This is a genomic window from Paenibacillus sp. J31P316 (assembly GCF_056269105.1).
The window spans coordinates 230187-287857 of sequence record NZ_JBWDNI010000004.1 but is presented as its reverse complement, the minus strand read 5'-3'; the positions used below and the strand labels follow the sequence as shown (position 1 = coordinate 287857).

Annotated in this window: 47 protein-coding genes and 1 riboswitch (2 of these 48 cut by a window edge); of the genes, 17 read left to right on the top strand and 30 right to left on the bottom strand. The window is 57.7% G+C overall.

The features are described from left to right. Both AC0YNU_RS16685 and AC0YNU_RS16680 read right to left on the bottom strand, forming a co-directional pair. Positions 1-11: the 5' portion of a DUF2642 domain-containing protein gene (locus tag AC0YNU_RS16685; protein ID WP_475758485.1), read on the bottom strand. The gene continues 658 nt to the left of window position 1, outside the view; the window shows 11 of its 669 coding nt (coding positions 1-11); it begins with the start codon at positions 9-11; its stop codon lies off the left edge, out of view. Between the two features lie 409 nt (positions 12-420). Continuing rightward, complete coding sequence (locus AC0YNU_RS16680) at positions 421-1155, bottom strand: DUF6897 domain-containing protein (RefSeq protein ID WP_475758483.1); 735 nt, start codon at positions 1153-1155, stop codon at positions 421-423. 334 nt (positions 1156-1489) lie between these two features. Between AC0YNU_RS16680 and AC0YNU_RS16675 the strand changes: the two genes are divergently transcribed. Together AC0YNU_RS16675 and AC0YNU_RS16670 are read left to right on the top strand one after the other, a co-directional pair. Continuing rightward, positions 1490-2092 carry a hypothetical protein gene (locus tag AC0YNU_RS16675; protein WP_475758481.1) on the top strand — a complete coding sequence of 201 codons (603 nt, stop codon included), beginning with the start codon at positions 1490-1492 and terminating at the stop codon, positions 2090-2092. Positions 2093-2188: 96 nt separating this feature from the next. Then, on the top strand, positions 2189-3262 hold the full coding sequence (locus AC0YNU_RS16670; RefSeq protein WP_475758479.1) for a CotH kinase family protein: 1074 nt from the start codon (positions 2189-2191) through the stop codon (positions 3260-3262). Positions 3263-3274: 12 nt separating this feature from the next. On the opposite strand, the gene cysK is transcribed toward AC0YNU_RS16670, so the two are convergent. From cysK to AC0YNU_RS16645, 5 genes are all read right to left on the bottom strand, one after another. Further along, positions 3275-4192: a cysteine synthase A gene (gene cysK, locus AC0YNU_RS16665; RefSeq protein WP_475758477.1), complete on the bottom strand. Its 918-nt coding sequence runs from the start codon at positions 4190-4192 to the stop codon at positions 3275-3277. A gap of 25 nt (positions 4193-4217) precedes the next feature. Further along, entirely contained in the window at positions 4218-5549 is a 1332-nt protein-coding gene (locus AC0YNU_RS16660) for an MFS transporter (protein ID WP_475758475.1), read from the bottom strand. A gap of 124 nt (positions 5550-5673) precedes the next feature. Then, a complete protein-coding gene (locus AC0YNU_RS16655; RefSeq protein WP_475758473.1) occupies positions 5674-6216 on the bottom strand; it encodes a hypothetical protein in 543 nt (180 codons plus the stop codon). A gap of 201 nt (positions 6217-6417) precedes the next feature. Further along, entirely contained in the window at positions 6418-6837 is a 420-nt protein-coding gene (locus AC0YNU_RS16650) for a DUF350 domain-containing protein (RefSeq protein ID WP_475758471.1), read from the bottom strand. Positions 6838-6853: 16 nt separating this feature from the next. After that, on the bottom strand, positions 6854-9217 hold the full coding sequence (locus tag AC0YNU_RS16645) for an endonuclease MutS2 (protein WP_475758469.1): 2364 nt from the start codon (positions 9215-9217) through the stop codon (positions 6854-6856). A 235-nt stretch (positions 9218-9452) separates the two neighbouring features. Between AC0YNU_RS16645 and AC0YNU_RS16640 the strand changes: the two genes are divergently transcribed. The 3 genes from AC0YNU_RS16640 to AC0YNU_RS16630 all read left to right on the top strand — a co-directional run bounded on the left by AC0YNU_RS16640 (position 9453) and on the right by AC0YNU_RS16630 (position 11457). Beyond that, positions 9453-9815, top strand: coding sequence for a phage holin family protein (locus tag AC0YNU_RS16640; RefSeq protein WP_475758467.1), 363 nt, complete (start codon positions 9453-9455; stop codon positions 9813-9815). 92 nt (positions 9816-9907) lie between these two features. After that, the gene (locus AC0YNU_RS16635) at positions 9908-10303 is read left to right on the top strand and encodes a cupredoxin domain-containing protein (RefSeq protein WP_475758465.1); all 396 of its coding nucleotides are present in this window, start codon (positions 9908-9910) and stop codon (positions 10301-10303) included. Between the two features lie 467 nt (positions 10304-10770). Continuing rightward, positions 10771-11457 carry an SDR family NAD(P)-dependent oxidoreductase gene (locus AC0YNU_RS16630; RefSeq protein ID WP_475758463.1) on the top strand — a complete coding sequence of 229 codons (687 nt, stop codon included), beginning with the start codon at positions 10771-10773 and terminating at the stop codon, positions 11455-11457. A gap of 180 nt (positions 11458-11637) precedes the next feature. Here the strand turns inward: AC0YNU_RS16630 and AC0YNU_RS16625 are convergent, their stop codons facing one another. The 7 genes from AC0YNU_RS16625 to AC0YNU_RS16595 form a co-directional block, all read right to left on the bottom strand. Next, positions 11638-16047: a hypothetical protein gene (locus AC0YNU_RS16625; RefSeq protein WP_475758461.1), complete on the bottom strand. Its 4410-nt coding sequence runs from the start codon at positions 16045-16047 to the stop codon at positions 11638-11640. A gap of 266 nt (positions 16048-16313) precedes the next feature. Then, a complete protein-coding gene (gene pheT, locus AC0YNU_RS16620; RefSeq protein ID WP_475758459.1) occupies positions 16314-18758 on the bottom strand; it encodes a phenylalanine--tRNA ligase subunit beta in 2445 nt (814 codons plus the stop codon). 16 nt (positions 18759-18774) lie between these two features. Continuing rightward, entirely contained in the window at positions 18775-19806 is a 1032-nt protein-coding gene (gene pheS, locus AC0YNU_RS16615; RefSeq protein WP_475758457.1) for a phenylalanine--tRNA ligase subunit alpha, read from the bottom strand. Between the two features lie 464 nt (positions 19807-20270). Then, positions 20271-20954, bottom strand: a complete 684-nt coding sequence (locus AC0YNU_RS16610; protein ID WP_475758455.1) for a YcnI family copper-binding membrane protein — start codon at positions 20952-20954, stop codon at positions 20271-20273. A 155-nt stretch (positions 20955-21109) separates the two neighbouring features. Then, the gene (locus tag AC0YNU_RS16605; protein ID WP_475758453.1) at positions 21110-21820 is read right to left on the bottom strand and encodes a response regulator; all 711 of its coding nucleotides are present in this window, start codon (positions 21818-21820) and stop codon (positions 21110-21112) included. Between the two features lie 5 nt (positions 21821-21825). Then, complete coding sequence (locus tag AC0YNU_RS16600) at positions 21826-22695, bottom strand: sensor histidine kinase (protein WP_475758450.1); 870 nt, start codon at positions 22693-22695, stop codon at positions 21826-21828. Between the two features lie 75 nt (positions 22696-22770). Next, entirely contained in the window at positions 22771-24411 is a 1641-nt protein-coding gene (locus AC0YNU_RS16595; RefSeq protein ID WP_475758448.1) for a copper resistance CopC/CopD family protein, read from the bottom strand. Positions 24412-24888: 477 nt separating this feature from the next. Between AC0YNU_RS16595 and AC0YNU_RS16590 the strand changes: the two genes are divergently transcribed. The 3 genes from AC0YNU_RS16590 to AC0YNU_RS16580 all read left to right on the top strand — a co-directional run bounded on the left by AC0YNU_RS16590 (position 24889) and on the right by AC0YNU_RS16580 (position 29670). Beyond that, positions 24889-27114: a ribonucleoside-diphosphate reductase subunit alpha gene (locus AC0YNU_RS16590; protein WP_475758446.1), complete on the top strand. Its 2226-nt coding sequence runs from the start codon at positions 24889-24891 to the stop codon at positions 27112-27114. A gap of 243 nt (positions 27115-27357) precedes the next feature. After that, a complete protein-coding gene (locus tag AC0YNU_RS16585) occupies positions 27358-28395 on the top strand; it encodes a ribonucleotide-diphosphate reductase subunit beta (RefSeq protein WP_475758444.1) in 1038 nt (345 codons plus the stop codon). Positions 28396-28926: 531 nt separating this feature from the next. Continuing rightward, positions 28927-29670 carry a hypothetical protein gene (locus AC0YNU_RS16580; protein WP_475758442.1) on the top strand — a complete coding sequence of 248 codons (744 nt, stop codon included), beginning with the start codon at positions 28927-28929 and terminating at the stop codon, positions 29668-29670. 3 nt (positions 29671-29673) lie between these two features. On the opposite strand, the gene AC0YNU_RS16575 is transcribed toward AC0YNU_RS16580, so the two are convergent. The 6 genes from AC0YNU_RS16575 to AC0YNU_RS16550 form a co-directional block, all read right to left on the bottom strand. Continuing rightward, positions 29674-30087, bottom strand: a complete 414-nt coding sequence (locus AC0YNU_RS16575; RefSeq protein WP_475758440.1) for a gamma-glutamylcyclotransferase family protein — start codon at positions 30085-30087, stop codon at positions 29674-29676. Positions 30088-30113: 26 nt separating this feature from the next. Then, the gene (locus AC0YNU_RS16570; RefSeq protein WP_475758438.1) at positions 30114-32240 is read right to left on the bottom strand and encodes an EAL domain-containing protein; all 2127 of its coding nucleotides are present in this window, start codon (positions 32238-32240) and stop codon (positions 30114-30116) included. Positions 32241-32291: 51 nt separating this feature from the next. After that, complete coding sequence (locus AC0YNU_RS16565) at positions 32292-33038, bottom strand: LamB/YcsF family protein (RefSeq protein WP_475758436.1); 747 nt, start codon at positions 33036-33038, stop codon at positions 32292-32294. Positions 33039-33123: 85 nt separating this feature from the next. After that, the gene (locus AC0YNU_RS16560; protein ID WP_475758434.1) at positions 33124-34149 is read right to left on the bottom strand and encodes a 5-oxoprolinase subunit C family protein; all 1026 of its coding nucleotides are present in this window, start codon (positions 34147-34149) and stop codon (positions 33124-33126) included. After that, positions 34150-34902: a 5-oxoprolinase subunit PxpB gene (pxpB, locus tag AC0YNU_RS16555; protein ID WP_475758432.1), complete on the bottom strand. Its 753-nt coding sequence runs from the start codon at positions 34900-34902 to the stop codon at positions 34150-34152. Between the two features lie 146 nt (positions 34903-35048). Further along, positions 35049-36452, bottom strand: a complete 1404-nt coding sequence (locus tag AC0YNU_RS16550) for a vWA domain-containing protein (protein WP_475758430.1) — start codon at positions 36450-36452, stop codon at positions 35049-35051. Between the two features lie 328 nt (positions 36453-36780). Here AC0YNU_RS16550 and AC0YNU_RS16545 point away from each other — a divergent pair, with 328 nt between their 5' ends. Beyond that, a complete protein-coding gene (locus AC0YNU_RS16545) occupies positions 36781-37083 on the top strand; it encodes a hypothetical protein (RefSeq protein WP_475758429.1) in 303 nt (100 codons plus the stop codon). 175 nt (positions 37084-37258) lie between these two features. On the opposite strand, the gene AC0YNU_RS16540 is transcribed toward AC0YNU_RS16545, so the two are convergent. After that, the gene (locus AC0YNU_RS16540; protein ID WP_475758427.1) at positions 37259-37840 is read right to left on the bottom strand and encodes a TetR/AcrR family transcriptional regulator; all 582 of its coding nucleotides are present in this window, start codon (positions 37838-37840) and stop codon (positions 37259-37261) included. Positions 37841-38112: 272 nt separating this feature from the next. On the opposite strand from AC0YNU_RS16540, the gene AC0YNU_RS16535 reads away from it, so the two are divergent. Then, positions 38113-41028, top strand: a complete 2916-nt coding sequence (locus AC0YNU_RS16535; RefSeq protein WP_475758425.1) for an MMPL family transporter — start codon at positions 38113-38115, stop codon at positions 41026-41028. Positions 41029-41147: 119 nt separating this feature from the next. On the opposite strand, the gene AC0YNU_RS16530 is transcribed toward AC0YNU_RS16535, so the two are convergent. The 3 genes from AC0YNU_RS16530 to AC0YNU_RS16520 all read right to left on the bottom strand — a co-directional run bounded on the left by AC0YNU_RS16530 (position 41148) and on the right by AC0YNU_RS16520 (position 43596). Beyond that, positions 41148-41729 carry a hypothetical protein gene (locus tag AC0YNU_RS16530; protein WP_475758423.1) on the bottom strand — a complete coding sequence of 194 codons (582 nt, stop codon included), beginning with the start codon at positions 41727-41729 and terminating at the stop codon, positions 41148-41150. Between the two features lie 55 nt (positions 41730-41784). Next, positions 41785-42630 (bottom strand): EamA family transporter, encoded by an 846-nt coding sequence (locus AC0YNU_RS16525; protein ID WP_475758420.1) that lies wholly within the window; start codon positions 42628-42630, stop codon positions 41785-41787. 168 nt (positions 42631-42798) lie between these two features. Then, positions 42799-43596 carry a phytanoyl-CoA dioxygenase family protein gene (locus AC0YNU_RS16520; RefSeq protein WP_475758418.1) on the bottom strand — a complete coding sequence of 266 codons (798 nt, stop codon included), beginning with the start codon at positions 43594-43596 and terminating at the stop codon, positions 42799-42801. 171 nt (positions 43597-43767) lie between these two features. Here AC0YNU_RS16520 and AC0YNU_RS16515 point away from each other — a divergent pair, with 171 nt between their 5' ends. Further along, complete coding sequence (locus tag AC0YNU_RS16515) at positions 43768-44769, top strand: helix-turn-helix domain-containing protein (protein ID WP_475758416.1); 1002 nt, start codon at positions 43768-43770, stop codon at positions 44767-44769. A 69-nt stretch (positions 44770-44838) separates the two neighbouring features. Here AC0YNU_RS16515 and AC0YNU_RS16510 read toward each other — a convergent pair whose 3' ends face one another. Further along, a complete protein-coding gene (locus tag AC0YNU_RS16510) occupies positions 44839-45804 on the bottom strand; it encodes an aldolase catalytic domain-containing protein (protein WP_475758414.1) in 966 nt (321 codons plus the stop codon). A 730-nt stretch (positions 45805-46534) separates the two neighbouring features. Here AC0YNU_RS16510 and AC0YNU_RS16505 point away from each other — a divergent pair. The 4 genes from AC0YNU_RS16505 (at position 46535) to AC0YNU_RS16490 (ending at position 50965) form a co-directional block, all read left to right on the top strand. Beyond that, complete coding sequence (locus tag AC0YNU_RS16505) at positions 46535-48160, top strand: type 2 periplasmic-binding domain-containing protein (RefSeq protein ID WP_475758412.1); 1626 nt, start codon at positions 46535-46537, stop codon at positions 48158-48160. Positions 48161-48231: 71 nt separating this feature from the next. Then, positions 48232-49134 carry an ABC transporter permease gene (locus AC0YNU_RS16500; protein WP_475758410.1) on the top strand — a complete coding sequence of 301 codons (903 nt, stop codon included), beginning with the start codon at positions 48232-48234 and terminating at the stop codon, positions 49132-49134. Continuing rightward, positions 49128-50081, top strand: a complete 954-nt coding sequence (locus AC0YNU_RS16495; RefSeq protein ID WP_475758408.1) for a carbohydrate ABC transporter permease — start codon at positions 49128-49130, stop codon at positions 50079-50081. The genes AC0YNU_RS16500 and AC0YNU_RS16495 overlap by 7 nt, the downstream gene beginning before the upstream one ends. A 35-nt stretch (positions 50082-50116) precedes the next feature. After that, a complete protein-coding gene (locus AC0YNU_RS16490) occupies positions 50117-50965 on the top strand; it encodes a phytanoyl-CoA dioxygenase family protein (RefSeq protein WP_475758406.1) in 849 nt (282 codons plus the stop codon). Positions 50966-51016: 51 nt separating this feature from the next. Here AC0YNU_RS16490 and AC0YNU_RS16485 read toward each other — a convergent pair whose 3' ends face one another. The 4 genes from AC0YNU_RS16485 to AC0YNU_RS16470 all read right to left on the bottom strand — a co-directional run bounded on the left by AC0YNU_RS16485 (position 51017) and on the right by AC0YNU_RS16470 (position 55474). Further along, positions 51017-52546, bottom strand: coding sequence for a methyl-accepting chemotaxis protein (locus tag AC0YNU_RS16485; protein WP_475758404.1), 1530 nt, complete (start codon positions 52544-52546; stop codon positions 51017-51019). A gap of 66 nt (positions 52547-52612) precedes the next feature. Further along, positions 52613-52708, bottom strand: a riboswitch (cyclic di-GMP riboswitch). 104 nt (positions 52709-52812) lie between these two features. Further along, positions 52813-54198 carry a class II fumarate hydratase gene (gene fumC, locus AC0YNU_RS16480; protein ID WP_475758875.1) on the bottom strand — a complete coding sequence of 462 codons (1386 nt, stop codon included), beginning with the start codon at positions 54196-54198 and terminating at the stop codon, positions 52813-52815. Positions 54199-54376: 178 nt separating this feature from the next. Next, a complete protein-coding gene (locus AC0YNU_RS16475; protein ID WP_475758402.1) occupies positions 54377-54784 on the bottom strand; it encodes an acyl-CoA thioesterase in 408 nt (135 codons plus the stop codon). A 201-nt stretch (positions 54785-54985) separates the two neighbouring features. Continuing rightward, a complete protein-coding gene (locus tag AC0YNU_RS16470) occupies positions 54986-55474 on the bottom strand; it encodes a hypothetical protein (protein ID WP_475758400.1) in 489 nt (162 codons plus the stop codon). Between the two features lie 205 nt (positions 55475-55679). On the opposite strand from AC0YNU_RS16470, the gene AC0YNU_RS16465 reads away from it, so the two are divergent. Beyond that, complete coding sequence (locus tag AC0YNU_RS16465; RefSeq protein WP_475758398.1) at positions 55680-56477, top strand: hypothetical protein; 798 nt, start codon at positions 55680-55682, stop codon at positions 56475-56477. After that, the gene (locus tag AC0YNU_RS16460) at positions 56474-57223 is read left to right on the top strand and encodes an S-layer homology domain-containing protein (RefSeq protein ID WP_475758396.1); all 750 of its coding nucleotides are present in this window, start codon (positions 56474-56476) and stop codon (positions 57221-57223) included. Before AC0YNU_RS16465 ends, AC0YNU_RS16460 begins: the two co-directional genes overlap by 4 nt. Before the next feature lie 86 nt (positions 57224-57309). Here the strand turns inward: AC0YNU_RS16460 and dgoD are convergent, their stop codons facing one another. Beyond that, positions 57310-57671, bottom strand: the 3' portion of a protein-coding gene (gene dgoD, locus AC0YNU_RS16455) for a galactonate dehydratase (protein WP_475758394.1). 772 nt of this gene lie beyond the right edge of the window; only the last 362 of its 1134 coding nucleotides appear in the window; its start codon lies beyond the right edge, outside the window; it ends in the stop codon at positions 57310-57312.

Genomic DNA, 57671 nt, shown 5'->3' with positions numbered 1-57671 from the left:
CGATATTTCATGAAATCGACCTCCTTTCATCCTGTCAGATGCGTCCTTGCATCCGAGACTGAACAGACTGGCCGGCTGCACGGCTTGGGAAGGGAGATTGATGATTGGTCAGCGACAACATCCCGGTAACGACTTCATGCATGTTGTTCATGAGGGGTTGACATGATCGTCAGCAGCCCGCCGAAGGCGTCCACAATCACATGGATACCGAACGCGAGACAAAAGGATCGGCCAGGAAGTCTTCGCCGCCAAATCTCCAGCACGGGAGCGTTTGCGGCCATAATGCGGATAACGCCAACAACGAAGGCTGCAGTGCCGGCGGCATTCCACTCAGCGGCGCCGGAGGCCGGGTCCTAAGGGAACCGGACCAGGCCGCTGAAGATGGATCGTGGTGACGCCGGCAGCTACAGAAACTTGCAATCAGCCTTTTTTACCACGCATGGAGCCGGTACGCGTGCTGGATGTTCTACCGCTTTTTTTGCTGGATGTTCTGTTGTTCCGGTTGGCGCTGCGATTGCCGCCCGAGGTGGCTTGGTTGGCGGAAGACGATTTATTGCCGGAAGACGATTTGTTATTGGAAGACGATTTGTTCCCGCTGCTTCCTTTGCTGCCGCCGCTTGCATAGATGCCGGCAGTTTTAACCGTTTTGATATGGGAAAGCGGAATTTGCACGAGTTCAGGTCCTACGACGAGCAGCAGCGCTTCGTTGCCGACTTGCGCGATGAAGCCTTCGATCTTTTCAGGCCCGCCCCAGTTGAGTTGAACGAATTTTTTGGTCAGCTGGCGAAGAACGCCGTCGAAGCTGCCTGCCATGATATATTGGCGCGTTCCGCCTTTCGAACCATGGGATCCGCCAGTTCCGCCAGGAAGATCAGTAACGCTCTTCACATGGCTTGTATTGACGTAGACAAGTCCGCCAGTCGATTTGAGAACGATGTAGCCAGGTTGCACGCCGAGAAGCTTGCCCTCGAGCGATTCCGGGCCGCCGCGGTTCACTTTCACATTCATGCCGACCTGTGCGTTCAAGAAACGCTCGCCGCCGGTACCGCCGCTTTTTTGGCTTTTGCAGCTTTTGTGGCTCTTGTGGCCATTGCCATGTCCGCCTTGTCCGGCAAGCGCGCCGTAAGGCTTGTAGCTGATTGCGTCGTTACCCATGTTACCCATGTTTCCCCAGCAATAATTCATACCAAAATCCCTCCGTAATAATAGATTCTAACCTGCCCCATGAAGACCAAAGGGTGCAAACACGATCCGATACCTGCTTCCAAAATAGCGGTTCATCCTACTCTCTTCGGCATTCATCCCTCCATTGCTTGCCCCGGTGAAATCTATCATGGGAGACAATTTATAATGTATTTATATGTATCCTGTATCCATAGGGTACTAGATTGATATCTATTTCTAATAAGATGAGTCAATGACCCGGTGCGATTGATAGATTCGCGACATAGCTTGTATAGAATCTATCAAAAGGAGATGAAGAAGCGAAATGGCATCCAATCAAAAGAATAACTACGGCGAAAATCAAGGCCCATCCGGAGACCGTACGCAAGGCACGAATGGCTCCCGCGGCTCCCAAGGCTCGCATGGCACTAAAGGTACGCAAGGCTCCTGCGGCGACCGTACGCAGGGCACGCAAGGCTCCCGCGGTTCCAAAGGCTCGCATGGCTCGCAAGGCACTCAAGGTACGCAAGGCTCCCGCGGTTCCAAAGGCTCGCATGGCTCGCATGGCACTCAAGGTACGCAAGGCTCCCGCGGCTCTAAAGGCTCGCATGGCTCTTGCGGTTCCAAAGGCACGCAAGGGTCCCGTGGTTCCCAAGGTTCCCGCGGTACTCAAGGCTCCCAAGGCGTCGGCGGTACTCAAGGTTCCCAGGGCTCTCGCGGTTCCCAAGGCTCCCGCGGCACTCAAGGCTCCCAAGGCGTCGGCGGTACTCAAGGCTCCCAAGGCTCTCGCGGTTCCCAAGGCTCCCGCGGCACTCAAGGCTCCCAAGGCTCTCGCGGTTCCCAAGGTTCCCGCGGTACTCAAGGTTCGCAAGGCTCCCGCGGCGCTCGCAGCAACAACAGCCACAACAGCGGCTGGAGCGGCAAATAAGCTGCAGTGACCAATAGACGATCGCCCGCATAGTGTAAATAAGCTGAAGCCTATCGAATGCGATAGGCTTTATCTTTTGCCTAAGGAGATGGTCTAATGTCCGGGGAAGGGCTGGCTACTCGCAAGATAACGATCGACGAGGCCGAACTGCAGCGTCTACTGGCCGATGTCTGGAGCAATGAATTCGCTCCCGTGAAGCTGGAGATGGACGGCAAGACGATGGATGCGCAGCTGAGGATTCGCGGAGGCCACACGCGGACTTATCCGAAGAAATCCTACGAAATCCATTACGGGGATAACGGGATTCTGCATTGGAACGCGGAATTCGACGATCCATCCATGATCCGCAACGCGCTGTCTTTCCGTTTCTTTAATATGATGGGAGTTCCCGCGCCGCGAACGAAGCATATGTGGTTGGAATGGAACGGTTATCCGCACGGCGTTTATTTGGAAATCGAATCGGTGGATTCGGTCTTCTTCCGCAGAAGAAACATCGGTTCCAAGGCGTTGATCTACGCGGTCAACGACAAAGCGAATTTCAGCCTGATCGATCCGGATACGGAAGGGCGGAAAGAGTCGCTCATGGAAGGCTATCGCGTGATGAAGGGGAACAACAATACGGAGAAACGGCTTGTGCGCTTCGTTAGCAGTATCAATCGACTGCCGAGGCGGACGCTGCGCACTTATATGGCCAAGCGACTCGACATCAGCGTGTATCTGAAGTGGCTGGCCGGTGCCGTGCTCACCGGCAACTATGACGGCTTTGATCAGAACTATGCGCTCTACGAGCATACGACGACGGGGAAATATCGGATCATTCCGTGGGATTACGAGGGGACTTGGGGCCGCAATTGCTATGGCAGGCTGTGCGGCAGCGATCTGGTAGACGTCAGAGGGTATAACGCGCTCACCCGCAAGGTGCTGTCCTATAAGTCCTGCAGGCAGGCCTATCGTAAAATTCTTGCAAAGCTGCTCGACGGCAAGTTCACGATCGGCACCATCGAACCCGTCATTCAGAGCATGTACGAAGAGATCACCCCCGCCATCCGGGATGACTTCACGCGAAAATGGCCCTTCCGCTCCTTCGAGGAAGAGCCGGAATTGTTCCGAAGCTACATCCAAGAGCGCAGGGCCATCGTCGAAGAAGAATTGGAGGTTTGGAAGGATTAGTCGCAGCGGCCGCTAAAACAACCCCATACTTAAATAGCGCTCGCCGCTGTCAGGGGCGATGCACAGCACACGCCCGCCCTTCCCGATTCGGCGGGCTTGCTCCATTGCAGCCCACACGGAGGCGCCGGATGAAGGGCCGAGCAGCAGACCTTCTTCGCGGGCGAGCCGGCGCATCGTGTCCACGGCCGCATCGTCCGCAACCTGAACGATTTCGTCATAGACCGACGTATTCAAGATCGCCGGAATAAAGCCCGGACTCGTGCCGACCAGTTTATGCGGTCCCGGCTTACCGCCGGACAGAACAGGGGATCCGAGCGGCTCGACGACGGCTACATACAGTCCAGGGATGGCGGCCTTAAGCGCTTCTCCCGTTCCCGTAATCGTGCCGCCAGTACCCGCCGAAGCGACGAAGACGTCCAGCCTGCCATCCGTTTGGCTCAGGATCTCCTTAGCCGTCGTAAGCCGATGGATGTCAGGATTCGCTTCGTTCTCGAATTGATTCGGAATATAGCTTCCGGGACGCTCCGCCTGCAGCTCGAACGCCCGCTTGATGGCTCCGGGCATCCGCTCGGCAGCCGGTGTGAGCACGACCTCCGCCCCGTAGGCTTGGAGCAGTCCGATGCGTTCCTTCGTCATATTGTCGGGCATGACAAGAATCAGCTTATAGCCTTTGGCAGCGGCATTCATAGCCAGGCCGATACCGGTATTCCCGCTGGTTGGCTCGATAATCGTCGCGCCGGACTTCAATATTCCTTGCGCTTCGCCGGCCGCGATGAGCGCTGAAGCTGCGCGGTCCTTGACGCTTCCGCTCGGATTGAAGCGCTCCAGCTTCACCAACACCTCGGCGGAGCCTCGCTCCTGCATGCGATGGAGCGCGACGACGGGCGTCTCTCCGATCAATTCGGTCACGTTATTCACAATGCGCGGCATCGTTTTCTCCTCCTCTATCGCTTCCTCATGAAGAGGTTTCTGTTTCTTGTCTTCCCTGCGCTGATTTCCCTACCAAACTTCGCATCAGCCACCAGCCAAGGATCGGGAATGCGCCGACTGCCAGCATCAGCCCGGGCACGACGTAAGTCGATTGCTCCATGTACGGCAGTATGAGCAAATACGCCGCAACGCCGACGATTCGGCCGACGGTAAGCCCCGCTTCGCGCAGAATGACGAATTCCTCGCGCTTCTTCGCGCTGTCCTCCGTGCTGCCGATCAGGTCAAATACCGTCGACGTCATCGGAATAATATACAGCGGCATGAACAGCGCGGTACCGATCCCGAATAGGAGCAGCGTCCGGTACGACAGCGGCCAGAAGAGCGGCGCGATGACAGCGGTAATCGCCACCGCTCCGATCAGCATTGCGGCGCGTCTCCGTTCCGGCTTCAGCATCCGGCCGATCAGCCAGAAGCTGACCAATGCCACAAGCGACGTTACAAGCGAGAAATTGCCGAGCTTTCCCTCGTTCTTCGTCGCTAAGAACACCAGCAATCCGATGAAGAACATATACACGCCCTCGCGCACGCCTTGGCAAATAATCGCGGCTACGGCATAACGCCATGGATTGCCTTTCTCTCGGAGCTGCCGATAGCCGTGAAGCCATTCATAGGTGCCGGAAGCCTCGCGTTTCTTCAGCCAGAAGCTAAGCACGACGGCGACCGCGAAGATTACGGACGAGACCGTGAAAATAATATGATAGCCCCGTTCGCCCGCGTTTATCGTTATGAGCCAGCCGGATATCCACGGTGCCACGATGCCGGCCCCGGAGCCAAGCAGTCCGGCCCAGCCGTTGAAGCGGTCGCGATTGCCCGGCTCCGTTACTTCGAAGTAGACAACGTTGAAAGCAAGCCAGAAGAGTCCGTTGCCTATGCCGATCATGATGCCGAGCGGAACGGCGTACGTGACGGCGGATTGGCCCATCAGCAGGACTACAAAATAAAACAAGCCGGACAGCGCGACGCCGAGCCGGAGACTGTTCATTTTGTTATGCTCCTTGACCCACTTCCCCGCAAGCCAGAACGTAAGTCCGCTCACGAGGAACTGCGCCAAATTAAACCAGCCGATCAAAGCGAAGGACTGGCTGGACTTCCATAGATAAATCGGCAAAAACGTGCCCGATAACGCATTGGCCGTTCCAAGCAGCGCCTGTACGGCCAGCAGCAAGACGGCTTGTCCGTCCAAGGTGCGGGTCGTGAAGTCCCGTTTCCCGCTGCCCTCGCCCGATACGGTTCGTATGTTCCCTCGGGCTTTGTCCGCGTGCCAGCGCGATTGCACGGCATGTTTTCCCTGCTCCAAGCAGCATCCCTCCAGCCTGCTGCACTACATGCAGCCGTTAGCCGTAAGGTACCCTCTTGCCGGGGCGAGCATGCCGGAATTCAAGATTTGTATGAACTTGCCAATCGTAGCTTTTCCTTAAATGCTAGGAGTCCGAAGATTGAGTGAGCAGGTAAACGAGCCGTTCCTGATCTTGGACCGACAAGCGGTTCTCGGTATGGAAACAGGACGGACAGACATAGAGGTTAAGCGCGAACGGCGTTTCCACGACCGGTTCGCCAAGCGCGGCCGGAATTCTCGGCTTGAAATAATCGCCCGTCACGATTTGCGTTCCGGCTTCGATCATCAGCTCGCGGCAGGACGGACATTCCGGCGCTTCCAACTGATCGCCTAGCACCCGTTCCATCGTCTCATCCATCGCCAGCCGCTCGCGGTTGTATTCCACGAAATCGGTCATGTCCTGCGCGCCATCCGCAATCCAAGCGTCCGTCGCCGTTTCTTCCTCTTCCAGTTCTTCGTCTTCATCGCCGTCGTTCATATCCAATTGCAGCGTACGGTAACCCGACAGCTCGTTCTCGCAATGCGGACAATCGCGTTCCGGTCCGATCTCTTCGTCCCAGACGATTTCGCTTTGGCACCAAGGACAAATCACCGGCCCGTCCTGTTCGTGTTGATGTTGATCGCTCATATACGTCACTCCTCGTTCTGAAAGCATGTTGAATGAAGGTAGATCCTATCGCTTCTTCAACATGCTTATAGCAGTTTATTGGTTCGTTTATTGCAATAAATAGAAGACACCGAAAACCACGAATAGCGCAGCCAGCGCAAACAGCGTGCCCCATAGATATTTCATCTGTGCAACCATCCCCCAAACCTATTCAAGCCTTGCTTATGCGACCGTAGCGCCAATGACGTAAGACAATGAGATGGAAATAATCATCGCGATAAAGCCGACCGCACGATTGTCCTTTTGGATCTCGTCGTCGATCCGAAATACCGGCGTTAGAAATTCAAACAAGAAGTAAGCTGCAAGGAGCAGGGCGTACCCGAACATGGCCCAACCGAGACTCTGATAGACGGTCTCGTTCGCATCGATGGAAAACCGAAAGAGATTGCAGATCCCGAAAATCTTGCCTCCGGTCGCCATTGCGACAGCCATGTTGCCTTTCTTGATTTCCTGCCAGCACTTATAGCGCGTGACGAGCTCGAAGATATATAAGAAGACGAGCAGCGCCAATACCGCTACTGAAACGTAGGCAAGCGAGGCCGCAAAGGAATTACTGAGCATTTGGTCGACTTCCGTATCCATCTATGCGCCCATCTCCTTACTTCAATTCCGCTACGGTGACGCCGGCGCCGCCTTCTCCGTATCTTCCCAGGCGGTACCCCTTGACATGCTTGTGCCTTCGCAGGAAATCGCTGATTCCGCTGCGGAGCACGCCTGTGCCATGGCCATGGATGATGAAGACCTGGCCGAAGCCGGCCAAGAAGGATTCATCCAGGAAGCGGTCCACTTCCAGAATCGCCTCTTCCAAATTCGAGCCGCGAAGATCTAGCTCCGAGCGCACGTTCTCGTCGCGGGTCCGCTTCAAGCTGGCAGCTATCTTCGGCTGCTGCGTCTTCGACGTCTCCGCGCGCTTCACGAGTTCCAGGTCGCTCACGGCCACCTTCATTTTCAGAATGCCAAGCTGGACGAGTGCTTCGCTGCCGCTCAGCTCCACGACATGGCCCCGTTGGCCAAGGCTGTACACCATGACTTCGTCGCCGTTCTCGATCTGCTGCGGCTTGCTTTCCTTCGCTTTGCTCTTCGTCGCCTTGCGCGCCTCCGGCGTCGCCTCGTCCAATTTACGGCGGGCTTCCGTCAGCTTATGATCCTTGACTGCTGCGCCTTCTTCTTGCGCAAGCTTGCGCAGATCGGCAATGATCTCCTCCGCCTCGCGTTTGGCGCGCAGCATAACTTCGCGGGCTTCATCCTGCGCTTTGGCGAGCAGCTTCTCCCGCTGCTCTTCGAAACGCTGAAGCTCCGCTTCGTGGCGGGCACGCTGCTCTTCCAGCTGCTTGCGAAGCGCTTCCGCCGTTTGACGCTCGTTCTCGGCGCCGATCCGGTTCTCTTCGAGCGACGCGATCATCGTCTCGACGCGAATGTCTTCTTCGCTCACTTCGCCGCGCGCATGATCAATGATGCTGCGCTGCAGGCCAAGTCGCTCCGCGATCGCGAATGCATTGCTTCGTCCCGGCACGCCGATCAGCAACCGATACGTAGGGCTCAGCGTCGCGACGTCGAATTCCATGCTCGCGTTGATGACTCCTTTGCGGTTATAGGCATACGCCTTCAGTTCGCTGTAATGCGTCGTCGCGACGATGCGGCAGCCGAGCTTGTGCATATGCTCGAGAATCGCAATCGCGAGCGCCGAGCCTTCGGCCGGGTCCGTTCCCGCTCCGAGCTCATCTAGCAATACAAGGCTCTTCGGCGTCATCGTGCGGAGGATGCGGATAATGTTCGTCAGATGGCTCGAGAACGTACTCAAGTTCTGCTCGATGCTCTGTTCGTCTCCGATATCGGCATACAGCGCATCGAAGACGCATAGCTGGCTGCCTTCCTCTGCAGGCACGAACAGTCCGGACATCGCCATGAGGCTAAGCAGGCCGATCGTTTTGAGCGATACCGTCTTACCCCCGGTATTCGGCCCCGTCACGATAATCGCCGTGTTCGCGTTGCCTAACTCCACGTCAATCGGCACGACCTGCTCGCGCGCGATGAGCGGATGGCGTCCCTTGCGCAGCTTCAAATAGCCTCTGTCGTTCATGCGGGGCTGCGAAGCGCCCATGATATGGGCCAGCCGCGCCTTCGCGAAGGCAAAATCGAGCTTGCCGAGCAGATCCAAATCGATGATGAGATCATCGGCGTAATCAGCCGTCAGCGCGGTAAGCTTTTGCAGGATTTTCTCGATCTCCCGCTCTTCGGCCAGACGCAGCTCGCGGAGCTTGTTGTTCATGACGACGATCGCTTCCGGTTCAATGAAGAGCGTGGCCCCGGAACCCGATTGGTCGTGAATGATGCCGCCGAAATTCGAGCGGTATTCTTGTTTGACCGGTATAACGTATCGATCGTTCCGAATGGTAATAATGGCATCCTGCAGCATCTTCTGCACGGAAGACGAACGGATCATGCCCTCGAGCTTCTCGCGTACGCGTCCCTCGCCTGCGCGCAGCTCCCTGCGGATATTCGCCAGTTCGACGCTGGCGCTGTCCATCACTTCGCCTTGATCGTCGATGCAGAGGAAGATCGCATCCTCGAGCGGTTTATGCTCCGTCAGCTGCTCCGCCATCGCGGCCAGCATCGGCACCGCGTCGTCGTCGTGCAGTTGCAGCACATGCCGTTTGACGCGTCGTCCCCCTCGCACCGTTTCGGCGATTTCCAGCAGCTCCGCCGGGTTCAAGGTACCGCCGATCTTGGAACGCAGCAGCGACGGCTTGATGTCCGCGACGCCTCCGAACGGCGCGCTTCCTTTCAGACGGTCGGCCTTGTAAGCTTCTTCCGTCACCTGCAGCGCGTGCTTGACATCCTCCAGATCCGGGCTCGGATGAAGCGCCTCGACCTCTGCTTTTCCAAGCGCCGTAGCGGCGTGCTGGCTTAATTTATATACAATCTTCGCATAATCCAGTGTGTGTAGTATTTTGCTGTCCAAGCGAGCACAACCCCTCTCGTTTCCTATTATAGCCGAATCTCCCCCTGTTACGCTACGACCTCGCGCGCCCATGAATGGTACCGCGGAAAAAGGCAACACTACATGTACACGGGAAGTCCCGCCAAGCGTCGCGCTTCCTGGATCGTTGGCCTTTGCTTCCGTATCATGCTGCTTGGCTGGCGCTTAGCCAAGGCCAAGGGCTATACCACTACATTTTTGCAGGAGGGTGATCGATATGCATTTCTTGGGTCATGTCGTTAGATTTATCGTGTCCGCGATCGTACTGATGATCGTCGGTTATATCGTTCCGCAGTTCAGCGTGGGCGGATTCTGGAGCGCGCTCTTGCTGGCGCTTGTCATCGCCGCTTTGGGATGGATCGTCGAGGGCATTTTCGGCAAAAGAGTCACGCCTTTCGGTCGCGGGATCGTCGGCTTCCTGATGAGCGCGCTCGTCATCTGGGTCGCTCAGTTTATCGTCGGCGGCGTTGAGGTCACGTGGCTCGGGGCGATTCTGGCCGCGCTCGTCATCGGCATCATCGACTTGTTCATTCCGGTCAGCACGCCGTACGAAGCCGGACGGGACAGTGATCGCGCGTAATGGATTCAAGAGATCGTCACAGTAATTTTGTCCCAGTTCCGTTATAATGGAAATGTTTCATCATTCCATGTAAGAGAAGGGGATAGACTTCCGTGAAAAAATTACTGTTCATGTCCTTGATGCTTGCCGCGGCGATCTTCGTTCTGGCCGCTTGCGGTTCGAATTCGAATTCCAATACGAACACGGGCAATGGCACGAACGTCGAGGATACCGGCACGGCCGCTTCCGCAAAAGTGACGATCAAAGCGAAGAAGTATACATTCGACCAGCCTGTATACCAAATCAAAAAAGGCGAGCCGACCGAAATCACCGTCGTTTCCGAGGATGGCGTTCATGGCGTCGAAATCCCGGATTTCAACGATCTGAAGCTCAGCACCGGCAAACCGAAGGTCGTCACTTTCAATGATGCGGGCACGTACGAGTTCCATTGCGACATTCCGTGCGGCGGCGGTCATGCGAAGATGGTTGCGAAAATTGAGGTTAGCTAAAAACGATTGGTTTGCATGGCCGGTCGGGCATGCAGCATTCATTTAAAACGATTGGTTTGCGGGTTCGGTAGAACCCTGCAACATTCAGCTAAAAAACGATTGGCTTGTATGGCCGGTCGGGCATGCAGCATTCGTTTAAAACGATTGGTTTGCGGGTTCGGTAGAACCCTGCAACATTCAGCTAAAAAAGATTGGTTGGCGGGTCCGGCAGGACCTGCAATCGCCATAAACCCGAGACTCGGCAAAATTGTTTGCCTGGTCTCGGGTTTTTATTTTGCCCTGACGGCTATATCGATTTCTGATTGTGCTTATAAGCATTTCTAATGAAGCGTTGTTTTCGCCTCCATCGACTTTAATTATATCGTAAACCATGGCCTTGTATAAGAAATTCTGATATCTTGCCTATTCCACCTGTGCGGCGTTATTTGGTACGATAGCTCAAACAATAAACGAAAAGGGTGGAGATTATGGCAGCAGGGATACTACACGGACGGGTCGCCGTCATCACGGGGGCGGGCACCGGACTCGGGAGAGCGGCCGCGCTCGATTTTGCCAAGGAGGGTGCGCATGTTGCGTTGATCGGACGCCGACTGGGCAAGCTGGAAGAGACAGCGGCCGCCATTCGCCAAGCAGGCGGAGCAGGACGCGTTCTTGCCGTGCAAGGCGACGTGTCCTCCGAGCAGGATGTTCAACATGCAATCGGTTGGATAGCCACCGAGCTGGGTGCAATCGATATTCTGGTGAACAATGCAGCGGCTTTCGAGCCCGGTACCGTACTGGAATTGGATGCCCAGGAATGGTCGAGACAAATCGCAACGAACTTAACCGGGCCTTTCCTCTTGACGCGGGCTGTACTCCCTTTTATGCGCCAAGCTCGTTACGGACGAATTATCAATATCACCTCCGGCCTTGCAAGCAACGGGGCAGGAGGGTATGCTGCCTACAGCGCGTCCAAAGCTGGCTTGGAATCGCTCACGCGAACGACGGCCGATGAGGAACAGCAGTACGGCATACTCGTCAACGCTTTCAATCCCGGCACGATCCGCACCGAGATGCACGCAACGGGCAAAGATCCGCATACAGTTACGGCGGAGCTGATTCGCCTGGCGACGCTGCCACAGCATGGCGCAACGGGAACGATAGTCGCATTTTGAGACGGGCTTTCTAACGAATAGCTGAAAAATAGCTTCATTATAGAAAGAGGACGGTGATCCGACATTCGGGATTCTTGCGAATCCGATGCCGGCACTGTCCTCTTTTAGGTTCAATGAAGAGTTCAACGTTGTGCGTCTAGTCGTTTATTAGGATGTCGGATGATAGCCAAATGGAAACATCTAGCTCTTCTCGATGAGCTCGATCCAATCGTTGAACTCGGTTTGCAGCATCCGATATTCGGTCACCAGCTTCCCATGCTCGGTCTGCAGCTTCTCATGAACGGATCGAAGTTCTTGTTTGTCCTGCACAGCCTCGTTCAGCGCCGACTCCAGCTCCGCGAAGCGTTCGTCGATCTGCTGCGACTGCTGCTTCGACATCCGGGCTTCGTCTTCGATCAGACGCAACTGCTCCAGCAGTCCGGCTTCCGACTCGGCATGCGCAGCGGCTTGCTGCCTAGCAAGCTCAATCTCTGCTTCTGCCTCTCGTGACTGACGCTCCAGTTCGGCAGCCGCTTCGTCGGAGATGCGTTCCACTTCCGCCATCTGCTGCCGCGCTTCGCGCATGAGATCGGCCGCGCGATCTTCGGCCGCCTCCAGCCGTTCCGCCAGCTCAGCGTTCCGCTTGTTCAACAGCTCAAGTTCCTGACGCACTTGGTCCCGCTGTTCGCTTAACTCGAGCCGCACCTGCAGCTCGTCTTCCGCGCTATGCTGCGCATCCTGCAGCAAACGATTCAGCTCGACAAGCCGTTCTTCCTGCTGTTGGAATGCTTCTGCACGGCGCTGTTCGTTTCTTTGCAGCTGTTCTGCATGCTGATGCAGCTGCTCTGCGGCAAACTCCCGCTCCTGCAGCTCACGCTGCAATCGCTCGATGGTCGTGCGCTGCTTCGTTTCTTGCTCGGCCGCTTCCGTCAGGAGCAGCTCGCCGTTTTCATGCGCCTCAAGCAGCTGCTTGCGCAAGCTCTCCAGCTCTGTTCGGGTTGCGGCCAGCTGCTCCGCAAGCTGTCCGCGCTCTTGATGCAGCGCTTCGCTCCGGCTGTGAAGCTCATCCTGAAGCGACTGCTCGCGTGCAGCCGCTGCGGCGTAGGCTTCTTCCAGCTGCCGCTCATAGTCGGCTGCGCGCTTCGCAGCATCGTCGGCGTTCTCCTGCAGTGACTGCTCCAGCAGCGAATGCGCGGCTTCGCGTTCTTGCGCCAGCTTCGACGCGGCGGCCGACTGCTCCTCGGCCAGCGCCGAACGGAGCTGAGCCAGCTGATCACGCAGCTCGGCCTCAGCTGCGTTTGCTTGCGCCACGGCCAGTTCGGTTTCGTTCCGCATCTGTTCCGCCAGCTCGATTGCTTCCTGCAACGAACGATCGGCTTCCGCTCGCGTCTGCTCAAGCTGCGCTTGCAGCTCCGCCCGCGCCTCCGCCAATTGCTCGGCGGCTGTGGAAGCGGTCGCTTCCTGCAGCGCACGTTCGCGCCTCAGATCTTCCTCGTGCTTGTCCTGCGTCTCGATCAACTCCAGCAGAGCCGCCTCGCGTTCTTGCTCCAGCTCGGCATGCGCGGCATCGCGCTGCTGCGCAAGCTGTGCTTCCATGGCTCGGCGATGTTCCGCCAGCTGTGCCTCCATCGCTTCACGCAGCTGCGCCAGCTCGGCTGCCGCTTCCGCTCTCATGCGCTCCAGCTCCCCCGCGGCGCCAGATTCCGCCTCGCGGAGCGCTTTCTCATGCGCTCTGCGTTCCTCGGCTGCCCGCGCAGCCGAAGCAAGCAGCATCGACTCGTATGCATCGCGCTCCTCGGCTGATTTCGCCGCTGTTGCTTGCAGCGATTGCTCGGCTGCTTCGCGCTCGGACGCCGCATGCGCTTCCGCTGCACGCAGTGCCTGCTCATGCGTCTCGCGCAGCGCTTGCTCCGACGCTTCGCGCTCTGCTGCCGCCTGCGCTTCCGCAGCACGCAGTGCCTGCTCATGCACCTCGCGCAGCGATTGCTCGGCTGCTTCGCGCTCTGCTGCTGCCTGCGCTTCCGCTGCACGCAGTGCCTGCTCATGCGCCTCGCGCAGCGACTGCTCGGCTGCTTCGCGCTCTGCTGCCGCCTGCGCTTCCGCTGCACGCAGTGCCTGCTCATGCGCCTCGCGCAGCGCGTGCTCGGACGCTTCGCGTTCTGCTGCCGCCTGCGCTTCCGCTGCACGCAGTGCCTGCTCATGCGCCTCGCGCAGCGCTTGCTCGGACGCATCGCGCTCTGCTGCCGCCTGCGCTTCCGCTGCACGCAGTGCCTGCTCATGCGCTTCCAGCGCCTCCAGCTCCGACAGCTCGCGCAGCTCACGCTCTTGCGCCAGCTGGGACTCCAGCGATTCGCGCAAACGGGCGAATTGCGATGCTGCCGCTTCTTTTGCCGCCGTCAGCTCCGCTTCGGACGTCTCTCGCATGCGAACCAGCTCCGCTTCAGCTGCTTCGCGCTCCGCCGCTGCCAGTTCCTGCGCCGACTGCAATTGTCGCTCAATCGCCTCGCGTTCTGCTGCCGCGCGCGTTTCTGCTTCGCGCAGCGCCTGCTCGTGCGCTTCAATCGCCTCAAGCTCAGCCAGCTCGCGCTGCTCCCGCTCCTCTGCCAGCTGCGATTCCAGCGCAGCCCTCAGGTCCGCCAGCTCCGCTACCGCCCTATCACGTGCAGCCGTCAACTCGCCGCCTGCCGTTTCCTGCGCCCGTGCAAGCGCCGCTTCAGCCGCTTCAAGCTCACCGGCTGCCTTCGCTTCCGCATCGCGCAGCGCCGCTTCATGAGCCTCACGCTCGGCCGCTGCCTGCGCTTGCAGCGCCTGCAATGACTGCTCGAGCATCTCGCGCTCCGCCGTTGCCCGCGATTCTGCCTCTCGCAGCGCTTGTTCATGCGCTTCCAGTGCTTCCAGCTCCGATAGCTCACGGCTATCCCGTTCCTGCTCCAGCGCCGATCGCTGCCGCGCTAGCTCAGCCTCCAGCGATTCGCGCAGCTGCGCCTGTTCTGCCGCCGCGGCTTCCAATACCCGTGTCAGCTCCGCCTCGGCCGCTTCGCGATCCCGCGCACGCTCTGCCGCGATCGCTTCCAGCTCGGCTGCCGCCTTGGCCTCCACGGACTGAAGCGCCTCTTGAGCGGCCTGCGCCGCCAAATCCTGGCGTTCCCACTCCTGCTCCAGATCCAGGCGCTGCTGCGCCAGCTGGGCTTCCAGCGTCTCGCGAACTTGCGCCAACTCTCCGGAGGCAGACTCGCGTTCCCGTGCAAGCTCTGCCGCTGCCGCTTCCGTCGCATTCGCGAGCATTGCCGCGGCCGCTTCTCGCTCGCGCGCCAGCTCGCCGGAGGCCGACTCGCGTTCCCGTTCAAGCTCTGCCGCTGCGGCTTCCTTCGCTAGCGCCAGCTTGGCTTCAGCTGCTTCGCGCTCGCGCGCCAACTCAGCCGCTGCCGCTTCACGTTCGGATGCCGCAAGCATCTCGGCAGCTTGTCTTGCTGCCTCAAGCGCCTCTTCAGCTTCCAGCGTCTCCAGCAGCCGGTTCTCCCGCTCCTGTTCCAAAGCCTGACGCTGCTGTTCAAGCTCGCGTTCAAGCGATTCGCGCAGCTGCGCCAGCTCCGACTCCAACTCTTCGCGCACGCGGGTCGTTTCGGCTGCGGCAGCCTCGCGGGCCTCCAATAGCTTGGAATCCGCTTCCTGCTGCGCCTGATCCACGACATCCTGCCACGAACGGACGGAGGCTGCATGCCGTTCCTGCTCCTCGGTCAGCTCGCCGCGCACGCGCAGCAGTTCAGCTTCGAGTGCTTCCCGGACCTGCGCCAGCTCCGCTGCAGCCGCTTCGCGCGCTTCCGCCGCTGCAGCCTCCGAATCCCGAAGCGCTTGCTCCATTCGTCCCTGCAGCAGCGCGCCGAGGCGCTCCATTTCTTCCAACGTGGCCTCGCGCTCCACCTCGCGTTCCCATTCCAGCTCTTCCCGCGCGCGCACGAATGCCGCCTCGGCTGCTTCGCGCTCTGCCCCTTGCTCCGCCAACAACCGCTCCTGCTCAGCCAGCGCAACCTCGCGAGCCTCTTCATGCTCCAGCATCGCAAGCTCCAGCTCATCCCGCGCAGCAGCCAGATCGCGCTCCCGCTGCGCCTCAAGCGACTCGCGCACGCGAGCCAGCTCTGCAGCTGCGGCAGCTTGCGCTTCGGCAAGCTTGCCCTCGGCATCGCGCACCGCGTCTTCAAGCCGCGCCTGCAGACTGGCGCTTATGCGTTCCAGCTCGGCGCGGGAATGCTCGCGTTCCGCCTCCAGCGCAGTCTCTCCGCTAAGCCGCTCCGCCTCCAGCTGACCTTGCAGCGTATCCAGGATCAGCTTTGCCTGCTCCATTTCGGCCACGGCGACCCTGCGGCGTTCCTCCGTCTCGAGCATATGCTCGTTCTCCACGCGAAGACGGAACACGTCCTCCGCCATTTGGACAGATGCCAGCATCGCGAGCTTGGGCAAATCCAAGCGCGGATAGCCCTTGGCCAGTTTATGTAAATTCTCATCCACGAAAGCGGCTATCCGCTTAATGTATTCCGGATTATTATGACCTGTCAGCTTGAATTGGTTACCGTATATATCAACCGTCACACGTGTCCGATCGGCAGCGTTCATGAGGGTATCCTCCTATTGTTCCGGGTGAAAATTGCATTGCATCCCTTTTCGACATTCATCACATTCAGATCGTCTTTGCCGTCAGTTTCCGTTAACTCTTGCTGCATGTTTCCTGGCGCAAACCTGAACCGAATACTCGTTGTCGCGAACGCTTACATTGCGGCAGCACCGGACTTTAACCAATCCAGCCTGGCGAAAATAAAACAAAGCCGCATCGAGATTCGTTCGCAAGGAACTAATTCGATGCGGCTAAGGGCATCTCCTGCCTATTTACGCAATTCTGCTTCAAAAGATTGTTCTAATTTAGCGACGACCTTGCCGTGAACTTCCGTCACTTCTTCGTCCGTCAGCGTACGCTCCGCATGGCGGTATACAAGCGACAAGGCAACGCTCTTCTTATCGGCTCCAAGCTTCTCGCCGGTGAAGATATCGAAGATGCGAATCGACTCCAGGAGCTCGCCCGCAGTCTCGGCGGCGGCTTCGATCAGCTTGCCCGCTTCCACGTCGCGATTCAGCACGACCGCAATATCCCGCTCCATGGCCGGGTAACGCGGCAGCGCCTTGTAGACGATCGCGGAATCGGCAACTTCGTACAGAGGCGCCAGCTCGACTTCGAGCACGTACGTGTCCGCGAGGTCGTGGTCGATTTGAACGCCCGGATGCAGCTGCCCCAGGTAACCGATCGTCACGGGACCGCGCTCGCCTCGCAATACGATAGCCGCGGTGCGGCCAGGATGCATATGCTCCGGCTGTGCGGCTTCGTAGCTGATGGATCCGCTCACGCCGAGCACGTCGGCCAGCGTTTCCACGATCCCCTTCAGGTCATAGAAGTCGTACGCTTCCGCTTTGCGGTTCCATTCCGCTCGGATGCGGCTGCCGGACAGCAGAACTCCTAGACGGTGCTTCTCATGCGGAAGGCGAGTCAGCGTTTCTTCGTCCGTATGGAAGACGCTGCCGATTTCGAAAATCGCGGCATCGTCGTTCTTCCGGTTACGGTTATACGCTGCCGTCTCCAGGAGCTGCGGAAGCAGGCTCGTGCGAAGCACGCTGCGATCCTCACTCATCGGAAGCGCCAGCCGAACCGGAAGCACGCCGGCACCGTTCAGCGCAGGGAACAGCTTCGTGCGGTCCGGATGCGTGAACGAGTAGCTGATCACTTCATGCAATCCGGCATCCGTGAGGCGCTTGCGCAGCTCGCGGCGGATCGCCTGCGGCTTCGTCAGCGCGCCGGGCGTGGCGGCACCTTCGATAGCCGTCGTCGGGATGTTGTCATACCCGTACAAACGGGCCGCTTCTTCGATCAAATCGACGTCGCGGGTAATATCGCCGCGTCTTGTCGGCACATCTACGGTAAATACCCCGTCGCCGGATAATTGAAACGGGAATTGCAAGCGGCTGAAAATCGTCTCCAGCTCCAGCTTCGAAAGCTCCGTTCCGAGGTAACGGTTAATCTTCTCGATCGAGACCGCAACGACCGTTTTCTCCGCCGGTTCCGATATTTCTTCCACGATGCCCTCGAGCACATGGCCGCTGGCATATTCCGCCATCAGCGCGGCTGCCCGGTCGAGCGCAGGAATGATTCGCGCAGGATCGACGCCTTTCTCGAAGCGCACGCTCGATTCCGAACGCAAGCCGACCTGACGGGATGTCTTGCGAACCGTGCCGCCTTCGAAGCGAGCGGATTCGAGCAGGATGTTAACGGTCGAAGCCGTCACCTCGGAGTCTGCTCCGCCCATAACGCCCGCAAGCGCAAGCGGCGACGTGCCGTCCGTAATGACCAACATGTGCGGCTCCAGCTTCCGTTCCTGCCCGTCCAACGTCTTCATCGTCTCGCCTTCGTTCGCAAGGCGCACGACGATGCGGCCTTCCGGAATCCGATCGGCGTCGAACGCATGCAGCGGCTGACCGTATTCCAGCATGACGAAGTTCGTGATATCGACGACATTGCTGATCGGACGGATGCCCGCAGCCATCAGACGGTTCTGCAGCCATAGCGGCGATGGGCCGATGTTTACGCCTTTGATGTAACGCGCGGCATAGTGCGCGCATTGTTCCTTCGCTTCGATCCGGACCGACACATGCGCGGAAGCCTGCTCCGACGAATCGCTGATCCGAGTGTCAGGAAGCTTCACCGTGCGGCCCGTCAGCGCGCCGACTTCGTAAGCGACGCCCAGCATGCTGAGGCAGTCCGAACGGTTCGGCGTCAAATCCAGCTCCAGTACTTCATCGTCGATGCCGAGTACGTCCAGGATGGATGCGCCGACCGCGGTGTTCTCCGGAAGCACGAGAATGCCTTCCTGCAGTTCTTTCGGCAGCAGCTTGTCGTTCAAGCCCAATTCCTTCGCGGAGCAGATCATCCCTTGGGAATCCACGCCGCGCAGCTTCGCCTTCTTGATTGCGAAATCGCCTGGCAGCACCGCGCCGATCGTCGCAACGGGAACCAGCTGGCCCGCGTCCACGTTCTTCGCGCCACAGACGATCTGCAGCACTTCCGGACCGCCGACGTCAACCGTGCACACGTTCAGCTTATCCGCATCGGGGTGCTTTTCCTTCGTCAGCACGCGCCCGACGACGACGCCGGTCACGCCTTTGTTGCGGGATTCGACCACGTCGATCTCGATGCCGCCGCTCGTCATCAGCTCGGCCAGCTGCTTGCCCGTGTAGCCGTCCAAATCGATATATTGACTCAACCATTTATAAGATACGTTCATCGTATATGCCTCCTTCTCACATTCGGACAAACTGGCTCAGGAAGCGCAGGTCGTTCGTATAGAAATGACGAATGTCGTCAATGCCGTATTTCAAGATCGCGATCCGCTCCACGCCCATGCCGAACGCGAAACCGCTGACTTCCTTCGGATCGTAGCCGCCCATCTCGAGCACGCGCGGATGCACCATGCCGCAGCCGAGAATTTCGATCCAGCCGGTATGCTTGCACATCCGGCAGCCGTGGCCGCCGCATTTTACGCAGGTCACGTCCACTTCCGCGCTTGGCTCCGTGAACGGGAAGAAGCTCGGGCGCAGACGGATTTGCGCCTGCTTGCCGTACATCAGCTGCACGAACTGCAGCAGCGTGCCTTTCAGATCGCTCATGCGGATGTTCGGTCCGATGACGAGACCTTCGATTTGATTGAACTGGAACGAATGCGTCGCGTCGTCGTCGTCGCGGCGGTATACTTTACCCGGGCAAATGACCTTGACCGGCTTTCCGTTCATCGCCTTCATCGTCCGGACTTGGACCGGCGAAGTATGCGTCCGCATGAGGATCTCGTCCGTCACGTAGAACGAATCCTGCATATCGCGCGCCGGATGGTTCTTCGGCAGGTTCAGCGCTTCGAAGTTGAAGAAGTCCGTCTCGACCTCCGGTCCTTCCGCGATGGAGTAACCCATGCCGATGAACGCGTCCTCGATTTCCTGCGCGACCTTGTTCAGCGGATGCACCGCGCCGGCAGCGAGCTTCTTGCCCGGCAGCGTAACGTCGATCGTTTCCGCGCGGAGGCGGTTCTCCGTCTCGGCTTGCTGGAACGCGGCTTGTTTCGTCTCGATGACTTCTTCGATGGCGGCGCGCACCTCGTTGCCGACCTGACCGATAACCGGACGTTCCTCGGCGCTCAAGCTTCCCATGCCGCGGAGAATTTCCGTCAGCGCGCCTTTCTTGCCCAAATATTTGATCCGCAGGTCGTTCAGCTGCTGCGGACCGGCGACTCCCTGCAGCTCCTGCAGCGCCTCAACGCGCAATGCTTCCAAACGCTCTTTCATTACCATTCAGCCCCTTCTGCGAAAATAAAAAAACGGTCCTCTCTCCCCGTAAGGGACGAAAGAACCGTGTTACCACCCTAATTCAAATTGCCCGGCTATAACGAAGCCGATGAGCAATTCCTCATCAATCCGGATATCGGCCGGACGACCGGTGCTTCCTACCTCATGCAGCCGCTATGGCCGCACCCGTTCAGAAGCCTGCTCGGAAGCGAACTTCGGCAGCCTGGTTTCCTAAAGACGCTCTCAGTCTGGCGGCGTCTTCTCCCTGTTAAGAAAGCACTGCGTACTCTTCTTCCTCATTGCATTGGCGTATATGGATATAGTATACGAAATTTCCATCTCTCTTCGCAAGTCTACTCCGCGAGTCTTTCGACATACACCGACCGGATGTCCGTTTTCTTCAAGCCATACGCCTTAAGAGGCGCAATTTGCACCCGGCCCGGACAATGAGCCCCCAGCCTCGATTAACGCTTCTTGCGGGCCAGCGCAGCGATAAGCGCAAGCGCGCCTAGTACGACTGCCGCGATCGACAAGCCTAACGTAACGTTCTCCTTCGTGCTGCTTGAATCGCCATTGTCTGCTGTATCTTGCGCGTCTGCTGCACCGTGCGAATCCGTCGCCGCGGCATCGCCCGTCGCTGCCGGCGCGCCGTGTCCGTCGCCTTCTCCGGTGCCCGCCGCGACCGTCGTCACGGACGCCGGATAATCGGCACCGTCCGCGCCGACCCATTCGACTACGGACTTGTCGCTGTAGGTTTGGTAGGCTTTCCATACCAATTGCGTCGCATCGTCCGCTACTTTGCCGGATACGCGGAAGTCGGTGAATTCCGTCTGCGAGAGGCCGCTGCCTTCCGACGTCCACGTGATGGACTTGATCGCTTTCGTGTCTGCTGCAAGCTCGAGCTCGTATTTCCAGCCCGCCTTCGGCTCGACGCGGCTGACGGCAACGCCATCCGGGACGGTCACCTTGACGGTCGTCGTCGTGACGTTCTCTTTTTCGCTCGGCACGCGGACCGAGAATACTTCATAAGTGCCTTGCGTCGTTTGCTTCGGCTGCACCGTTACATGCGCGCTTGCCATCGAAGCGAACAGGAACAGCGACAACACGGCAGCCCCCATAATGGACATTTTCTTGAATCGTTTCAACATCTAATTACATCCTCCCCGTAAGCAGATGATTCCCATCTGCTTTGCCAGCATTCGTTTATCTATGAGCGAGTATACCCCAGTCCTCTCCCGAAGGCATGACTCGAACGAGCTATACGAATGTTACGAATTCGTGTCCCGGCGGAGAAGGCGTTCGATCAATCTTTCACAAGCCCTTTCTCCATCGCGTAACGCGTCAGCTGGACCCGGTTGTCGAGATGGAGCTTCTGCAAAATGTTCTTCAAATGATTCTTGACCGTATGCTCGGAGAGGCCGAAGTTTTCGGCGATCTGCTTATTGGAACCGCCCAAAGCGACCTGCTCCAGCACTTCGCGTTCGCGCTGCGTCAGCGCGGTATGGAACGTTTCCGCCGCAGCCTGATCTCCGCTCCGGACCGTTGCCGCTTGGCCTCCTGAACGCTGGGCCTTGCCGGCGCCGCTTCCGCCGTTGAATTCCTGGAGCATGCGGAACGCGAGTTCCTTGGACAACGGCGCTTCATCCAACGCCACGGCCCGCAAATACTCCAGCCAGGACGAGGGCGACAGGTTCTTCAGCAGATAGCCCTGGGCGCCCCGTTTGATGGATTCGAACAGATCCGTGATATCGTCGGACACCGTCACCATGATGATTTTGATGCGCGGGTCGACGGACTTGATGAGCGCCGTCGCTTCCAAGCCCGACATCACGGGCATGTTGATATCCATCAGCACCAGATCGGGTGCTAAATCCGCCGCCAGCATGAGCGCCTGCTCGCCATTCGCCGCTTCTCCCACGATTTCGAACTCCGGTGCGCCTCCCAGAATATCGCGCATGCCTTCCCGTCCATGCGGATGATCGTCCGCCAGCAGCACTCTGACCGTCCCGCTCATCGCCCTCATCCTCTCTTCACGACTTCTACAATCGTTCCGCCGCTCCATAAGTCATGGTTCTCGTCTTTCGCCGAGCCGACGCTGCGCACGCGGAACTGCCAGCCCATCGCATCCGCCCTGCCTTGCATCATGCGGACGCCGTAGCGGCCCTTCGCCGTCAGCTGCTCCGGCTCTGCGCCGACGCCATCGTCGCGGACCGTACAGCGGAACGACTCTCCGGATCCGGCGTCTCGGGGAACGGCGCGCACGATCAAGCGGGACGCCCTCGCATGCTTCTGCACGTTCAGCATCGCTTCCCGAACGATGGCAAGCAGCTCCACCTTCTCTTTGCCCGTCAGCTTGGCATCCGTCAGCTGCCAGTCGAGCTCGACAATAAGTCCTCCGAGCGTCAGCTCTGCGGCCATATCCACCACCGCCTGCATCCATTGCACCTCGGTCTTGGATGGCTCGCTTCTCAGGCTTGCAATGGATTGACGGACATCCTCGTAGACATGTTTGACCGTCCTGCGCAGCTGCTGCGCCGTATCCGCGACAAGCTCGGGATCTCGAGCCTGTTCCAGCTTATCCAGCTTCACGGACAATAGGAAGAGCGACTGCGAGATGCCGTCGTGCAGCTCCCGCGCCAGCTGCTCCCGTTCCATGAACGCCGCCTCGGCCGCCTTGGACTGCTGCAGCGTTTCTTGGGTATCCTCCAGCATCCGAAAAAGCTTGAGCAGCAGCGTTGCCGTCACCGTAATGACGATCAAGGGGGTCAGCGCATTGCCGAGGCCCATCGACAGATAGGGCAGCAACAGCGTATGGCGCAAGTACTCCCACAGGGCGACCGTCAAGGTCGGCGTCCATAAAATGAGCCATTTGATGCGCTTGTACGTCATGGGTTGGCCTCCTTGGAATGACCTACGGTCGCTGGATGTTCACTACCATATAAAAACAAGCACATCGTTTTTCGTTTAATAATTACGGAACTCCACCTTCTGCACGGTCTCGTTGTCGTCCTTATCCCTGACGCGGATCTCGGCCTCCCAGCGGCCAGCGAACGGAATGAACGGACCTTCCGCCTTATAAGCGGTTTTCACGAAGCCGTCGAAGTCCGTGAGCTCCGTATCTTCGTACGGCTGCAGCGGCACCTCGATCGGCCCCAGTTCCTTGCGGTCCTGCGAGAACAGTCGGACCTGCACCGCTTTCGCCGCGCCGACGGCATCCGGCAGCCACACTTTGAGCGAAATTTCGTTAATGCCCGCCTTGTTCGGCGTCACTCTGAGCGATACGTGCAGCTTGTCGCCCATTTGATGATACGTCACGGGCGTGTTGGCAGGCAGCGGGCTGATATACGTAAATAAGGCAGCCACGATAATAATGAGCGCCATTAGCGTCGCATCCACGCGCAGCAGAGCCACCGCCGGCAAGCCGCCTTTTCGAATCTTCAGATGAAGCGTGCCGCCGACGCCCAGCACCAGAACGACGAGGCCGGTCTTAATCAATAGCAGCGTGCCCCAAGAGGTATAGAACAGATACTTCAGGCTCGGCAGGAACAGCAGCGTCATGCCGACGCCGGATAACGTCAGCAGGACTAAGGACAGCAGCGCGGCCCTCGAGAACAAGACTGCGAACCGCCCCGCTTCCTTGCGATCCTTCTGCCACAGCGCGAGCAGCAGCATCAGTCCTCCGGCCCATACCGCGCCGGAAGCCAGATGAACGAAATCGAACAGGAGCGACGCCGACTTCGGCGAGAATACGGCAGCATGCCCGCTCCAGCTCTCGACGGCGAGAATCGCGACAGCCCATACCGCTCTTGCGATCGGATGCAAGCGGATGAACAGAAAGCCGATCAGCGACAGCGCCAGAAGCGCGATCCATTCCTTGCCCACGGTCGTTTCCAGGAACAGCTTGCCGTAATCGCCTGTCGGATAGCCCTTCAGAATTTCGCGCGCATGCGCGAAAATATAGACCAGCACGGCGACAAGCAGCGTGCGGAGCGCGATCGGCTCCCACTTCTTCTGAATGTCCGGCAGGATAACGCCGCGGCCTCTCGAGAGAAGCGGCCAGAGCATAAGCCCTGCCGTCCACAGCAATGCCGCATAGTATAAAGAACGAACGGCATAAATAATGAACTGATTGGTCGTCAACTGCGTAGAAACGCCATGTCCCTCGTGTCCCAACTCCTTATGCGGGTCAAAGGCCGAGGCATCCACCGCTTGCGGCGGATTGCCGACCACGAAGACGTACGATCCGCTGACGGGATGCCCGTCTGCCGAAATGATCGCATACGACACCGTATAGACGCCTTCGCCAAGCTCGGGCAGCGCAAGCGAGATCGACTTATGGTCGGCGCTTGTCTTCGGTTCCGCATCCGTCACCCGTCTGGATTTGTCGTCGAGCACCTCGACGGATCCGACCTTCGCTTCGATTGCTTCATTAAAGCCGAGCTCGACCAGCCTCGGGCTTTGCTCGTATTTGGTATTCGGTTCCGGTGCAGTGCGTTCAAGCTCGGAATGCGCGAAGGCTGCCGAGGAGCCTCCGAACAGCAGGAAGCTTATCCATAGACTTAGCACCGCAGCTTGCAAGAAGAAAAAAATCGGTTTTCGTTTCATATGCCTGCGGCCGATCAACATCTTGTGTCGTCACGTCCCTTCAAGTATTGCGATTTCAGTATAGCCCAGACTATCCAAACCTTAACTAAGCCTAAGTGTACTCGAGTGAACAGCCAAGCACCAACCGAAAATCCAACTTTTGTTTGAACGAATGCGACCGGCATCCGACCGCGGCCGAAGTCCCTGTTATTGTCACGACACAATCGCCGCCGGAAATGCTATAATGGTTTTTCGCTTACTTACTTTTTTTATTTTTTTATTCGGAGCGATCTGCCTCCCCCGATACCGTTTGCAAAGGGCGCGGCTATACGTTTTCATTAATTTTTCATGAAGAAAACGGGCCTTTTCAGGCGCCTGGATGTCGAATTGTTTGCCTTGACAACCACTATATATCGGTGTAACTTATGGAAGTACTTACAACATATTGTGTATAACGGGTTGTCGGACGACAACCTTCGACAAGGAGTGGCTCTGCCCGTGGATATCATTAAAAGGAATGGACAGAAAGAAGAACTTATCTTTTCCAAGCTGAAGAAAGTCATTGATTTCGCGTGTGACGGTTACAGCGACTGCGATTCGCTGGAACTGGAAACAGCTCTGCTGCCTTATTTCCGCAACAACATCACGACCAAAGAAATTCAACGTACGCTGACGCAGGTTGCGGTGGAGAAAACCAGCATCGAACAGCCGAATTGGCAGTATGTTGCGGCCAAGCTTCTCGTGTACGATCTCTATAAAGAATCCGCGATCAACCGCAAATACGGTTATTTCGGATACGGCGATTTCTACTCTCTGATCACGTACCTGACCGATAAAGGCTTATACGGCAGCTACATATTGGAACACTATACTCGCGATGAAATCCGCGAGCTCGGCAATTACATCGCGCCGGAACGCGATTACCTGTTCAACTACATCGGCCTGAAGACGCTGGCTGACCGTTATCTCATCAAGAGCTTCGGCGGCGACGTGCTTGAACTGCCGCAAGAGCTGTTCATGGGCGTAGCGATGCATTTGGCTATGAAAGAAGAAGACAAGCTGGGCTGGGCCCGCAAGTTCTACGACGTGCTGAGCCGCCTGCAAATGACGGTCGCAACGCCAACGCTCGCCAATGCGCGCAAGCCGTTCCATCAGCTGTCGAGCTGCTTCATCGATACGGTACCCGATAACCTGTGGGGCATCTACAATGTCGACTCCAGCTTCGCGCAAGTTTCCAAATTCGGCGGCGGCATGGGTATCTACATCGGCAAAGTGCGCAGCCGCGGTTCCAACATCCGTGGATACAAAGGCGTTGCCGGCGGCGTCGTGCCTTGGATCAAGAACTACAACAACACGGCGGTCGCGGTCGACCAGCTCGGCGTCCGTTCCGGTGCCGTTGCCGTCTACCTGGACGTTTGGCATAAAGATATTTTCGACTTCCTGAACTTGAAAACGAACAATGGCGACGATCGGATGAAGGCGCATGATATTTTCCCGGGCGTCTGTATCCCCGATCTGTTCATGCGCAAAGTGCAGGAGCGCGAATCCTGGTTCTTGTTTGATCCGCATGAAGTGCGCAGCTACCTGGGCTATGCCCTCGAAGACGCATGGGGCGAAGAATGGGAACGCCGCTACGAAGAGTGCGTGAATCATCCTGAGCTCTCCCGCGACGAAGTACCGGCCATCGAGATCATGAAAAGGATTCTGGCCAGCTCGTTCGAGACAGGTACGCCGTTCATCTTCTATCGCGATACGGTCAACCGGGCAAACCCGAACAAGCACAAAGGTATCGTCTATTGCTCCAACCTGTGCACCGAGATCTGCCAAAACATGAGCCCGACGGAGTATATCTCGACGACTCACGAGGACGGCATCATTTCGACGCAAGTGAAATCCGGCGACTACGTCGTCTGCAACCTCTCTTCCCTCAACCTTGGCCGCACGCGCTCCAAGGAGGAAATCGAAGAGGTCGTCAGCTGCCAAATGCGCATGATGGACAACGTCATCGACTTGAACCACTATCCGATTCCGCAAGCGGAAATTACGAACAAGAAATACCGCGCCGTCGGCCTCGGCACGAGCGGCTATCACCAATGGCTCGCGCTGAACGCCATCGCGTGGGAATCCGAAGAGCATCTTGACCGTGCCGACGAGCTCTATGAGTGGATCAACTACTGTGCGGTCAAAGCATCGATGGAAATCGCCAAGGAAAAAGGCGCTTACCGCGTGTTCGAAGGCAGCGAATGGCATACCGGCGCTTATTTCGAGCAGCGCGGTTACGATGCTCCTCACTGGCAGAAGCTAAAGAAAGACGTGGCTGAGCACGGCGTCCGCAACGCATGGATGTTCGCGATCGCGCCTACGGCTTCCACGTCGCTGATCGCCGGCTCGACGGCAGGCATCGACCCGATCTTCAACAAATTCTTCGTCGAAGAGAAGAAGAACGCGGTCATCCCGCAAACGGCTCCGAACCTGAACGAAGAAACGTTCTGGTACTACAAGGAAGCGCACACGATCGATCAACACTGGAGCATCCGCGCCGCGGGCCGCCGTCAGCGTCATATCGATCAGGCGCAATCGTTCAACCTTTACATCACGCCGAACTACTCGGCTAAAGAGTTCATGGATCTCTATATGTCCGCATGGGAAAACGGGCTGAAAACCGTCTACTATTGCCGTAATAAGAGCCTCGAAGTCGAGGATTGCGTGAGCTGCAGCTCATAGAAATCCGAATTGTTGAAATGGAGCTGCCCTGCGGGACAGTATGAGTTTCCAATCGCTGTTGTAGTCGGATTATTGATTGTATAAGACATTCAATGGTTATAATCCGACTACAAAGGCGACCGCTGACGCTTTTCCAACTTCATACTGCCCTCCGGGCGCTATTTCAACGAAACGGCAATTCTAAAATCGCTGCAGCACTTTAGGTAACAGGAACAGCAGGAACAGAAGGAGGCAGCCCATTTCATGGAACTGCAGAAGAAGAAACTTTTTAACGAAGACGGCGACCGCGACTGGGGCAAGCGCCGCATGATCGGCGGCAACACCACGAACCTCATCGAGCTCAACAACGTCAAATACGACTGGGCCACGAAGATGTACCGCAACATGATGAACAACTTCTGGATTCCGGAAGAAATTCCGCTCGCCCAGGATGCCAAAGACTACAAAAACCTGTCGCTCTCCGAGCGTAACAGCTACGATAAAATTATCAGCTTTCTAATATTCCTTGATTCGCTGCAAACGGCGAATCTGCCGAATATCAACGAGTACATTACTGCACCCGAAGTTAATCTCTGTCTGACTGTACAGACGTTCCAGGAAGCAGTCCACAGCCAATCCTATTCTTACATTCTAGATAGTGTTTGTGCGCCAGAGGTCCGTGACCAGATTTATAACTTGTGGCGTGAAGATAAGAATTTGCTGAAACGCAATCGGTTCATTACCGACCTGTATGAGAATTTTATTGCCAATCCGTCTTCGCAGAACTTGATCAAGACGATTATGGCTAACTATATCCTGGAAGGCATCTACTTCTACAGCGGCTTCAGCTTCTTCTATGCTCTGGGCCGTCAAGGCAAGATGCTCGGAACGGTTTCCGAAATCAAATACATCCAGCGCGATGAGCTGACTCACCTGGCCTTGTTCCAAGGTATCTTCCGCGAGATCCGCAAGGAAAACGCCGAAATGTTCACGCCGGTTTTGATCGAGGAGCTGCGCCAAATGATGCGTACCGCCGTCGAGCATGAGATCGAGTGGGGACAATACATCACGAACAACCAAATTCCAGGCATCACGGACGAGATAATCGATTCCTACATCAAGTTCCTGTCCAATGAGCGCTTGCGCAAGTTGAACCTGGATATCTTGTATCCGGAAATCGTCGAGCATCCGATGCGTTGGGTCGAAAGCTTCAGCAACATGAACGGCATGAAAACCGATTTCTTCGAGCAGAAGGTCACGAACTACAGCAAATCGTCCAACCTCAACTGGGGCGATCTGTAAAACCGATTCTTCATCGACCGCTTCCTGACCCGCTTAAGGGCAGGAGGCGGTTTTTTGCGCGCGAATGCGGTTTGCCGGACTTGGACATGATTAGAACGTTTCGGGAAATGCTCCCTTCATGGTACAATACGTAAAGAAGCCGCTTACGCATGCACGAAGCATCGCTATTAGACATACAGACTTACGGACTTACAGACTTACGGAAGCTTTAGAAGCCGCCATTTCGCCCAAAGCCTATTCGACCCGCGCGGTTAAGAGACAGGCTTCCGCCGCGTTATGGAATCGCCGTCGCATCCGATTGCGAAGTTTGCTCGGCTATCCGCCCCCATTCATCCAAGTTACGAAGCGTTTCACCGCCTCAGAACGGGTATCGCGAACGCAGTACCGGACACCGAAACAGCCACACCGCTGCCGAACAATGACGCGCAAGACTAAAGTCCAGCCGCAAAACCAGACTGCAGCCGTTATCACGCTTTCCGGACATCCGTGTACACTTGATGAAGAACGATCGTGGAAAAGAGGGTATCACATATGTCTCAACAAATTTATGTCATCAATGCGGCTTTAGCCGTCCTGCTGCTGCTGCTCGCGTTATGCGCAGGCTTCATGTCGGGCAGTCTTGCTTTCCGCAAAACGGAGGAATCGCTGCAGCGCACATCCCTCGCGACGCTGGCACTGATCGGTTCGATGACGCTCATCTCCATCGGCAAGGTAACCATGCTCATTGCGACCTATTCCTATCGCAGCTGGTTCGTCCTTGACTCGGCACTGCTGTTCCTGACGCTCATCATGGCTCCCACGATCGCCATTGCCTTCTTCTCGCTTCCCCGCCTGCTTCAGCTGGCCAAGCTGCAGCCTCGCGAATCGGAAGCGGCGATCAGCCGTACGAAACGTCGTGCCGCCTCCGAAGTGAGGCTTGTCGTGCCGATTCAGGTGCTCGTCATCGAAGCGCTGCTGTACGCCTCCATCAACGTTTTCCCGCTTGGCATGGCGCATCGCAAGCAAATGCTGGTTATCGGCCTGTTTGTTCTGATGTCGCCCGCAGTGCTGATCTGGCGGCAATCTATCCGCCATCGGCGCATTCACCGGGACGACGGCACGTCGACCATTCATTTTATTAAACGGGTCGTCTTCATCACCATGGCCTTCATGCTGCTGGCATTCGGAGTCATTCATACGATGAATAACGCAAAAACGCTCAGCGACGATGCCGCTGAGCGTGACGAAATGCTTCCATTCTCCATTACGATATCCCCTGCCTTTACAGGCAAATAACTCTTATTGCAACCCTGCTCTGCGGGCTACATAGTCCGGCCAATACGTTTCCTCAATGGCCGGGCAGTCCCGCGGGTTCTCCCACACGTATACCCATCCTTGCCGCGACGATGACTCAAGGTCCGTGGCCCACACGCGCTCGTAATCATTCTCCTCTTCGATCCCGTAGAACGCTTCCAGCTCGTCCATTTGCCTCAGCCCATGTTCGTTGACCGTGATCCATAAACCGCGAACCCGCAAGCCGTCCGCATCAGCCGGCTCGTCGCGCAGCAGGGCGGGATATGGACCGCAATCGACAAGGCGGCCGCGCACCTGGCCTGGCTCCTGATTGCAGATAAACGGAGCAGCGACATGATGATTAGCCTGTCCCGGAAGAAGCGATCCATAGATAAAGACCGTAAACAGTCTCTCGCTCATCGGCGGCAGCCTCCTTATCGCAACGATTACGCCGTCTGGCTGCGATGTTTGAACCAATTCTCGAATAAATTCGCCGGAATCGGCTGCGTATAATAGTAACCCTGCGCTTCCTCGCAGTTGCGCTCCCGCAGGAGCTTGATTTGCTCGTCGTTCTCCACGCCTTCAGCGGTTACCTTGAGCTTCAGCGTCTTGGCCATCGTCGTAATGGTCTGTACGATCGCCGCATCACTGCCGCCCTGCGTCAAATCGCTCACGAAGCTGCGGTCGATCTTCAGCTTGTCGATCGGGAATCGCTTGAGCGAAATCAGCGAGCTGTAGCCTGTTCCAAAATCATCGATGCTGATCTGAACGCCCAGCTCCTTCAGGCTGGATAATGTCTCTGCCGCAAACTCTACGTCGCTCGTCATACTTTCCGTGATCTCGAGCTCCAAGTATTGCGGCGGCATGCCCGACTGCTCCAGAATCTCCTTGATCCGGTCTGCCAGCTGCTGCTGCCTGAACTGGCGCATCGATAGGTTGACCGACATCATCATTGGCGGCAACCCTGCATCCTGCCATGCTTTGTTCTGTCTGCAGGCCGCGCCCAGCACCCATTCGCCAAGCTGAAGGATGAGTCCGTTCTCTTCCGTCAGCGGGATGAATTCGCCAGGCGGCAGCAATCCCCGCTTCGGATGATGCCAGCGCACCAGCGCTTCCACGCCAACGACCTTGCCGCTGTTCAAGTTAACAAGCGGCTGATAGGCCAGCGCAAACTGCTCCTCGTCGATCGCACGGCGCAGATCGCTTTCCAGGCGCAGCCGATCCTGTGCGCCGCGGTTCATCTCGGGCTCGTAGCTCGAGAACTCGTTGCGATGCGCCTTCGCCGAATACAACGCCGTATCCGCGTTCTTGAGCAAGACGTCGACGCTGTCTCCGTCCTGAGGGTAGAACGATACGCCCAGGCTGATCGTGATATGGTATTCGGCTTCATCCAGCACGAACGGGGCATCGAACAGACCCATGATCGCTTTCGCACGCTGCTCGATCGGCTCCCCTTCCGTTTCCACGTTCGGCATGAGCAGGGCAAATTCGTCGCCGCCCATGCGATAGAGGCGGTTCGCTTTGTCTGCCGCAAGCTTCAGCCGCTCGGAGACGGCCTGCAGAATACGGTCGCCGAAGGAATGCCCCAGCGCGTCGTTGAACGTCTTGAAGCGGTCGATATCGAGCAGGAATACGGCAATGCGGCTCTTGCTCTGCCTTGCCTGCTTCAACTCCTCGTTCAGCTGCTCCTTCAGCAGCCGGCGATTGGATAGTCCGGTTAGCTCGTCGTAATTGGACAGAAAATGAATGCGGGATTCCGAATGCTTATGCTGCCGTAACGGCTCTTCAATCGTTATGACATACATGCCCTTCATCAGAAAATAGTAGCCTGCCAGCTTGTAGACATGTCCGATTAGAAAATCGCTGTCATGCGGATGGGCGCTCAGCATGAATTGCAGCGCCGATAGAAGGAAGAAAGCCAGCGATTGGATAATCGTCAACAGCGCCTGCGGACGTTCATTCCGATTGCGGAACAGCACCATGCTCACCGTGCCGAGATAAGTGAAGGCAACTACCGTTTGAGCCGCAAAGCGCAGCAGCTTCACGCCTCGTTCCGTATCCAGCAGCGGTATGGCATGCTGCGGCAACTGGAAGTATACAGCGGCAGCGGCACATGCAAGGCCGATTCCGATGAGAATGGCCGGCAAACGTCTCCCGGACGGCACCGGTGCATCGCTGCGACTCAGAATGACGAATACCCCGATAGCCCCAGCAAGCTGAGCCGTGAGCGTAAAAAGCAGTGTCAGCGGCATGGCGCCGCCGATCATCCGATAAAACGGCATGCCTTCCGCGGTCAGCCCATGGAGCATTTCGAAAATGCCTACCGCCCCGAACAACGCTGCCATATGCAGCGGATGCTTCGAGGACGAATGGACGACGAACAGGCAGCCCAGCACCAGCATCGTAAAACAGAGAGCAAAGCCAACCAGTTCCATGCCGGAATGGAGGAACAGGTAAACATGCTCCGGAATCGACCCATACAGTCCGCGATGGAAAACTCGCAGGAGAACAAAGCTAATAATAGCGGCTAATGCGGTGCCCATCGTGATTTTTTCCGCCCGGTTTATCGACATGACGTCCTCCTTCAACAAGTTAGCCCATGATGGGTGCGTGCCCTAGCCGGTTTATGGACGATGAGGCGGTCGTAATTCGATGCTTGCCGCAAGCAATCCTTGATGAAGCCGAGCGGCGAATGCCGCCGCGTGCGGCCCGTCGCCGTGCAGGCACACCGTATCCCCCTGCAAGGGTACGCGCGTGCCGTCGATCTCGATATGACCCTCGGTTATGATCGCAATCGTTTGGGCCAGCGCATCTTCTGCGCGAAGGTGCACGGCATTCGGCTTCGTCCTTGGCGTCAGGCTGCCGTCCGTCCGGTACGTGCGGTCCGCGAAAATCTCGGCTGCGCGGCGCAAACCTTGCCGGTCCGCTTCCGCTAGCAGTTCACTTCCCCACTGCGCGTATAGGATCAGCTCCGGATCGTATGCGCGGACGGCACGCACGAACGCCTCGGCAAGCTCCGGCAGTCGTCCAGCCATATGGTAGAGCGCGCCGTGCGGCTTGACATGGTGAAGTCTGCCGCCGGCAGCGCGCACGAATCCTTCCAGCGCGCCGATCTGATAGAGCGTATAGTCGTAGACGTCCTGCGGTCCGAGCGCCATCTCGCGGCGGCCGAAGCCAAGACGGTCCGGCAGGCCGGGATGCGCGCCGATCGCCGCGCCGGCCGCGACGGAGCGTTCTACCGCCTCGCGGATCGTATGCGGATCGCCTGCGTGAAAGCCGCAGGCGATATTGACGGAGGTCACGAAGGCAAGCAGCTCTTCGTCTTGACCGAACGTATAGGCGCCGTAGCTTTCGCCGAAATCGCAGTTCAAGTCGATTCGCCGGCATGGATCCGGCAAGGTGTTGTTATGTATGCTATCGATTTGCAGCGCTCCTCTCTTCTCGCTTCGGAGCAGGTTACATGGCGTGGATGGCCAAAGCAGCGGCCAGCATGCGCATTTCCCGCTCGAAGGCGAGATGCAGCTGCTGGGCCTGGGCCAGCGTAATTTCCGTGAAAGCGACCCTGTCGCCCGGCTTGCACTGCGCGAGCAGCGGCAAGTCGACCGTAGCGACATGGGCGATGATGGGGTAGCCGCCGGTGGTCTGGCAGTCGGCGGCGAGGATGATCGGCGTTCCGCCGGCCGGCACCTGTATCGTGCCGGCGACGACGCCGTGCGACAGCAGCTCCGCGCTGTCGCTTCGTTCCAGCGGGGGGCCGTCTAGGCGGACCCCCATGCGATCGGAGGCGGGAGCCACGCGATAGCGCTCCCGCTTCAGCGCCGTACGGGCCGCTTCGCGGAACTGCCCGTACCCGGCGCCCGGCATCACGCGGAGCTCGATGCCGGATTCGCTCGCGCCGCCGTAGGCGAATGGCGGCGCGAACCAGCCCGGGGCCGCCCAGCTTCGGCGGCGGCCCTGCGGCTCTGCCGCGGCGCGCGCGGCAAGCGCGGCGCGCCAGGCGGCCGCGCGGGGCGGCTCGCCGCCGCAAGGCAGCGCGTCGCCGCGGCGCAGCGGGCGGCCGGCGAGGCCGCCGATGCCGGCGCGCGCATCGGTGCCGCGGCTGCCGAGAGCCGCGGCGGCGGCAATTCCGCCGCCGACCGCGAGGTACGCGCGGCAGCCGCCAAGCGCGGCGCCGAACGAGAGCACCGAGCCGGCGCGGGCCCAAAACGGCCGCCACAGCGGGAGCTCCTCGCCGTCGATGAGCGGCGGCATAGCCGCACCGCAAACAGCGAGCAGCAAATCCTGCTCGAGCAGCAGCTCCGGCCCGGTCAGCGTCAACTCCAGCCCGGCCTCACCCTTGGCGTTGCCGACAAGCAGATTCGCCGTACGCAGCGCGTAACGGTCCATGGCGCCGCCTTCCGCGACGCCATCCTTCCGCCACCCCGGCCGTCCCAAGTCCTGCACCGTTGTATAGAAGCCCGGTTTCAATACAAGAATGCTCATTTATCCTTCTCCTTGCAGCTGAAGCAGCATGTCATCCGCCGTGATGGGAAGGAATCGGAGCGTATCGCCCGCCCGCAGCAGGAACGGCTCCGTCCGATCGGGATCGAAGAGCCGCAGCGGCGTGCGCCCGATCACTTGCCAGCCGCCCGGCGAAGCCAGCGGATAGATGCCCGTCCCGCCGCCGGCAATGCCGACGGAGCCCGCGGGCACCCGGCTGCGCGGCGATGGCCGGCGCGGTTGGGCGAGCGCTTCCGAAAGCCCCGTCAAATAAGGAAAGCCAGGCATGAAGCCGATCATCGCGACCTCGTACGTCCCTCCGGCATGCAGCGCGACGAAGGCCTCTTCCGATATATCGGATCGAACGGCGCACTCCGCTAGATCAGGTCCGTATTCTCCGCCGTAGCACACCGGAATATCAACCGTGCGGGCAGCTGTCCCCACAGCCGCCAACGGAAGCTGCAGCAGCGGCTCGATGAAGGCTGCGGCCGCCTCATAAGGCAGCGCCGCAGTCTTCTCTCCCCGTAGACTGAATGCAAGCAGCAATGGATCATACACGACCGTAACCGTGTCGTACGCCGGTACGACGTCGATGATCCACGGCGCTCCCTGATCGCGAAGACGCAGTGCGAGCTCCGCTGCGCGCTTCCATAACGGAGCGCCGTCATCTTGCTTCAGCCCAATCGCGAGCGCGCGGTCGCCGAGGGGCCGGATGACGCTGGGCGAGGGTTGTACCGACTGTATTTTATTCGCCATATTTCACCATTATTCGACAATCTTATTTTAAACCAAACGCAACTTTGATTCAGTGCTAATCTCTTCTAGTTTGTACCATTCCGATCCTCTTGTCCAGCTACTTTCCCATGGTTTACCAAATCTTTTTTTCGACAAAATGATCCGTATTACGAGGCATATCGATTAATGACTTCCACGAGCAGATCGTTCAGCGCTTTGACCTCGTATTCGCCGACCTGCGGCTCCAAATGATCGTTGCCGATGCCGCTGTGATCCGTCAGGAACAAATACGTGCCTCCCGTGGCCGACGCCAAGAAGCGCATGATATATTCCGTATGCTCATCGACGCCGCTGGATGCAACCGGAATGATTCGAATCCCTTCCGCGGCGGCCGTCTCCGTCAATTCCCGCAGCCGCTTCGTCACCTTGCGTTCGTGATGCGGCGGCGCGTCCATGACAAGAAACAACAGCCTCGCCCGCGCATCGCCGCTCCATTCATGCTTCTCGATCGCGCTGGCCAGCGCTTCGTCCACGGCTTCCGGAAAATCGCCGCCTCCGGCCGCCTTCTGATCGGAGAGCTGGGAGACCGCCTTGTCGATATCCTCCGTGAACGGGAAAGCCTTCACGACATAATCGTCCGAGTGGTCGCGGTAAAAGTTCGCGCTTACTCGGATACCGAGCCGCTGCCCGTTGTCCTGGTCGACCCGCTTCACGACGTCCTTCAGCTCCGTCTTCAGATAGTCCAGCTCATCCTGCATCGATCCTGTCGTGTCGACCAGCAGCATCAAATCGAGTGCGCTCGGCGCTTTGACCGGATTCTCCAATTCGACCTTCAGCGCTTTCGCGCGCGGGACAGGCACATTCTCGTACCGCTTCTTCTGATTGCCGGAAGTGACCACTACCCCGTATTCCTCCTCCGTGCCCTGCTCGTCGAACAGTCCGGCATAAACATAGGCGACGCCTTCATTGTTCGTGCGCGCTTCCCACGCCGTCTCCCCATCGTTGCCGATTAGCTCGACGGTCGCATCCGCAACAGGCTTCCCGTCAGCGTTGACGTCGACCTCGAGCCGATGCTCCGGATAGATCGACCAGTACGACTGATTATTCTGCCCCTCTTGGCTGGCGAGAAGCTGCTGCCAATCCTGCCAAGCGGCCATATCATCCCATTCGCCTGCCGTCAACTGGCCTGGCTTGGAGTCGTCGTACTGCGACGATTCTCCCTTCGCCGGCGGCGTCGAAGTCCCGTCGTCGTCAGCCGCAGGCTCATCCGCTTCGTCGGAGCTGCTCGAGCCGTCGTCCGTGACGGCGTCGTTGCCGGCCGAGCTGTTCGTCCCCGTGTCTCCTGTCGCGTTCGCGGAAGAATCGGAGTTGGACGGGCTCGTATCTTTCGCGGCATTTCCCGTATTCGCGCCATTGTCGTTGCTATCATTCGAGCTGCACCCGCCCAGCATCGCCGTCAGTACAAGTACGGCGGCCAGCAGCAATCCCGCGGCGGACGTCTTCCTGATCTTCCATGCTTGCAGCCGCCACGCTTGCAGCCATGTTGGCTTCCTTCCCCGCAGCTTCGGCATCTTTCCCGTCGTTCCATTTGCTGATTCATTTGCTGTCTCTTTTTCTCTTTCAACTACTGTCTCTTTAACTCTTGCGTCTTCTCTCTCTGTTCCTTGCTCCACACGCGGATTCCGTTCCATGCCCATTTTCCAGTCCCCCTTTATATTGTTTGGACAGTAAAAAAATGTAAACGGCCGTTCATTCTCCTAACGCAGCTCGAAACCGATTTGTTGCAATCCCGGCATGGCCACATTACAATGGGAGAACATGTTTTTTCCGGAATGAGAACGCGCGCCGTCCACGTGTCGACAGCCGTCTTCCGGATATGGAAAGGAGGCGGCATTCGCCTTGGAAACCTACCAATTGACCGAGCTGTCCATCACCTACGGCGGCGCGGCGACAAGGCTCTCGTTCTCGTCGGCTCGGCTCGTCATCGTCTCCGACGCCGGCTACAAGCTGTGGTACGTCGAAGTCGACGGCATGACGCAGCATGCCCTGCTCCGCCAGTTCAATGAAACCGATCAGCTCGGCGTCACCTTGAACGGCATTACGGCGGGAGGGCGGCCTTTCGCGGGCAGCGGCTACTTCCATCCCAACGAGCCTCATCATGCGGCCGCCATCCGCGGCGACGGCGAACTTCCCGGCTTCTAGCCGCAAAGTTTGCTGCATCGCATTGCACCGAATCGCTTTTACCGCACCGACTGGCGGGCATCGCAAGCCAAAAAAAGCAGCTCCGGAAACGTCCCTTTGAGGGCCGAACCGGAGCTGCTTTTTTACGCCTCCGCATCACCAACGTAACATGGCGGCGGAAATCTATTCATGCTGCTCACTGCGGGGCAATGCCTTTAAAGAACAGCTCGAAGCTCATCGTCATGCGCGTATCGAGCGGCTCGTCGCCGTCTTCCATCGCCCAAATAATGAGCGTACCGAAGTATGACTGGAAGGCCTGCTGCGCCAGCATCTCCGCGGGCATGTCCTTGCGGATCTCGCCATTCTCCTGCGCCTGCAGAATGAGCGGAAGCAGCGCTTCCGACAACGCGTTCAGCAGCTTGTTATGGGTATCCAGGGCGCTGTCTCTGCTGAGCATCGCTTGGAACAAGGCACGCGTCAGCGGCTTGTTCATCTCGAATCGTTTGACGAGCTCGAAAATCAACAGCTGAAGACGCGGCACGAGCGGCCCCGGCGTATCCTTCAGCTTCCCCGCCTCGTTGATGGCGAATATTCCCTGCAGATCGCATAGGAGATCGTCTTTGGATGAAAAATAATTGAAAAAGGTGCCTTTGGCAACGCCGGCAAGCTTGGCGATCGCTTCGACCGTCGTCGGCTCGTAGCCTTGTTCGGAAAACAAGGCCATCGCCGCCTCTTTGATTCGCGTCCGCGTCTGCTCTTTCTTGAGTTCTCTCTGCATGCCTGATATCCTCCGTCATTCAGCCGTTCGGTTACGCCCATTGTAGCATAGCGTTGGAATCCCGTAAACTTAGGTGACCGTCGGTCATTTTTTTATATATTCATGTGCGAATTATGACGAAATCATAAGGGTAAATGTTCATTTATGTCTTATTTAACAAGGGTTAAACGAATGTGAAATAATTATGACCAAGAGTACAATATATTGATTTCTTTGTTTTCATACGCTATAACTAAACGTAGAGATCACCCATGCAAGAGGAGGAAGAAAAGATGACCGAACGGTTCATACGCGGCCTTGCCCGCGCGAAATGGATGATTCTGCTGGGATGGCTGGCGATCGCCGCCGTTTCCATGCTGGCGCTGCCCGACTTGGCAAGCATCGTCCGCCAGACGGAGCAAAAATTCATTCCGGCCGACTCCGAGTCCGTCGTAGCCAAGAGCATGCTCGATCGGATCAATCCCGAAACGACGACCAAGTCGAGCGCGATATTGGTGTATGCGCGGGATGGCGGCTTGACGGACGAAGACCGGACCTGGCTGAAAGCCAAGGCAGCCGAGCTCGCCGGGCTTAGCGGCAAGGACGGCTTCAAATCCGTTCAGTCGGCCTACGAGACGCCTGAGCTTGCTTCCAAGTTCCGCAGCCAGGACGGCACGACCGAAATGATTATCGTCGGCTTCTCCGGAACCGACAACGACGCGGTGACCCAAGACGCGGTCGATTCGCTGAACGAGCGGATCAAAGGAGCGCCCGCGGGCAGCAAAGTGGAGCTGACAGGCAGCGCGCCGATCGGCAAGGACTTCCAGCAGAGTTCCGCGGACGGCCTCAAGAAGACGGAATTGCTCACCGTCGGACTCGTCCTCATCATTCTGCTTATCGTCTTCCGGTCCCCTGTCGCGCCGTTCATCCCGCTCATCACGATCGGCATTTCGCTCGTCATCACGAGAGGCCTCGTCGCCGCGGCGACTCACTGGGGAATGCCGGTGTCGTCGTTTACCGAGTCGTTCCTGATCGCAGTCATGTTCGGGGCGGGAACGGACTACTGCATCCTGCTCATTCAGCGTTTCCGCGAGGAGCTGAGCCGCGACGGCGATAAGGTCGAAGCGCTCGTGCGTACGTTGCGCACCGTCGGCAAGACGGTCGCCTTCTCCGCCAGCACCGTGTTCGTCGCGTTCTTCCTCATTGGCTTCGCCCAGTTCGGCCTGTATCAATCCGCCGTAGGCGTCTCCATCGGCGTTGCCGTTACGCTCATCGCAGGATTGACGTTGACGCCGGCGCTGCTCATGATGTTCGGCCAAGCGACGTTCTGGCCGTCCAGGGTCGCAAGCGGCCAAGGGCACGGAGAATCCAAGCTATGGGGAGCGATGGCCGCGCTCGCCGCTCGCAGACCTGTCGCGATTCTGCTCGTGACGGTCATTCTGCTGGCGCCGCTTACCCTGCTCTATCACAATAAGCGTTCCTTCGACGATCTGGCTGAAATCAGCCCTAATCTCGGCTCCGTTCAAGGCTTCCGGCAGGTCGAACATTCCTTCGGGTCCGGGGAGGTATTCCCGCTCTCCGTCGCGATTGCCTCGGACGCTTCCATGCGCACGCCGGAGGCACTGGCGGCCATGGAGACGGCCAGCGCCAGCTTGGCTTCGCTGAGCGGCGTCAAGGAAGTGCGCAGCGCGGTCCGGCCGCTCGGCGCTCAGCTGGCCGACCTGACGGTATCCGGTCAATTGACCCAAACCTCGCGGGCGCTGCAGCAGCTCAAGGATGGCGTCGATAAGGTGGCCGGTGGCCTCCGCGACGCCGAAACCTCCGTCGCCAGCGGACAGGGCGACGTCGATAAGCTCGCAGGCGGCCTGCGCACGATGGCTTCCAAGACGAAGGAAGCGCAGGCCGGCTTGAATCAAATTCACAGCGGCCTGCAGCAGGCTTCCAAAGGTGCCGGTCAGCTGGCCGGCGGACTCTCGCAGAGCGCCGCCGTATCCTCTTCTTTGCGCACGGACTTGAACGCGCTGCTGAAGAGTCATCCGGAGCTGAAGGATGAAGCGGTCGTGAAGCAGCTTCTCGGCAAACAGCAGGCCCTCGAGGGCAGCTTAAAGCAGCTCGAAGGCGGCGCCGATCAACTATCGGCCAGCTTCTCGCAGTTGACCCCCGGCGTCTCGAAAGCCGCGGGCGGCCTTGGGCAGCTGGCTGCGGGCCAGACCGACGCGGCTGCTGGCGCCGTCAAGCTTGGCGGCGGACTGAAAGAACTGACGAGCGGCCTAAGCGCGGGAGCCAGCGGGCTCGGCGATGTCTCGAACGGCCTGACGCAGGTGAAGCAAGCGACGGCCTCGATCGGAGACAGCCAGATCCCCGGCTGGAACTTGCCGCAGTCCGCGCTGGAGAGTCCCGAGCTGCAGCAGGCGCTGGACTATTATATTTCCACGGACGGCAAAACCGCGAAGCTCGATGTCGTGCTCGCCGTCAATCCGTATTCGCCCGAAGCGCAGGATACCGTCGGCCAAATCCGCGATACGCTGCGCAGCAGCTTGGGCGGAAGCTCCCTGGCAGGCGCGAACGTGTATATTTCCGGTACCTCCGCGCAGATCACGGAGTTGAAGGCGATTTCGAAGAGCGACTTCGTGCGGACGGGCGCTTTCGTCCTGATCGGTATTTTCATCGTCCTGCTGATCATGCTTCGTTCCATTCTGGCGCCGCTCTACCTGCTGCTCTCGCTCGGATTCAACTTCCTCGTGACGATGGGGATCGTGGAATTCATATTCGTGAAGCTGCTGGGCAAGGAAGGCTTGTCTTGGAGCGCATCGTTCTTCATCTTCCTCATCATCGTCGCGCTCGGCGTCGACTACAGCATCTTCCTCATGGCGCGCTTCAAGGAAGAATACCGCCCCGGCGGCATTACGCAAGCCATGACGAAGGCGATGTCCACGACCGGCGGCGTCATCGTGTCGGCAGCGATCATCATGGGCGGCACGTTCGCCGCGCTCATGATGTCAGGCGTGAACACGCTGCTGCAGATCGGAGCGGGCATCGTAATCGGGCTCATTCTGTACGCATTCGTATTCATGGGACTCGTCGTTCCGGCGATAACGAATTTAGTCGGCGAAGCCAATTGGTGGCCGTTCCGCCGGATGCAGCATGAAACAGATGGCCGCGAAGCGAAGCGCGAGCGTGCTTTGAAGCCTGCCGACGGCACGGAATAGTCGGCTGCAACGAAGAAGGAGCTGTCCTAAGCGGAATCGCTTAGAACAGCTCCTTTTGGTATGCCTGCATGGTTTGGTATCCCTTGAATGCTTTTAAGAATTAACCATCTATGAAGCCGTTATTCCATGATATCGCGTGCTGCATGCCGGGTATGCGAGATGAGCTCCGCCAGCTCCAGATGCTGCACATACTCGAGCGCGCTTCTCGTCTCCTCCGAAATCTTGCCGCTCTCCTGCAGCGACACCAACGAAGTGAAGGCGCTGGCGTTCCAGCGAGCTTGACGCGCGATCGCAGCCAAGCCGTCGCGAATCGCGCCATCCGGTACGTCGTTCAATATGGTGCTGTTCCGCACCCAGTCCGCGGCCCGGTCCTGCAGCTTCTGCATCGCCGGATGCGAGCCGGCCATATGGAACCAGTAGTTCGCATTGGAGAAGTCGCCTTCCATCCGGTGCATGATGCCATGCCAATAACAGCCTGTCGGATCATCCTCGATTTCCTGGGAATACGAATGCGAAGCGTCGAGGTTTTCATTGAGCAGATGCAGCCCAGCCTTCAGTGCGATATGCGTCGGCCGCGCGCTGGGCGGAAGCTTGGCAATTCGCCCATCCAATTCTGCGTCCCACGCTTGCTTCGGCATAAGCGCCTGCAGTGTCTGCCGGGATTCCAATCGTTCCACGATTTGCTCCAAATCATTGTTCATGCTGCAACCGCCCCTTCCGGCGTCATCGCGCCAGCTGTAATTAGTATGCAAATCGTTAAGCATGCAGAAAGCCAAGACAGAAAATCCCCGCCGTAATGAGTACGGAGGCCAGCAATCGGCGCGTCCCCTGCCGCTCTCGAAGCACCGCGACGGCCAGCACGGTTCCGAATACCGTCCCGATCTCCCGCATCGGCGCAAGCACCGCGAGCGGCGCGCCGTGCTGGGCATACAAGAACAGGATGTAGCCGGTCGGCGCAAGCACGGAGGCTGCGAGAATCCAGCCTTTGTTCATCTTCCACTCCGATCGCAGCGCCGCAGGACGATAAGCCACGAACGAAAGGGCGATGAAGTTGCCGATATTCGTCACCTCGTTAAGAAACGGCGGCTCGACGTAAGCCAGAGCCTGCCGGTCCACAAGCGTGTACGCCGCGATGCAGAGACCGACGGCCAACGCATAGCCGGTAACCGCCGGACTTGCCGACAAGCGTACTCCGTTGATCGTCGCGATCCCTGCCAGAATGAACAAGATGCCGACCCATCCGTAGATCGACAGCGATTCGTGAAACCAAGCGACGCTGATGAGCGGGACGAGCAACGGACTCGTACCCCGCATGATCGGATAGGCCTGCGAGAGATCACCGACGGTGTAAGATCGAGCAAGCAGCAGGCAGTAGCAGCCGTGGATGACGGCCGAAGCGAATAGGAGGAGAGAGGATTCTATTGTAATGGATGCGTCCTTGCAATTCAATATCGCCCAGGGCATGAATACAACGATCGGGATAAGCTGGCAGTACCAGAGGAAGACATTTTTGTCCGCGCTCGATTTCGTCATCAGGTTCCAGGAGGCATGGAATAAGCCCGACAGAATAACAAGCGCGATCGATGAAGCAGCTATGCTCAACCTTACCACCTTCTTCCCCGTGCATGCAGCGCAGCCTAGCATCTCATGTGATTTTTATCACAACCATATTCTGGATTGTACGTCCTCGCCCACAACCTGTCAACGCTGGCTTTTAGTACCCTGGGAACGACAAAGCCGTGCAGAGCGTATCTGCACGGCTTGCTTGATTTATCCGTATGGACCGCGCGGGTGGAAGCCCAGCAGCCGAGTAAGCCGCGGATTATCCTTCGCCCCGTCGATGGTCGACTGCGGCATGACATAGTTGACGAACGGATAGAACCGCTGCGACACCCAGCGCCGGCCGTACGTGACCTGCTGCACCATGCGCACCCGGTCGCTCTCGTTCTTGGCGCCCCTATGCCAGGTTTGGCCGTTGAACAGCAGCATGTCGCCTTTCTTCGCGAGAATCGATACGGGTCCAACGCCGTTGTAATACGGCTTTTCCTTCGGCGACGCCGGTTCCCTGCCGCTCCGGTGGCTGCCCGGCACCAGCTGGGTCGGGCCCATATCCTCGGTCACGTCCTGCAAATAATACATGGCGCTGAACATAAAGCAAGGCATCTGAATACGCGGATCCAACTCGACGCCCTCCGGAATCTCGAAAAACAAATCCTCGTCGACATGCCAGAAATCGATGCCCGTGCCCGGCTTCGTGTACAAGCCGTTGTTCGAAAACATATGGCAGTTCTTCCCCAGCACCGCCTCGGCGAACGCAACGGCCTCCGGCCGGTCGATCATCCGCAGGAAGCTGTCGCCGCGCTCGAACATTTTGGTTCTCAGCGTGTCGCCGTAACCGTCATGCGGCTTCTCCGTGAACTCCCGCTCGAATTCGATGCGATAGGCGTCCACGAATTCCTCGCTCAATACGTTCCTGACGAGCGTAAAGCCGTTGCGGAAAAACTCTTCCTTATGAAACTCCAAATCGAATGCGCTTGGATTGGCCGCTGCCGCTTGTTCCGTACTCATGCGCTTTCCCATCTCCCTGCAGGCTATTATTCGGTTCGCGTACAGTCCCGCCGGCTGCTCATTCCAGGCGCGCGGCAGATCTGATATAGTTAGCTTAACGCATCCTATATCTCGCGGAATTGGACGATTTGACGAAAGACTGGGACTTTTTGACGGACTGGGGGCTGCCGAGTGGACCACTACGTGAACGAGCAGTTCATGGATAACCGCGCATTTCCGTTCCGGGCCTTTCGGGCGCCGGTCGGTCAGGATTACGATCTTCATATTCATGACTTCGTCGAAATCATTTATGTCACGGAAGGCCATGGCATCCATCTCTTCCAAGACCGGGAGCTGCCGATTCGCGAAGGGGATATCTTCATCATCCACCGGCATGTTCCGCACGGTTACCGCCGGCTGCCGGATACGCCCTTGACGGTCAACAACGTCATTTTCGATCCGTATTATTTCGAGCAGGAGCTCTCGCATCTGGCAGGCGTCAACGGCTTCATCGACTTCTACTACCTGGAACCGTTCCTTCAAGGGCAGGCGCGCGTCGGCACCTTCATGAACCTCAGCAAGCTGGAGCGCAGCCAAGCCATCGCCATCCTGGACAGCCTCGTCCGAGAGGACACGGACCGCGAGTCTAATTACGAGCTGATGGTGCGCACGCATCTGCTGCAGCTGTTCATCTATCTCAGCCGGTGTTATGAACGTTCCGCGCAGAAGCCGATGGCCCGCATGGACAACGAAGCGGCTTTGTTCAGAACCGTATGCGCTTTCACGAAGCAGCATTACGCCCAGCCGCTGAGCCTTCAGCAGATCAGCGAGCTCTGCAACCTCAGCCAATCGACGTTCACGACCAAATTCAAGCAGCAGATCGGCATGACGTTCATTGAATTCCGCAATCGCATTCGGCTGCTCGAGGCGAAGAAACTGCTGGAGACCTCCCCTGCCAAAATTACCGCCATCTCGCTCGAGGTCGGATTCGAGGATCTCAGCTTCTTCAATCGGATGTTCAAACGCGAATTCGGCTTGACGCCGAGCGCATACCGGTCTCACTTCCGCAGCCGGCTGCCGCAATCCGGGGAGCTGCCGTTCTCGGACGTTTTATCCGAGACTGCAACCGACGCGGAGGCTCTAGCACAGACACTGACACATGCGTTCCGATCCGGGCCAGCGCCCCATAATTAAAAAAAAGCTCCCGAGCCGCAACGGCTCGGGAGCTTTACTATTGGTTAAGCCTGTCGCTTGCGACGAGGCTTATTTGCTGTGCAGCACTTCCGGCGTCGTCAGCTTGTCGTAGAAGTCGACCGCTTTGTCCCTGTCGTCGGATTCGCGAAGCGCCATAGCGGAACGAGGGTGTTCATCCAGCATTCCCGTGATCATGTAGGGGATGATGTAGCCCCACTCTTCTTTCTCGCGAAGCGGAATCATGTATTTCTCGATCATGTCCAGCACCGGACGCACGTTGTACTTCGTGTTCTTCAAATGCGCGACGAGCAGCTCGGTCGGGCAGTTGCCTGCCGCGCGGCCCATGCCGTACACGGAAGCATCAAGGAACTCGACGCCCTTGTCCACGGAAATAAGCGTGTTCGCGAATGCCAGCTGCATGTTGTTATGCGTATGCACGCCAAGGCGTTTGCTCGGCAGATGCTTCTGGAATTTGCTGACGAGGTAGTCGAAATCCTTCGGATCCAGGCTGCCGTAGGAGTCCACGACGTACACTACGTCGACAACGCTCGCTTCGATCAGCTCGAACGCTTCCAGCAATTGATTCTCCATGACGTTGGAGAGGGCCATGATGTTAAGCGTCGTCTCGTAACCGCGGGAATGGAATACGTTCACGAGCTCGAGCGCCTTCTCGACGTCCTGAATGTAGCAGGCAACGCGGATCAGGTCCAGCAGGCTTTCCTCGCGCGGCAGGATGTCGTTCTCGTCCACGCGGCCGATGTCCACGAGCGCCGACAGCTTCGTGTTCAGCTTATGCGGAATGACTTTGCGCAGGAAGTCGTCGTCCAGGAAACGCCAAGGTCCCGCGGATTCGGCGCCTTTAAGCAGCTTCGGCGAGTTTTTGTACCCGATTTCCATATATTCCACGCCGGCTTCGTTCAATGTATGGTACAGATGCTGAACGAATTCGACACTGAAATCCCAGTTATTAACGAGGCCGCCGTCACGGATCGTGCAGTCGACGATTTTGCAATTGCTGTTGTTTTTTGCGTTCATGTACGTGTACTCCTTTGGCCCATACTTTTCTTTTCATCATACTTGAAATCTGCCATGAACGCAAAAAAAATTTTGTCGCTTTAAAGCGTATCAGTGCCCGACAACCGCGCCGCAATCGACTTCCGTTCCCAAGCCGTGCCCACTCATCCCTATTCGCAGATCGTCGAAAGGGAGGCGCCCCGGTTTTGCTCATTGTGTCGAAGCGTGTCAGACGGCTGTCTTCGGGCTGTTCTGCAAGCGTGGAATTCCGCCTTAAAGCGACAAAACAAATTCGATAAAATTGGTAATAAATCCCTAAACAATAGCCGATCAACTCGGACCTCTGCCCCATATTACCTCACAATGCCTGTGAAGTCCTAGCGCAAAAATGGCGCTTGACGCACGGTTGACCCGAATGTCTTATAACGATATATTACGAATATTACAAATTAGGCATTCTTTAGTACAGCCAGCCCGGGTGAATGCTGTATTCCCCGTCAGGGAATATAAATCAATCACCTCCATGCCTCTGAATTCGCCAAACCGAATCGGTTATCGACACTTAAGATGTAAGCGCATACTTTATCGCCAGAGCCACGTTCATTTGAATATCCGTTCTTTTGGTGAAGCATCCCTCCCGGGGATCTTTCATAGCTGTATCACTCCAAACTAAGGGGGCTTATTATCGCTGCAGCAGATGCTTGCCGCCAGTCGCAAGCAGTTGGAAACACAAATCAAGAGGAGGATGAACATGTATCAGATGCGTCATCGGAAAACGTGGAAGCTGGGAAGGCTGTCTGTCCTTTTGCTTATGATCGTAAGCTTGATTGCGGGATGCTCCTCCAATTCATCCAACGAGAATAACGGGAATACCGGGAATACCGCTAATACGGCCGATAATGACGGCGGCAATGCAGGCAGCACCAGCGGCAAGACGCTGAGCTTCAGCTACCTCCGGCCGACCTGGGGTCCCGCAACATACACGAAGAACGGCGCCTATGAGAAAGAATTGTTCAAACAAGCCAATGTCAACATCGATGTTCGGATCATTCCCGTCGTCGACTACGATTCCACGATCAAGACGACCGCCGCTTCCGGCGACATGCCCGACGCCGTCTGGGCCACGGGTCCGGTCGATCCGTTCTGGAAGGATCTGCAGGACCAGGATGCCTTCACGAAGCTCAACGATCTGCTCGACAAATACCCTGCCGTCAAGTCCGCGGTTCCGGACGGCATCTGGGACAAGATGAAGGACGACAAAGGCGACATCTACTTCATCCCGAACCTGATCTACCCGGTCGTGCCGTTCTTCATCAACTACCGGGCCGATATTTTCGAGAAGCTTGGCATCGCCGAGCCGACGTCCATCGCCGAACTCGAGGCCGCGCTGCAGAAGATCAAGGAAAGCGAACCCGGCATCGTGCCGATGACGCATGGCAACACCATTGCTTTCTGGGCAGGCAAGGATGCGGCGACCTCCTTCGGGGACGCTTACGGCTGGGCGCCGTCGAAGGACGATCCCAACAAGCTGCTGCCGCCGGAAATGCAGGATGAACACTTGAACTACATGTTCTGGCTGCAGGATCTGAAGAAGAAAGGCCTGTTCGACGAAGAAGCCGGCGTCAACCCGGACGCCTCGTTCGGCGAAACGAAGTTCAAGGCCGGCAAGGCAGCCGTTATCCTCGGCGGCAACCTGCAGTCGCTGCTCCCCGAGCTGCGGAAGGCGGACCCGAAAGCCACGATCAAGACGATGTCCCCGCTTGCGGGCTTGGACGGACAGAAAGGCGGCACGCGCGTCGTATTCCCGCAGGACCGCGGCTTCTACATCAACAAGAAGGCGGAGGGCAAAGCTGACCAAATCTTCCAGTTCCTTAACTGGTCGCTCACCGACGGCTCCGACTTCCGCAGATACGGTATCGAGGGCAAAACGTACACGGTGGACGATCAAGGCAGGAAGGTGCCGATTCCCGACGACGAACGCGAAAGCGATTACAAGTCGTCCCAAATCGAACCGCTCCGCTTCCTCGACCCGATGAGCGAGAAGCTGGACTGGCAAGCGATCGAGCTGCAGTTCGCCGGCGGCGGGATGCAGGATCAATTCGCCTACTACAAGAGCATGTTCGAGAAGTACGCCGCGACGCCGTACAACGACTATAAGGATCCGACCGTCACGTCCCCGACCGGCGCGAAGATCGGCGCGCAGATTTGGGAGGATTACATGGCCAAGGTCAGCGGCAGCATCCTGACGGACATGAAGCTCACCAAGGACGATTACATCAAGGCGCGGCAGAAGTGGCTGGATGCCGGCGAGCAAAAAATCATCGACGAAGTGAACGAGCTGCAAAAGGATAAATCGGAGCCGAATTACGTCGACTGATCCAGTCGGGCGGGCAAGGCGGCCTATAGCGGGCTGTCTTGTCCCTTTTCCGAAGAGTGCACCAGAAAGGAATGAGTGATGTGGGTAAACGGATTTGGCAATCGCGTTACATCTACCTGCTGATCTTGCCGACGATTGCGTATTTCGCCGTCTTCACGTATACGCCGTTCTATGGCATTACGATCGCATTCAAGGATTTCAAGATCATGTCGGGCATCATGCATAGTCCCTGGGTCGGCTTCGAGCATTTCCGATCGATGTTCAACTCGGAGAAGTTCCCGGAGCTGCTGAAGAATACGATTATCATCAGTTTGTACCGGCTCGTCTTCGGCTTCCCGGTTCCGATCCTGTTCGCGTTGCTGCTGAATGAGGTGAGGCATCTGTGGTTCAAACGGATCGTGCAGACGGTCACGTACTTCCCGCACTTCCTATCGTGGGTCGTATTCGGCGGCATCATTTACAATTTCATCGGCCCGAGCGGCATCATCAATCTGCTGTTGGTGAATGCCGGTCTCGACAAGTTCAACTTCACGACCAACGAAGACGTGTTCCGCACGGTCATCGTCATCACGGCGATCATGAAAGAGTTCGGCTGGGGCGCCATTATTTATTTGGCGGCACTCTCCGGCATCGACGGCCAGCTGTACGAAGCGGCCAAGATCGACGGCGCGGGAAAAATGCGGCAGATCTGGCACGTTACGCTGCCGGGCATCCGGCCGATTATCGCCCTTCTCTTCTGTCTGCAGCTGGCCGGCATTCTGGATGCGGGCTTCGATCAAATCTTTATTTTCCTCAACCCGGCTGTCTACGATGTCGGCGATATTATCGACACCTATGTGTATCGGCTTGGGCTCCTGCAGTCGCAGTTCGAGCTGGCTACGGCCGTCGGCCTGTTCAAGGGAATTATCGGCGTCATCCTGATCGTCAGCGCGAATACCGTCATACGCAGGATGGGGGAGAAATCGCTATGGTAGAACAAACCGCAAGTTTGGACCATGTGGCCGAGAAAGAGAAGGACCTAGCAGCAGTCAGCAATAAGCTCGACGCCAATCCCGCTTGGGCGCAGACGATCATTTATGTCATCCTCATCGCCGCGGGGCTCGTGACGCTGCTGCCGATCGTCAACGTCTGGGCGGTTTCGCTCAGCGAGGCGCATGCCGTGTACAGCGATCCGATGATGCTGTGGCCGAAATCGTTTACGCTGGAGGCGTACAAATATATTTTCCACACGAGCGTGTTGATGAAGTCGTTCGGCATTACGGTGTTCGTCGCCGTCGTCGGCACGTTCCTTAATCTCGTGTTCACGGCAACGGGTGCGTACGGCTTGTCCAAGACGCACATCCCGGGCCACCGCTTCCTGCTGTGGCTGGTCATTATCCCGATGCTGTTCGGCGCGGGACTCATTCCGATGTACATCCTGCTGAAGAATCTGGGCTTGATGAACAGCGTCTGGGTGCTTATCCTGCCTCAGCTGGTCGCGCCGTTCAATCTCATCCTGATGCGGAATTTCTTCTGGAGCATCCCGGAGAGCTTGGAGGAATCCGCGCGAATCGACGGCGCTTCCGAGATGCGCGTTCTATGGAGCCTGATTCTCCCGCTGTCCAAGCCCGTCATTGCCACGGTCGGTCTGTTCTACGCGGTCGGCCACTGGAACGACTTCTTCAACGCGCTGTTCTTCATCACCGACAACAGCAAATGGCCGCTCCAAATGGTGCTGCGTTCGATCGTCATCGACTTCAACATGCTGAACATGGGCAGCCAGAACACCAGCACGCTGAACGACAGCAGCCGGATGGTCGTGCAGCCCGAGAACATCAAGGCGGCGACGATCATTTTCGCCATCGTGCCGATTCTGATCGTGTATCCGTTTCTGCAGAAGTATTTCGTCAAGGGCATCATGCTTGGATCCGTCAAAGGTTAACGCGATTCGGAGTCTATGACTGGAGGGAACGAACAATGAAGATAACCGAGGTACAGACGACGACTGAGGAAATATTGGCGCACTATCAGGCTTATGGCTATGCGGTCATCCCGGACGCCCTGTCGGCAGAGGAGCTGGATTACTTGAACCGGCTTGTCGAGAGCGACATGGTCTCCGATCCGGACAGCTGGCATAAGCCGATCGAAGGGGCCGTCGGCAACGGCAGCCTGCTCATGAAATACCCGGGCGAGATGGACGCGTTCATCCGGCATCGCACGCTGTTCCCTCTCATTCAAGAGGTGCTGCTGGGCGAAGCCAGGTATGCCCAGTTCGATTTTCGGGACATTACGATGGAACGGGCAAGCAGCAGCCAGATGGGCTTTCATCGCGACATCAGCTGGTACGGCTCGACGGTCGGCGGGAAGATCTGGGATCCGGAGAACCCCTATAAGAGCACGTATGCCTGCGTTATTTATTATTTAAAGGACGTGCACGAATGCTGCCCCGCATTCTGCATCGTACCTTCCAGCCACGAATACAGCTCGCTTGCGGAAGCCAAGGCCGGCTTGGGGGATCAATACCGGGAAGTTCCGATTCGTGGAAAAGCGGGAACGGCGATTCTGTACAATATTACGACCTACCATACGCGCAACGGCGGCAAGCCGGAATGCACGCACGGCAGGCGGACGATGCACAATTACCACTCCCGGACGACGAGCGCGCCGCTCACGAACTGGGCTACCGTGCCGGAGGAATTGGCGCTGAGCGACGACAAGGACACTCGGCTGTTCTACTCGCAATGGACGCCGAATCAGATCAAATACGCACGGGATCATTACGCGAAGCCGGTGCCTTCGTATTATCCGGTGAACGCGATTAAGTAGCTCTATTAGGAAAGAAGCCGTCTCCCGAGTACTGCGGGACGACGGCTTTGCTTATTCCGCAATGAAATTACGCTTGGTCGCCACGATGATGTCGTTCAGGTTGTCGCTCTGCTTCGCCAGCATGAAAGCCAAGTCCGATGACCTGTGGATGAGCGAATGCTGCTCTTGCGCGCACCCTTCCGCGGTCACGACGCTTCTCGTCAGTTCGGCCGACAACTCCGATATGTCGTTCAAGGTTACGCTGAACTGCTGCGTGCTTGCCGACATCTGCCGCGATGCGCCGGAGATGTGATGCATCCTCTCCGCTACCGCCTGCACGGAACGCAGGATTTGCTCGAATGCATCGCCGGCTCTCGCGACGGCTTGCTCGCCGCTGCTCACTTCGTCGATCACGCGACTCATGGACGTCATGGATATCCGGTTGTTCTCTTGCATTTCCTGCACGAGAAGCGCGATCCGCTGAGCAGATTCGGTCGTTTGCTCCGAGAGCTGGCGCACCTCGGCCGAGACCACGGCAAAGCCTCTGCCGTGGTCACCCGCCCGCGCCGCTTCGATGGCGGCGTTCAGCGCCAGCAGGTTGGTTCGCGACGCAATATCGGTAATCAGGCCGATAATATCGTCGATTTCCCGGGAGCGTTCGCCAAGCTGCCGGATCGTGGCAGCCGAATCGCGCACGGCGCGGCTCATGGCCTGCATTTGGGCGACCGCTGTCTGGACGGACGCATTGCCGCCTTCGGCTTGGCGCGCGACTTCCTCGGAGTAGCTTGACGTGGCGGCAGCCGTCTCCGCGATCGTCAGCATGTCCTTCAACATCTCCGCAACCGCTTCCCGGCTCACGCGGGCGCCATGCTCTTGGCGGTGAGAGGCCTGGTCCGCATGCTCCATCGATTGGATGGCTTGTGCCGCAAGCAACCTCAGCGATTCGGAATTGCCGGTCAGTTCTTTGGCATTCATGCGCACTTGATCGGAGGTTTCGGTCATGGTCGCGACGATTCGGTTGACGGCTTCATGGATCTTGCGCTCCTGCGCGCCCTCCAATCTCGACACGAAGCTTCTGCGGGTCATGATTTGGTAGGTCACGGCGCCGATGAAGAGAATCACGAATACGAGGTGAATGCAAACCATGCCGAAGGAATAATCATTCGTGCCGTAGACCAGCCGGGGGAAGTACAGGAAGCCGAGCAGATGTTGAAGGGAGAAGAGGACGGTGCTCGTCAGGAGCAGCAGGATTCGCTCGTAATATAGAATGACCGCCAGCACCATGAAGATCGAGAAATGATATTCAACCATGCCTTGACCGGCCATGATGACCGCCATGCTTCCGAACGTCAGCGACAGGGAAAGCAGGAGTGCCGAAGGCTTGCCGTGCTGAATGCGCATACATAGCAAAGCGCCGAGAAAGAAAAGAATCGGAAGCGCCAAGAAAAGCAGGTTTGAATTCGTCATTGAAGCGTCGCCGGGCATGGCGTGACTTCCATGCTGCGGCATGAATTCGGTAAAGCCGTGGAGCGCTTGCACCGCCACCATCAAGATCAACGTACCTAATGCGATCCATCTCATGACGCGATTCTTCTCGATCAACAATGTGTATCCTCCTCCATAGTTAAAAGAAAGAGCCCATCCAATAAGGATGGACTCCTTATTTACAAAGATAACCCGTCTACCATGGCGCCGCATCGAAATGCGTTACTTTAGGCCTCGGCTTTGCGTCCCGCTGTTTCCAACGGTTTGCCTTTTGCTCATGTAAATGGTCCTTGAAATAATGGAAAACTTGCGAACATTGTCATTATATAGGGAATTTGTCGCACTGCATAGTAAATATTTGTAAAATTTTAAGGAATTTTCGTCTAAACCATCGCGTCCGCGCGCACGACCTCGTCGAATTTCTCGGCCGTGATCAGCCCGCTCCGAATGGCGGCTTCGCGCAGCGTCAACCCTTCCTTGTGAGCCGTCTTCGCGATCGTCGCCGCGTTCTCGTAGCCGATATGCGGATTGAGCGCCGTCACGAGCATGAGCGACTCATTGAGCAGCCGCGTAATCGCCTCGCGGTTCGGCTCGATGCCGACGGCGCAGTGCTCGTCGAACGAGCGCATGGCGTCGCCCAGCAGCCGCGCGGACTGCAGGAAGTTGTGGATGATGACCGGCTTGAACACGTTCAGCTCGAAATTGCCTTGGCTCGCGGCGAAGCCGATCGCAGCGTCGTTGCCCATGACCTGGCAGACGACCATCGTCATCGCCTCGCACTGGGTCGGATTCACCTTGCCTGGCATGATGGAGCTGCCCGGCTCGTTCTCGGGAATCCGCAGCTCGCCGATGCCGCAGCGCGGACCGCTCGCCAGCCAGCGAACGTCGTTGGCGATCTTCATAAGGTCTGCCGCCAGCGCCTTGAAGGCGCCGTGCACGAAGACGATTTCGTCATGGCTCGTCAAGGCGTGGAACTTATTCGGCGCGCTGACGAAACGCTTGCCCGTCATGCCGCCGATCGCTTCGGCGACCTTCTCTCCGAAGCCCGGCGGCGCGTTCAGCCCCGTGCCGACGGCCGTGCCGCCGATCGCGAGCTCGCGGAGCTCTTCGCGGGCGATGCCGATGTTCCGCTCGGCCTTCTCGAGCATGCGGACCCAGCCGCTGATTTCTTGGCCGAGCGTGAGCGGCGTCGCGTCCTGCAAATGCGTACGGCCGATTTTGATGATATCGGCGAATGCCTTGCTCTTCTCCGCGAGCGTAGCCTTCAGCTGCGCTATCGCCGGCAAAACCGTATCCTCGACGGCGATCAGCGCCGCCACGTGCATGGCGGTCGGGAAGGTGTCGTTGGAGCTTTGCGAGCGGTTGACGTCGTCGTTGGGATGCACCTTGGCGCCGGCATCCTCGGCGCTGCCGCCCGCCAGCAGCTGGCCTGCCCGGCGCGCAATCACTTCGTTGACGTTCATGTTCGACTGCGTGCCGCTCCCGGTCTGCCAGACGGCGAGCGGGAATTCTCCGTCCCATTGGCCTGCGATGATTTCATCCGCCGCGGCCGCAATGGCGCCTGCCTTGGCTTCGTCCAGCTTGCCCAGCCCGCCGTTGACGGACGCCGCCGCCTTCTTCAAATACGCGAAAGCCTGAATGAGCTCGCGCGGCATTTTCTCCGTGCCGATCTTGAAGTTATGGAGACTGCGTTCGGTCTGCGCCCCCCACAGCCGATTCGCGTCGACTTTGATTTCGCCCATGGAGTCTTTCTCAATGCGATATTCCATCATGCCTTGCCCCTTCCTGTGGTTCAAGTTTCAGGCTGCGTGCACTGCTTATGTTTCGAACGCAATCTATGTCTATTATTCAAGTAAAGAGGCGATGCATGAATCATCATGCGCCGCCTCTAGTTATGATTTCCTATTCATGGTCATGCGATACGGCTGAATTCAGTTGGAATCCGGCCTACGCCGGAAAATGCGTCCTAAGCTCGTCCGGGATCGGCCGGCTCGTTCGCGTCTCCGCATCCATCGTAACGCACGTGACGAGCGCATCCGCGCATCGTTCCCCTGCCTGATTCACGACTTCCTGCTTCAATATGTAGCTCGTGCGCCCCGCCCGTTCTGCTTCCGTCGTGATGATGAGCCGGTCCCCTTGTCTGCATTCTCGGCGGTAATTGATGTTGATGTTCACCGTCACCGTTTGGATGCCCATCGCAAGAAACGTCTCGTACGCGAGCCCCGACCGCTCATACCATTCCTCGCGGCCCCATTCCAAATACTCCAGGTACTTGGCGTTGTTCACATGTCCGTTGACATCGATTTCCGTCGAACGGACGACGATCTCTAGACTAACGCTGCCGATGCCATTCACTCTCCTTCGCGGGGATGCGGCGTTTAACTTTCCGATTGACTGATCCTATGGTAGCGCTCCGGCCTGCCCATGTCAAAACGCCGACCCGCTTACAAAAAAAGTTGCACGAAAGGCAACCATACAGAAGCCAAAACCCGGCTTAACCCGGTTTTAGATCTGAGATGTTGTACTTCCTGCAACGATGAAAGTTTTACGATAGATTTATTGATCGGCGTCCATCCGCATCGCCTGCCCGCCTAACGGAAGGGCGGACGTATTCGTCCTGCTCAGCAGGCGCTCTACCGCAAAGACCGAGCCGAGCACGGCAACCAGACCCGCCAGCGAAGCTGCCACGGAGACCGGCGTCACCCATAGGACCGCAGGATGCGTCAAGAAGGGGATAAGCGCCACGGCAATGATCGGCGGCGCGTTCAGCTTCATCGTCCGGACGAACCAAATCGCAAAGAGCGTGCAGACGAACAACGACACCATGCCGCTGTTGACGGTATACGCCAGCGTGCCGACGGTCGAAGAAATCACCGCGCCGCAGGCGATGCCGATCAGCTCTTTCATTTTCGGCGACCTGGTGATGAAGAGGAAGCCGAAGGCCCCAAGCGTCGGGAAAAACATCATATGCATGCCGGACGAATGCGAGGACAGCCAATAGATGAACATGATATATAAACCTAAGCCAACGGATCTGATAAACATGATGTCCTACCTTTCTCCAACTGGAATAGCCATTCACAAACCTTACATGACATAGCAGCTTTCAAGAGTTTAGATCAGTTCGGCGGCTGCGTCAATATTAAAATCGCACCAGCTTGGCGATAAGTCCGAATGAAAAGCCGTGACAAACCTCCGCGTCCTTTGTATCATAAAAATGGAATAATTCGACAAGAAAGGTGCTGAAAGGATGAAGTGGATTCGTTTTAGATTCATCGCCTTGCTGGCAGCTCTCCTCATGCTCGTGCCTTTCTCGCAGGCAGCGGCCGAGGGAGAGAAGATTACGTACGCGTTTGACCGAATCGAGGTCGTCTATGCGGCCGAATTCACGATGTATCCCAATGCCGCCGCGCAAGATCATTGGCTATCCCAAATCGCCGGCGGACCGGACAAGCCGATTCAAATTCTGTATGGAATCCTGCACCTCTATAATGGAGACCAGTATACCGACGAGCAATTTATCAAAATGTCGGGCGAAGCCGGATCGGAGCGATTCCTGAGCAATTCGCAGAGCAACGAATACTACGATGCTGCTTATACGCTCAAACGGTCGACCTCCATACAGTTCTGGTCCGGCAAGAAGCTTGACGGCGAGAACGTCGTGAAGGATTTTAGCGAGCCGCTGAAGTCGGTCACGCTCGTCCAATCGTTCGATCCGCAGGGACAACTGACGGGGTTCAATCTCCATGTTCAGCCGCTAATCTTACCGGGCAGCGAATGGAACTCCCCCTCCGGCTATGTCGGTTCCTACACGTCCGATCCTAACAGTCTTCAAAATACCGGCGAATTAAACGGCAAACCTGTTGATTCCCAGCCGGAAGTGCCCGTGGCGGACGAGCCTGCGCCTGGGCAGGACAAGCCGGAGCAGGAGCCGCAGCCGGAGCAGCCCCCAGTTAACGAGCCGGCCCCCGGGCAGGACAAGCCGAATCCGGATCAGTCTCAACAGAAGCCGGCGGAGCAGTCCAATACAGAGGGGATTCAGCCATGATGAAGAAAACTTCTGCAATCTGCATGCTGCTGGCGATATTCACGCTCATCACCTCTTCGGTATTTGCCGGGTCGGACAGTCGCGTGAAGCAGGCCGACGTCTTAAAGCAGCTGGGCTTGTTCACGGGTACGGAACAGGGCTACCAGCTGGAGGACACCTTTACCCGCGCGCAAGGAACCGCCATGCTGCTTCGCTTATCCGGCGAGGAAGCGGACGCGGTCAAGGCGGGAGGGAAGCCTGCTTTCGCGGATGTGGCCAGCTCCAATTGGGCCGCCGCCTCCATCGCTTATGCCGTCAAGAAGGGGTATGTGAAAGGCGTTAGCGCTACTGCTTTCGCTCCCGCGCGTCCGATGTCGGGCAACGAATTCTTGACGCTGCTCAATCGGCTGCTCGGCGCCAAAGACGCCGTTCCTGCCAATGCGGCCGAGCTGTCGCAAAAGAACGGTCTTCTGCAAGCGGAAGCGGCCTCAAGGCTGACCGCTGCCACCCCGTTCCTGCGAGGCGATATGATCGAAGCCGCTTATGCCGCGCTGCTCGCCCATCCAGCCGGCAGCAAACTTACGCTGCTTCAGACGCTCGTCGAAGTCAAGGGAGCGGTTACGGCTGCGAACGCCGCGGCAAGCGGCCTTTATGCGCCTCCATCCGCGGGGGCGACGGATGCGCCGGACTTTTACACGCCGAAGCCGGGAACCGATCCGCTCGATGCGATGGAGGAAGCCATTCAGCAGAAGCTCGACGGGAAATAGGTGGCTTGTCCCGAGTAAGCACCAATTCGCAACAAAAAAAGGGATGGAGCAGAGCAAATGCCTGCGCCATCCCTTTACTATTTCTTCTACCACTCCGCGAACGAACCGTCCTCGTACGCCAATCTCGGCGTATCCCAATCGCCGCCGTAGCTGCGCTCGATCAGCGCTTCCTCGTTGATCTCGATGCCGAGTCCGGGACCTTGCGGAACGGCAATATTGCCGCCTTCGATCCGGAACGGCTGCTTCAGGTAGCCTTCGCCAAGATCCCATTTCTCCGCCATGGACGGGTGCTCCTGGATGAGGAAATTCGGCGTGCAGGCGTCGAGCTGCAGACAGGAGGCCAGCGAGATCGGGCCGAGCGGATTATGCGGCGCGACGGAGGCGTAATGCACCTCGGCCATCGCGGCGATTTTGCGTCCCTCGAAGATGCCCCCGGCATGGCAAAGGT

What these genes read in the sequence shown, in the direction of transcription:
- AC0YNU_RS16625 (WP_475758461.1), bottom strand. Translation starts at nt 16,047, where the DNA reads ATGAACGCTGCCGATCGGACACGTGTGACGGTTGATATATACGGTAAC.
- AC0YNU_RS16550 (WP_475758430.1), bottom strand. Translation starts at nt 36,452, where the DNA reads ATGCCGAAGCTGCGGGGAAGGAAGCCAACATGGCTGCAAGCGTGGCGG.
- AC0YNU_RS16530 (WP_475758423.1), bottom strand. Translation starts at nt 41,729, where the DNA reads ATGAACAATGATTTGGAGCAAATCGTGGAACGATTGGAATCCCGGCAG.
- AC0YNU_RS16510 (WP_475758414.1), bottom strand. Translation starts at nt 45,804, where the DNA reads ATGAACGCAAAAAACAACAGCAATTGCAAAATCGTCGACTGCACGATC.
- AC0YNU_RS16465 (WP_475758398.1), top strand. Translation starts at nt 55,680, where the DNA reads ATGAAGTGGATTCGTTTTAGATTCATCGCCTTGCTGGCAGCTCTCCTC.
- AC0YNU_RS16500 (WP_475758410.1), top strand. Translation starts at nt 48,232, where the DNA reads ATGAGTGATGTGGGTAAACGGATTTGGCAATCGCGTTACATCTACCTG.
- AC0YNU_RS16580 (WP_475758442.1), top strand. Translation starts at nt 28,927, where the DNA reads ATGTCTCAACAAATTTATGTCATCAATGCGGCTTTAGCCGTCCTGCTG.
- AC0YNU_RS16505 (WP_475758412.1), top strand. Translation starts at nt 46,535, where the DNA reads ATGTATCAGATGCGTCATCGGAAAACGTGGAAGCTGGGAAGGCTGTCT.
- AC0YNU_RS16680 (WP_475758483.1), bottom strand. Translation starts at nt 1,155, where the DNA reads ATGGGTAACGACGCAATCAGCTACAAGCCTTACGGCGCGCTTGCCGGA.
- AC0YNU_RS16460 (WP_475758396.1), top strand. Translation starts at nt 56,474, where the DNA reads ATGATGAAGAAAACTTCTGCAATCTGCATGCTGCTGGCGATATTCACG.
- pxpB (WP_475758432.1), bottom strand. Translation starts at nt 34,902, where the DNA reads ATGGCGAATAAAATACAGTCGGTACAACCCTCGCCCAGCGTCATCCGG.
- cysK (WP_475758477.1), bottom strand. Translation starts at nt 4,192, where the DNA reads ATGCCGCGCATTGTGAATAACGTGACCGAATTGATCGGAGAGACGCCC.
- AC0YNU_RS16495 (WP_475758408.1), top strand. Translation starts at nt 49,128, where the DNA reads ATGGTAGAACAAACCGCAAGTTTGGACCATGTGGCCGAGAAAGAGAAG.
- AC0YNU_RS16560 (WP_475758434.1), bottom strand. Translation starts at nt 34,149, where the DNA reads ATGAGCATTCTTGTATTGAAACCGGGCTTCTATACAACGGTGCAGGAC.
- AC0YNU_RS16595 (WP_475758448.1), bottom strand. Translation starts at nt 24,411, where the DNA reads ATGAAACGAAAACCGATTTTTTTCTTCTTGCAAGCTGCGGTGCTAAGT.
- AC0YNU_RS16650 (WP_475758471.1), bottom strand. Translation starts at nt 6,837, where the DNA reads ATGGATACGGAAGTCGACCAAATGCTCAGTAATTCCTTTGCGGCCTCG.
- AC0YNU_RS16675 (WP_475758481.1), top strand. Translation starts at nt 1,490, where the DNA reads ATGGCATCCAATCAAAAGAATAACTACGGCGAAAATCAAGGCCCATCC.
- AC0YNU_RS16520 (WP_475758418.1), bottom strand. Translation starts at nt 43,596, where the DNA reads ATGAGTACGGAACAAGCGGCAGCGGCCAATCCAAGCGCATTCGATTTG.
- AC0YNU_RS16630 (WP_475758463.1), top strand. Translation starts at nt 10,771, where the DNA reads ATGGCAGCAGGGATACTACACGGACGGGTCGCCGTCATCACGGGGGCG.
- AC0YNU_RS16610 (WP_475758455.1), bottom strand. Translation starts at nt 20,954, where the DNA reads ATGTTGAAACGATTCAAGAAAATGTCCATTATGGGGGCTGCCGTGTTG.
- AC0YNU_RS16535 (WP_475758425.1), top strand. Translation starts at nt 38,113, where the DNA reads ATGACCGAACGGTTCATACGCGGCCTTGCCCGCGCGAAATGGATGATT.
- AC0YNU_RS16570 (WP_475758438.1), bottom strand. Translation starts at nt 32,240, where the DNA reads ATGTCGATAAACCGGGCGGAAAAAATCACGATGGGCACCGCATTAGCC.
- fumC (WP_475758875.1), bottom strand. Translation starts at nt 54,198, where the DNA reads ATGGAATATCGCATTGAGAAAGACTCCATGGGCGAAATCAAAGTCGAC.
- pheS (WP_475758457.1), bottom strand. Translation starts at nt 19,806, where the DNA reads ATGAAAGAGCGTTTGGAAGCATTGCGCGTTGAGGCGCTGCAGGAGCTG.
- AC0YNU_RS16670 (WP_475758479.1), top strand. Translation starts at nt 2,189, where the DNA reads ATGTCCGGGGAAGGGCTGGCTACTCGCAAGATAACGATCGACGAGGCC.
- AC0YNU_RS16585 (WP_475758444.1), top strand. Translation starts at nt 27,358, where the DNA reads ATGGAACTGCAGAAGAAGAAACTTTTTAACGAAGACGGCGACCGCGAC.
- AC0YNU_RS16540 (WP_475758427.1), bottom strand. Translation starts at nt 37,840, where the DNA reads ATGCAGAGAGAACTCAAGAAAGAGCAGACGCGGACGCGAATCAAAGAG.
- AC0YNU_RS16600 (WP_475758450.1), bottom strand. Translation starts at nt 22,695, where the DNA reads ATGACGTACAAGCGCATCAAATGGCTCATTTTATGGACGCCGACCTTG.
- AC0YNU_RS16575 (WP_475758440.1), bottom strand. Translation starts at nt 30,087, where the DNA reads ATGAGCGAGAGACTGTTTACGGTCTTTATCTATGGATCGCTTCTTCCG.
- AC0YNU_RS16490 (WP_475758406.1), top strand. Translation starts at nt 50,117, where the DNA reads ATGAAGATAACCGAGGTACAGACGACGACTGAGGAAATATTGGCGCAC.
- AC0YNU_RS16470 (WP_475758400.1), bottom strand. Translation starts at nt 55,474, where the DNA reads ATGTTTATCAGATCCGTTGGCTTAGGTTTATATATCATGTTCATCTAT.
- AC0YNU_RS16605 (WP_475758453.1), bottom strand. Translation starts at nt 21,820, where the DNA reads ATGAGCGGGACGGTCAGAGTGCTGCTGGCGGACGATCATCCGCATGGA.
- pheT (WP_475758459.1), bottom strand. Translation starts at nt 18,758, where the DNA reads ATGAACGTATCTTATAAATGGTTGAGTCAATATATCGATTTGGACGGC.
- AC0YNU_RS16640 (WP_475758467.1), top strand. Translation starts at nt 9,453, where the DNA reads ATGCATTTCTTGGGTCATGTCGTTAGATTTATCGTGTCCGCGATCGTA.
- AC0YNU_RS16655 (WP_475758473.1), bottom strand. Translation starts at nt 6,216, where the DNA reads ATGAGCGATCAACATCAACACGAACAGGACGGGCCGGTGATTTGTCCT.